We start from the raw sequence: 56,926 nt of genomic DNA, 5'->3' as shown, positions 1-56,926 counted from the left end.
CGCGCGTCGCACTTGCTGGATTGTTGCGGTGCTGGCATTCATGTGCCAGGCATCGCTGTCGGCGCATGCCGAGAGCACACTCGACAAGCTCCGCCGCACCAACACGCTGGTGGTCGCCTACTCCCCGCATCAATTCCCTTTCGTTAGTGTCGAAGATGGCCGGCCGGTCGGGTATTCGATCGACATCTGCCGCAAGATATCGGACGCCCTGCGTCGCGAATTGCGCCTGCCGCAGATGCAGGTGCGCTATCTTGAGGTGGACAGCCGGGGCCGCTTCGACGCCATTGCCGATGGCCAGGCCGACATCGAGTGCGGCACTACCACCAACAACGCGGCGCGCCGCGAGCGTTTCGCTTTCACCATTCCCCATTTCTTTACCACCACCCGTATGATGGTCCGGCGCGACTCGGGTATCCGCAGCTGGCGCGATCTGCGCGATCGGCGCGTGGTGGTGGTGCGCAGCAGTTCGGTGGTGCCCTATGCCAAGGCGCGTGACGCCTCCGGATTGCTCAATATCCATTGGAGCCAGCTCGATCGCGAAGCCGATGCCATGGCCATGCTGCAGCGCGCCGAGGTCGACGCCTATGCCGAGGATGATGTACTGCTGTATGCCTATCGCAGCATGGCAAGCGACCCGGCTGCGCTGGTGATCGTGGGGGAAGCGCTGTCGGTCGACCCCTATGCCATGATGATGCGCCAGGATCCGGCGTTCAAGGCGCTGGTCGATCGCGAGATGGTGCGCATGATTTCGACGCGCGAGATCCATGCCCTCTACCAGCACTGGTTCCAGGCGCCAGCCGGCGCCGGGCGGGTGGCGATGAATCTGCCGATGGGATACCTGTTGCGGGATTCGTTCAACTTCCCGACCGACAAGGTGGCGCAATAAGGGGTTATTGGTTTTCTGGCATGGATATTGCTGAAGTGGAAGGGTCGCGGCGGGGACTGCGGCAATCCGATATTGCAGGGCAGTCGATGCAATGAAAGCATTGTCGGCCTGCACAGAAATCGTTCGGGTAACATGCGCTTCGGTCCACCCGGGGCGCGGTCGACATGCATGTGCAAATGATGTTTATTGCGCACATGCGAGGCGTTCCGATGAAGAGTGCAGTGCAGAATGTCGGCAATGTCGTAAAATGCCGCCCGCCGACATGGTTGCCCAGAATTTCGCCAGGTCTGCAGGAACTGATCGTCTTGATGACGACAAGCCTGCGGGCAAGGATGAAACAAGCCAGCATAGATGTGGCTTTTATAACAAGAAGAGGCATGGCAAGAGGGCCAGCAGGCCTAAATCCCAAGGACGGCATAACTGTTTTTGGAATAGGGCTTTTGGTACACTACGTAAAATTTTTCCAGGAGGTCACACAATGAAGTTATTGAAGCTAGCAGGGGTTTTGGTCGGCGCGAGCGTGCTGATGGGTTCTGTTCACGCAGAAGAATTCACCGGCAGGCTCAAGAAGATCAAGGACAGCGGCACCCTGACGCTGGGCGTGCGCGATTCTTCGATTCCCTTCTCCTACCTTGACGACAAGCAGTCCTACCAGGGCTACTCGATCGACCTGTGCCTGAAGGCTGCCACCGCGATCCAGAAGAAGCTGGGCCTGACCGCGCTGAACATCAAGATGGTTCCCGTGACTTCCGCGACCCGCATCCCGCTGATCGCCAACGGCACCACCGACATTTCGTGCGACTCGGCTACCAACAATGAAGAGCGTTGGAAGCAGGTTGACTTCTCGGTGACCGAATTCGTGACCGCCAACAAGTTCCTGTCGAAGAAGGCCGCCAACCTGAAGACGCTGGACGACCTGAAGGGCAAGACCGTCGTCTCGACTTCCGGTACCTCGAACCTGAAGCAGATCACTTCGCTCAACGCCGAACGCAACCTGGGCCTGAACATCCTGGCTGCCAAGGACCACGCCGAAGCATTCCTGATGGTCGAAACCGGCCGTGCTGCAGCGTTCGTGATGGATGACATCCTGCTGTCGTCGCTGGCTGCCAACTCGAAGGCGCCTGGTGACTACCAGGTGTCGACCGAGGCGTTGTCGGTCGAGCCGTACGGCCTGATCCTGCCACGCGGCGACAAGCCGTTCAAGAAGGTGGTCGATGACGCGCTGACCGTGGTCTACACCGGCGACGACATCAAGAAGATCTATGGCAAGTGGTTCCAGGCTCCAATCCCACCGAAGGGCGTCAACCTGAACGTGCCGATGAGCCCGCAACTGCAAGCAGTGCTGGCAAAGCCGACCGACTCGTTCGATCCGGCCGCTTACGCTGCCGTGCCAGAAGCCCAAAAGGGCCAGGGCAAGAAGAAGTAAATCGGCCATTGGCCATGGCGCATGCAGCTGCTGCGCCATGCCATGCCTGATTTGACGAAACGGGGGCCTGTCCCCCGTTTTGTTTAACCGGACGCAATTGGTGTTGCCTTGACGTAACGCTTGCTGCCCGGTGTGACCGGAACATGCGGATGCGGCATTTGCCTGGTGACCGCGCCGCCATAACAGACTCGAAACGCAGACGAGGCCATTTATGCAATACAACTGGAACTGGGGAATCTTCTGGGAGATGTCTCCCGATGGGGTCCCCTACATCGATACGCTGATGGCGGGCCTGAAATGGACCCTCGCCACCGCGATCTTCGCCTGGATCATGGCGCTGGCCCTGGGCACCATCTTCGGTACCCTGCGCACGACCACCAAGCCGTGGGTGGTGCGCATTGCCAATGGCTATGTGGAACTGTTCCGCAATATTCCGCTGCTGGTGCAGATGTTTCTCTGGTACTTCGTGGTGCCGGAACTGCTGCCCGCGGCAATTGGCGACTGGCTCAAGAGCCTGCCCAATGCTTCGTTCGTGACTGCCGCCCTAGCGCTCGGTTTCTTTACCTCGTCGCGGGTCGCCGTGCAGGTGACCACCGGTATCCAGGCCTTGCCGCGCGGCCAGCGCATGGCAGGCGCCGCGCTTGGCCTGACGCCGACCCAGACCTATCGCTACGTGCTGCTGCCGATGGCGTTCCGGATCATCATCCCGGCCCTGACCAACGAGTTCGCCGCGATCATCAAGAACAGCTCGGTGGCACTGACCATCGGCCTGGTCGAGCTGACTGCTGCTACCTATTCGATGCGCGAGTTCACGTTCCAGACCTTTGAAGCGTTGACCGGCGCCACCGTCATCTATCTCATCATCTCCATCATTGCGCTGATGCTGGCGCGTCTGCTGGAACGAGTCACGGCTGTCCCTGGTTATATCTCCAGTGGTAGCTCCAGCGCAGGAGGGCATTGATCCATGTTCAGTAATTTCGACTTCGACGTCATCGAACGTTCGTGGTTCTATCTCTTCACGACCGGCCTCAAGTTCACACTGGTGCTGACATTCACGGCGATGGCCGGCGGTATCATCCTGGGCACGCTGCTGGCCATGATGCGCCTGTCGAGCAACAAGCCGCTGTCGTTCATCGCCACCACCTACGTCAACCTGATCCGCTCGATCCCGCTGGTGCTGGTGATCTTCTGGTTCTACTTCCTGGTGCCGTTCATCGGCGCGTGGATCATCGGCGCGTCCGAACCGATCCAGGTCGGGGCGTTCCAGTCGGCGCTGATCACGTTCATCCTGTTCGAGGCTGCGTACTATTGCGAAATCATGCGCTCGGGTATCCAGTCGATCCCGCGCGGCCAGGTGTTCGCCGGCTATGCGATCGGCATGAACTACTGGCAGATGATGGGCAACGTGGTGCTGCCGCAGGCATTCCGCAACATGACGCCGATCCTGTTGACGCAGACCATCGTGCTGTTCCAGGACGTGTCGCTGGTCTACGTGCTGGGTTCGGTGCCTGACTTCGTCACCAGCGCATCCAAGATTGCGCAGCGTGACGGACGCCTGGTCGAGATGTACATCTTCGTCGCGATCGTGTACTTCGTGCTCAGCTTCGGCCTGTCGCAACTGGTCAAGGGCTTCCAGAAGAAGATCGCCATCATCCGCTAAGCCACATGACGGCACCGGCCGCGGCGCGCGGCGGGTGCCAACGATTTCAGAAATTCAGGAGAAACAAATGATTGAACTCAATAACGTCAGCAAGTGGTACGGCAGCTTCCAGGTTCTGACCGACTGCTCGACCTCGGTCAAGAAGGGCGATGTGGTGGTGGTGTGCGGCCCGTCCGGTTCGGGCAAGTCGACCCTGATCAAGACCGTCAACGGCCTGGAGCCGTTCCAGAAGGGTGTCATCACCGTCGACGGCGTGTCGGTGGGCGATCCAAAGACCAACCTGTCCAAGCTGCGCGCGCGCATTGGCATGGTGTTCCAGAACTTCGAGCTGTTCCCGCACCTGTCGATTCGCGACAACCTGACCATCGGCCAGATCAAGGTGCTGGGTCGCAGCAAGGACGAAGCCACTGAAAAGGGCTTGAAGTACCTGGACCGCGTGGGCCTGCTGGCGCACAAGGACAAGTTCCCGGGCCAACTGTCGGGTGGCCAGCAACAGCGTGTGGCGATTGCGCGCGCGCTGTCGATGGACCCGATCGCGATGCTGTTCGACGAGCCGACTTCGGCGCTCGATCCCGAGATGATCAACGAAGTGCTGGACGTGATGGTGGGCCTGGCGCAAGAAGGCATGACCATGATGGTGGTGACCCACGAAATGGGCTTCGCCCGCAAGGTGGCCAACCGCGTCGTGTTCATGGACAAGGGCGTGGTGGTTGAAGATTGCGCCAAGGATGAGTTCTTCGCTGCGCCCCGTTCGGAGCGTGCGCGCGACTTCCTGGCCAAGATCATTACCCACTAAGCCGCATCGTCGAGCCTGGCGCCAGCCGGGCCCGGACAAGGCCGTTCCGTTTGCGCGGGCGGCCTTTTTTCATTTGTCCGACATCAAATGGGGGTGGCGCGGCAGCGGTGAAGGGGCGGCGGCTACGGTAGAATATCGGCCTTGAACAGCCGCAGTACGCCAACACAGACCAGAAAGACATCGCAATGCGCAACGAGATCACCATCACCCGCCCTGACGACTGGCATTTGCACCTGCGCGATGGCGCGACGCTGGCCGACGTGTTGCCGCATACGGCGCGCCAGTTTGCACGCGCCATCATCATGCCCAACCTGAAGCCGCCGGTGACCACCACCGCCTTGGCCGGGCAGTATCGTGACCGCATCCTCGCTGCACTGCCGGCTGGCATGCAGTTCGAACCGTTGATGGTCCTGTACCTGACCGACAATACCCCGCCCGACGAAATCCGCCGCGCCGCCGACAGCGGCTTCGTCAAGGCGGTGAAGCTGTATCCGGCCGGCGCCACCACCAATTCCGCGGCGGGCGTGACCGATCTGTCGAAGTGCTACAAGACGCTCGAAGTGATGCAGGAGCTGGACCTGCCGTTCCTGGTGCACGGCGAAGTGACCGATCCGGCGATCGACCTGTTCGACCGTGAAGCGGTCTTCATCGACCGCATCATGAAGCCGCTGCGTCACGCCATGCCCGAGCTGAAGGTGGTGTTCGAACACATCACCACCAAGGATGCGGCCGATTACGTGCTGGCCGGCGAGGGCCCCACGGCCGCGACCATCACGGCGCACCACCTGCTGTACAACCGCAACGAGATGTTCAAGGGCGGCATTCGTCCGCATTACTACTGCCTGCCGGTGCTCAAGCGCGAAACGCATCGCCAGGCGCTGGTCGCGGCGGCCACGTCGGGCAATCCCCGTTTCTTCCTCGGCACCGATTCGGCGCCGCATGCCAAGGGCCTGAAGGAACACGCCTGTGGCTGCGCTGGCTGCTACACCGCATTGCACGCGCTGGAGTTGTACGTGCAGGCGTTCGACCAGGTGGATGCGCTGGACAGGTTCGAGGCCTTTGCCAGCTTCAACGGCCCTGATTTCTACAACCTGCCGCGCAACCAGGGCAGCATCACCCTCAAGCGCGAAAGCTGGACCATTCCCGCCGAGCTGCCGATGGGCGACAGCACCGTGGTGCCGCTGTCGGCCGGCGAAGAACTCCAGTGGAAGATGCTCTGACCTGAATGAGGATTTGAACCAGCATGCAATTCATCGACCATTTGATTACCGATCTGGACAAGGCGCTGCGCGTGGTCAGTGGCGTGGTGTTCGAAAGCCGTCCCAATCCGGGCCGCGGCCTGGCTGACGGCGTCATGAGCGACGCCGAAAAGCGCCATTCGGCTGGCCTGATGCGTATCAATAACGTGGGCGAGGTATGTGCCCAGGCGTTGTACGATGCCCAGGGCCGGTTTGCCCAGAAGACGGAAATCAAGCAGCAGTTCGAGCGTGCCGGCATCGAGGAAGAAGACCACCTGGCGTGGACCGCGCAGCGGCTGCGTGAGCTGGGTTCGCGCACCAGCTTGCTCAACCCGCTGTGGTACGCCGGCTCTTATGTGCTGGGGACCATCGCCGCGCGGGTGGGCGATGCCCGCAATCTCGGCTTTGTGGCCGAGACCGAACGTCAGGTCGAGTTGCACCTGCTGAGCCATCTCGAAGAACTGCCGGCGCAGGACAACAAGTCGCGCGCCATCGTCGACCAGATGCGCGTCGACGAAATCGAACACGGCGAGGCGGCCAAGGCGCTGGGCGCGGCCCCCATGCCGGCGGCCATCAGCGGCGCCATGAAAGCCATGTCCAAGGTCATGACTTCGGTCGCCTATTACGTCTGATCGACGTCTTATTTCGGTGTTGGCAGCGGTGGCGGGGCTTCGGTCAGGTCGTCGATGATCTCGAAGGTGTGGGTCATTTCCGCAGTCTTCTCGAGCATGATCGAGGCCGAGCAATATTTCTCGTGTGACAACTTGATGGCCCGTTCGACCACATTGGCCTTCAGGTTGCGACCGCGCACGGTGAAATGGAAGTGGATCTTGGTGAACACCTTGGGGTCGCTGTCGGCCCGTTCCGACTTCAGGCTGACGTCGCAGCCGCGCACATCCTGGCCGCTCTTGCGCAGGATGACCACCACGTCATAGGCGGTGCAGCCGCCGGTGCCGGCCAGCAGCACTTCCATCGGACGCGGTGCCAGGTTGCGGCCACCGCCGTCTGGCGCGCCGTCCATCGTCACCAGATGGCCCGAGCCGGTTTCGGCCGTGAAGGTCATGCCGGACAAGCCGGTCCAGCGCACTGTGCATTCCATCTGCGTCATCCCAATGAGTGAAAAGAGGTGCGTATTGTAGCCAATGTCGGACAGCGCTGCGTTTGTGGCGCGCGCCTGCAGCCGATGTCGTTACGCCTTGTTGCGCTGCAGAACAATTCTTTGTGGAAATGCGAATACTCGACCGTGAAATTCATTGCTGAGTTGGTGTAATTCAACACTGTTGTGCTTTTCAGGTGATTTCTAAAAAAACTTAAAAACAATATTGCAACGCACAAAGGGCTTTGCTATATTGAATTCAACGGAAGTTTTGCAGCACGTACCATGTCTCCTCCACCCTCCTCATTGGTGTGGATTAAGCCCGGAACCTAAGCGTCCGGGTTTTTTTTGTCCGCGCGAAACGCAAGTTGCCACCCAGGGCGGCCTGCGCGCCACAGATAGTATGAAACCTTTTGACGCTAAGTCCTTGAAAAGGCTATAATTCTCGGCTTTCCCATGCGCTCGGGAAGATAAAAGGATGAGTCCGATCAAACCGATGGCCTGTAAAACGGTCGTCACGATTGAACGGAACCGCCATTTGAGCGTTTATTTTCATTATGAAAGTCAAACATGAAGACCTTTTCCGCTAAAGCACATGAGGTGCAGCGTGAGTGGTTCGTGATTGACGCGACGGACTTGGTCCTCGGACGTGTTGCCAGCGAAGTGGCACTCCGACTGCGCGGCAAGCACAAACCCGAATTTACTCCGCACGTCGATACCGGTGATTTCATCGTTGTCGTCAATGCTGGCAAGTTGCGCGTCACCGGCACCAAGGCCACTGAGAAGACCTACTTCCGTCACAGCGGCTATCCGGGCGGCATCTACGAAACGAATTTCCTGAAGATGCAACAGCGTTTCCCTGGCCGTGCGCTGGAGAAGGCTGTCAAGGGCATGCTGCCCAAGGGCCCACTGGGCTATGCCATGATCAAGAAGCTGAAGGTGTATGCAGATGGCAACCATCCGCACTCCGCTCAGCAACCGAAACCCCTCGCGCTCTAAGGAACAGACATGATCGGTAACTACAATTACGGAACCGGCCGTCGCAAGAGTGCAGTGGCTCGCGTTTTCATCAAGACCGGCTCGGGCAAGATCGTCGTCAACGGCAAGCCTGCCGCCGAGTACTTCTCGCGTGAAACTGGCCTGATGGTGATCCGTCAGCCGCTGGAACTGACCGGCAACGTCGAGCGCTTTGACATCATGGTCAACGTGCACGGCGGTGGCGAGTCCGGCCAGGCTGGTGCCGTTCGTCACGGTATCACCCGCGCCCTGATCGACTACGATGCAGCCCTGAAGCCGACCCTGTCGAGCGCTGGCTACGTCACTCGTGACGCGCGTGAAGTTGAACGTAAGAAGGTTGGTCTGCGCAAGGCACGTCGCGCAAAGCAATTCTCGAAGCGTTAATCTGCACGATACGCTGTACAGAAAGCCGCCTGGTGCATGCCAGGCGGCTTTTTGCTTTGGGGCCAGGCAATTATTGCTGTGGTGCTGATTGCAAATAACTCCCCATCGAAAACCGGCAGGAAATATTCTCCTGCTAAAATTGGCGGCTTTCTGGAGTTCCTTCGGGACGGGCTCCACTTCGCCTCTATTGCAAGGACTAGACATGATCAAGGTTGGTATCGTCGGCGGCACTGGTTACACCGGCGTCGAATTGCTGCGTATTTTCGCCACGCACCCGCAAGTCACGGTGCAATCCGTCACCTCGCGCAAGGAAGACGGCTTGCCGGTGGCCGAGATGTATCCCTCGCTGCGCGGTCGCGTCGATGTGGCTTTCTCGTCGCCCGACAAGGCCAAGCTCACCGATTGTGATGTTGTCTTCTTCGCCACCCCGCATGGTGTGGCCATGGCGCAGGCGCCCGAACTGGTGGCCGCCGGCGTGAAGGTGATCGACCTGGCTGCCGACTTCCGCATGCAGGATGTGGCCTCGTTCGAAAAATGGTACAAGCTGCCGCATAGCTGCACCGACCTGCTCAAGGAAGCCGTCTACGGGTTGCCTGAGCTGAACCGCGAGGCCATCCGCACGGCACGTGTCATCGGCAATCCCGGCTGCTATCCCACCACCATGCAACTCGGTTACGCGCCACTGCTGAAAGCGGGCGTGATCGACGCCTCGCAACTGATCGCCGACTGCAAGTCGGGCGTGTCGGGCGCAGGCCGCAAGGCCGAATTGCCCTTGCTGTTCTCCGAGGCATCCGACAATTTCAAGGCCTATGGCGTGTCGGGACACCGCCATTCGCCCGAGACCATCGAGCAACTGTCGCGCCTGACCAGCGACAAGGTCGGCCTGATCTTCACGCCGCATCTGGTGCCGATGATCCGCGGCATGCATTCGACCCTGTATGCGCGCCTGAACCGTGACATCGACAACGCTGCATTGCAGGCCCTGTTCGAGGATGCCTACAAGGACGAGCCATTCGTCGACGTGCTGCCGTTCGGCTCGCACCCCGAAACCCGTACCACGCGCGCCTCCAACATGCTGCGCCTGGCCGTGCACCGGCCTGACAACGGCAACACCGTGGTGGTGCTGGTAGTGCAGGACAACCTGGTCAAGGGGGCATCCGGGCAGGCCGTGCAGTGCATGAACCTGATGTTCGGCCTCGACGAAACGACCGGCCTGCAGCAGGTCCCGGTCCTGCCGTGAAGTACCGGCTATGGCAGCGGCGCCTGACGATCTCGGCGCCCAAGATGACCATCAAGCGGCATCTGCCGTGGCCGCTGCTGGCGCTGCTGTGGACCGTGGCGCTGGCCGTTGCGGTCGCCGTCGCGGTCTGGACCTATCAACTGGGCAGCCGTGCCTTGCCTGGTCTGGAGGGCGATAGCGGCGAGCAGGTCGAGGTTCTGTCGGAGCAGGTCAAGAAGCTGTCGGCCGAAAACGAGCGCTTGCAGAGTTCGGCGAATGCTTCCCAGAACGAACTCAAGATCGCCCAGACGGCGCAATCGCAGCTGGCCGTGCAGGTCAAGAACCTGGAAGCCGAGAACAACCGGCAGAAAGAAGACCTGGCCTTCTTCGACAGCCTGTTGCCGACCAACCTCGGGGTGCCGGGCATCACCATCCAGCGCTTCAAGGCTGAGCTGGCCGGACCAAGCCAGGTGCGTTATCGTGTACTGGTGATGCAGGGCGGTGCTGCTACGCAGCAATTTGCAGGCAATTTACAGGTCAGTATCACGGTTTGGCAGGCGGGCAAGAGTGCTATTATCAATTTCCCGGAGACCAATTCAACCGATCTGGCGCGCTATAGACTCGCATTCAAGTACTACCAGCGGGTTGAAGGTGTGGCGAATTTGCCGGAGGGTGCGACCATCAAGTCGGTTGCAGTTCGTGTTCTCGACCGAGGCCAGGTACGTGCCCAGCAGTCGGTGGATCTGTGAGGTGATTCAATGTTCGGACGCAAGACAAAAAGTACCATCGACAGCCTGATCGGCGTGTCGACCGCGATCAAGGGCGATGTCGGTTTCAAGGGCGGCCTGCGCATTGACGGCCAGATCAACGGCAATATCAATGCCGAGAGCGGCCAGCCCAGTGTGCTGGTCATTTCCGAGCATGCCAAGGTGGTGGGCGAGGTCCATGCCGCGCATCTGATCGTCAACGGCGAAATCATCGGTGACGTGCATTCGTCGGAACTGCTTGAATTGCAACCGAAAGCCCGCATAACGGGTAATGTGTATTACAAGGCGTTGGAAATGCACGGAGGCGCGCTGGTCTCCGGCAAGCTCAGCCATGACCAGGTGAGCGAAACGCCGTTGCTGAAGCTGGCTGCGTCGGCCGAAGCATGAAAATCCTCCAGCGCTTATAATGCAATCCATTGCCCAAGCAGGAGCCAGAAATGAACGCCGTAGCCGAACTGCAACATACCGAAATGCCTACCCCGATCGCTTTCAGCGACAGCGCCGCCGCCAAGGTTGCGCAACTGATCGATGAAGAGGGCAATCCCGACCTGAAACTGCGTGTCTTCGTGCAAGGCGGCGGTTGCTCCGGTTTCCAGTACGGTTTTACCTTCGATGAGATCGTCAACGAGGACGACACCACGATGTCCAAGAATGGCGTGCAACTGCTGATCGATTCGATGAGCTACCAGTACCTGGTCGGCGCCGAGATCGACTACAAGGACGACCTCGAAGGCGCACAGTTCGTGATCAAGAATCCGAACGCCTCGACCACTTGCGGTTGCGGCTCGTCGTTTTCAGTTTGATGCCGATATGCCGGGCGGCAGGTCTGCACGGCCGGTCGCATTGAAGTCGGATAAAAAAAGGGGCGCCATTTCGATGGCGCCCCTTTTTATTTGTGCTCGCTGCTGGTCAATGCTCAATGCTCATTGACCAGCGATCAGCACTTAGCAATCAGCCCAGTTCGGTGAATGCCTTGGCCGCAATGGCGATGGTTTCATCGATGATGGCGTCATCGTGGCGGGCCGACACGAACCCTGCCTCGAAGGCCGACGGCGCCAGATAGACGCCCGCGTCCAGCATCTTGTGGAAGAAGCGGTTGAAGCGCTCCTTGTCGCCTTGCATCACCTCGGCATAGCTGGTGGGCACTGCCTGCGCGAAATACAGGCCGAACATGCCGCCCACCGCATCTGCGGTGAAGGTAACGCCGGCCTGGCGGGCGGCGGCAGTCAAGCCGTCGGTCAGCTTCTTGGTCTGGCGTCCCAGGTTTTCGTAGAAGCCCGGCTGCTGGATGATCTTCAGCGTGGCCATGCCAGCGGCCACGGTGACCGGGTTGCCCGACAGCGTTCCCGCCTGGTAGACCCCACCCAGTGGCGACAGGTGACGCATGATCTCGGCGCGCCCGCCAAAGGCCGCTACCGGCAAGCCGCCGCCGATCACCTTGCCCAGTGCGGTCAGGTCCGGGGTAATGCCGTTGAGTTGCTGGGCGCCGCCCAATGCCACGCGAAAACCCGACATTACCTCGTCGAAAATCAGGATGGCGCCGTGCTGGGTGCACAGCCGTCGCATCGCCTGCAGGAATTCGTCACTGGCGCGCACCAGGTTCATGTTGCCGGCGACCGGCTCCACGATCACGCAGGCGATCTGGTCGCCGGCTGCCTTGAAGGCTTCTTCCAGCTGCTGGGTATTGTTGTAGTCCAGCACCAGGGTGTGCTTGGCAAAGTCTTCGGGCACGCCGGCCGAGGTCGGATGGCCGTTGGTCAGCATGCCGCTGCCGGCCTTGACCAGCAGCGAATCGCCGTGACCGTGGTAGCAACCCTCGAATTTGACGATCTTGTCGCGGCCCGTGGCGCCGCGCGCCAGTCGCAGCGCACTCATGGTGGCTTCGGTGCCGCTCGAGACCAGGCGCACCTGCTCGATCGAAGGCACCAGCTTGACGATTTCTTCGGCCATCACGATCTCGGCCTCGGTCGGTGCGCCGAAGGACAAGCCGCGCGTTGCCGCCTGCTGTACCGCCAATACCACATCCGGATGGGCATGGCCGACGATGGCCGGGCCCCAGGAACCGATGTAGTCGATATAGCGCTGTCCTTGCGCGTCCCAGAACCAGGGGCCTTCGGCGCGCTCGATGAAGCGCGGCGTGCCACCTACCGAGCGGAATGCGCGCACCGGTGAGTTGACGCCGCCGGGGGTGCTGCGTTGCGCGCGCGCAAATAAGGATTCGTTGGTGTTGGTTGCCATGTGTGTTCCAGTTACAGGGTGTGGTTTCTCAGTTCGACTCGCGCGGCTCATCGGCCTCGCGTGCCCAGAAGTAGCGATCGGGGACCAGTTTTCCCATGCCCAGGCGTTGCGCATTGCCCAGCGCTGCCAGGGTGAATTCCTGCGCCTCGGCGACGGCCTGGGGCACTTCCAGTCCGTTGGCCAGCATCGCCGCGATGGCGGCCGACAATGTCGCGCCGGCGCCGGTGAACGAGCCTGGCAGACGCGCCCGGGTGTCCTGGCGCACCAGGCCGGAGGCGTCGAAGAGCGAGTTGGCGACTTCTTGCAGGTCGGTCTGGGTATTGGTCACGAACAGGTATTCGCAGCCCATCTCGATGATGCGTGCAGCGTCCAGCGCGAGCGCTTCGCCCGGCACCGGTTCGCGCCAGGTCTCGGCCAGGCGGGTCAACTCGCCGGCCGACACCAGCACCAGGGTAGTCTGCGGAATCAACAGCTCGCGGATGGCAATGATGAGGTCTTCTTCTTCCTCCTGGCCGGCCAGGGAAGAGGTGAAGGGATCGAGGATCAGCGGCACGTCGGGATAATCGGAAACGATTTCGGCGATCACCGAGATGTTCTCGAGGCTGCCCACCGTGCCGACCTTGAATGCGGCCACCGCCATGTCTTCGAGGATGACGCGGGCCTGGTCGGCCACCCAGTCGACATCGATCACCTGCACGTCTTCGGTGCGGGCGGTGTCGCCGATGAGCAGGGAGGTCACCACGGACAAGCCGTGGCAACCCATGGCCGCGAAGGTGGCAAGGTCTGCCTGGATGCCGGTGGCGCCTACCGGATCGGCCGCGCCGAAGGTCAGGATAAGAGGGGAGGTTTGGTTTTGCACGTCGAGTAGATTAAGATATCGTGTTTGGCGCTTGCTTCCTGATGAAGCGATGCCAAGCATTTTACTTGAATTGATTTGAGGGATAGTCAGCCGTGAGCAATAGCCAAGCCGAATTCAAAACATGGATGTGCCTGATCTGTGGTTGGATCTACGATGAAGAAGCCGGTCTGCCGGAAGAGGGCATTGCGCCTGGTACACGCTGGGACGACGTACCCATCAACTGGACTTGCCCAGAGTGTGGCGCCCGCAAGGAAGACTTTGAAATGGTCGAAATCTGAGATAACGCATCAATCCTGCGGCGGCGTGACGACTTCACCCGCCGCGGCAAGTGCTGCTGGTGATCTAATGTCGCCAGGGGCCGCTGCCATCCCTTTCTTCCGGCCATCAGGTTGGATCCGACGCCCGGCTTGATCTGCATCAAGCGGCGTCATCATTGTCTCGCGTGCGCGATGTCCTCCGGCAATGCCGCCGGAGTGGCGTGCTGGCACCCTCGTTCAAACCTGTTTGCCGATCAATGACGCGTTGGCGTCAGGCGACGTTCCAGTGTTTTCAATAAACCCGGGAAGTTGCTGCTGTTTCTGCTCTAGATTAAGACTTCATTTGCTACAGTGGGGCAGTACGTCATGGCAACAGCCGGAGAATGCATGGTCAATTCGACGCCTCGTGCGAAACGCAAAATACTGGTGGCCGATGACAGCAGTGCCGTACGGCACAACCTGTCCAGGCTGCTGGGCGAAGCCGGCTACGACGTACTGACCGCCGCCAGCGGGTTCGAGGCACTGGCGCAACTGGGGGCGCAACAGATCGACATGATCATTTGCGACGCCGACATGGCGCCGTTGGAGGGAGGACATATCTGTCTGCTGATCCGCCGCAGTGCGGGTCATGCCAGTCTGCCGGTCGTCATGCTGTCGTCGCGGGCCGGGCCATTCGACAGCGCGCGCAGCGCCATGGCCGGGGCCGATCAATTGTTGTGCAAGCCGGTCAACGAGGCGGTATTGCTGCAAATCACGAGAGCCTACGTGGATGGTGTCGATGCCGTCTGACGCGGTCCATTCATTGGCAACAGGGGTTTGCATGCGAATAAAAAAGGTGCTGGTGGTCGACGACTCGCCAACTGATCGATACGTGCTGACCAGCATTCTCGAACAGAACGGTTTTTCGGTCGAGACCGCCGGCAGCGGTGACGAAGCCCTGCAAAAAATCCGCGAGGACAAGCCTGAGCTGGTACTGCTGGACGTGGTCATGCCCGGCAAGAACGGTTATCAGATCACGCGCCAGATCGTGCGCGATCCCAGCACCAGGGACTTGCCCATCATGATGTGCAGCGTCAAGGCGCAGGAGACCGACCGCATTTGGGCGCTGTGCCAGGGCGCCTGCGACTACATCGTCAAACCGGTTGATCCCGAAGAACTATTGGCCAAGATCCAGGCGCTCGAGTGAGCGCATAGCGCTTCATCCTGAAAGGCAGGCATGCACGAGAGTCCGAAACCCAAACCCGGCAGGACCACCCGCGATGTCGCCCAGACACCCCCGTTCGAGGGGTTGCAGGCGTTCCAGGCATCGCTGCTGGAGCGCATGGAGGCAGCCAGCAGCGAGCAGTCGTACACCCGCCGGCTGGCGGTGTCGATCGGGGGCGTCCCCTGCCTGCTCAACCTGGCCGAGGCGGGCGAGATCATACCGCTGTCGACACTGGGCAAGCTCACCCGGGTGCCGCTGACGCAACCCTGGTACCTGGGGCTGGCCAATATCCGGGGCAATCTGGTCGGTATCGCCGATCTCGCCATGTTGATGGGCGCACCACCCCAGGTGGCGGCCTCCGCCAGCCGGGTCCTGGTGTTGTCGCCGACGCTGGCGCCTAACTGCGGCTTGCTGCTGGCGTCGGTAATGGGTGTGCGGCAGATTTACGAGATGAATGAGATCTCGAAAGTTAACGATGGAAATCTCCAGATGCGGGGAGTGATTCGCCATCATAGGGACTCGGAAGGAACTGAGTGGCAGGAGTTAAGTCTGGTATCGCTGTTAAGTGACGAAAAGTTCCTTCACATCGGACGCTGAAGATTGGCATGACGCCACGCCAAGGGGGCAGGCGGAAGCGGCGACATCAAAACAAATCGTACAGGAGCTCCAGTCATGGCATTGAGTCTGCCGCGTCTACCGAAGAAGAACAAATCGCGACCGGCCCGGGACGATGTCGCCGCGTCCACTGCCGTTGTACGCAGGACGCGCCTGCCGGTGATCAGCCGCTTCGCGCTGCGCACGCAGACCCGCATCCTGCTGTTGCTCCTGTTGCTGTCGCTGGCCAGCACCTTGCTGTTTCTCTGGCTCGAATCGCGCAGCTATATCCACGTCACGCTGCAGGCCCACATTACCTCCGACCTGGTGATGCATTCCCAGCGCATCGGCAAGGCCGTGCCCAATGCGATCCAGGGCAATCGCGAAGCATTCACGCAGTTGCGCGAGAGCCGTAACGAATTCAACTTCGGGCTGGGCCTGCTGGCCAAGGGGGGCCACTATCAGGGCGACATCATCCGTCCCCCTGAGGCGGCCATGAAGCCGGTGCTCGAAGACGTGCAGAAAATCTGGGACCATACCAATCAGGCATCGCAGACCATCCTCAAGCTCGAAAGCGAACTGACCGGTTTTGGCGTGACCCTCAAGCGCCTGAACCTGATGCTGCCGATGTTGCTCGACCTGAGCGAGCAGATCGCCATGCTGCAGTCGCAGGGCGTGGCCGGCCCGCGCGAGATGAGCACGGCCAGCATGCTGGTGCAGTTGACCTTGCGGCTGGGCCGCAGCTCCAACGAATTCCTGACCTCGGACGGGGTCAATCCCGAGACGGCGTTCCTGCTCGGCAAGGACGTCAACACCTTCCACGACATCATCGACGGATTCCTCAACGGCAGCGAGCTGTTGCGCCTCAAGCCGGTGGCCGACAAGGAGACGCGCGAAAAGCTACTGGAGCTCGAAAAGGTCTTCGGCGAATACCAGCCCCAGGTCGCGGGCATCCTGGGCAACCTGCAGAATTTCATCGCCGCCAAGCAGTCCGAGCAGTTGGTCTTCGTCGAGAACGAGACCCTCAAGCAGCACCTTACCGTGCTGCAGAACGACTACCGGGTGGCGCAGGAATCGCGCTCCCTGTTCTTCTGGTGCATGCTCGGGGCCATGGCATGTGCGTTATTGAGTGGGGTGGGCATCGCACTGGTGCAATTGCAGAACAGCCGCAACAACGCCGCCGAGGCTGAAGCGCGGCGCCAGGACGCCGATGCCCAGCGCCTGCAGGCACAGCATCAGGAAGAAAAGGCCATGCGCACCAATGTCGCCAACCAGGCCGCCATCCTGCGCCTGATGAACGAATTGCAGAAGGTGGCCGATGGCGACCTCACCGTGCACACCACCGTCTCGGAAGACATCACCGGGGCCATTGCCGACTCGGTCAACTATACGGTCGAGGCGCTGCGCGGACTGGTGGGGCAGGTGACCCAGATGGCGACCAAGGTGGCAGCCACCTCGGATCATGTGCGCAGCACGACCACCGAGCTGGCCAGTGCCACGCGGATGCAGGCACGCCGGATCCAGGAAACCGGGCAATCGATGCTCGAGATGTCGATCCAGATTACCGATGTCTCGATCTCGGCCAACGAATCCGCCGACGTCGCGCGACATTCGGTGGTGGTCGCCGAGCGCGGCGCCAAAGCGGTGGAAGACGCGGTCAAGGCCATGAACGAAATTCGCCAGCAGATACAGGAAACGTCCAAGCGCATCAAGCGGCTGGGCGAGTCGTCGCAGGTGATCGGCGAAATCACCGAACTCATTTCGGACATCACCGAGCAGACCAATGTCCTGGCGCTCAATGCCGCCATCCAGGCAGCCTCCGCCGGCGAGGCCGGACGCGGGTTTTCGGTGGTCGCCGAGGAAGTGCAACGGCTGGCCGAGCGTTCCAGCGCCGCTACCCGCGAGATCGGTGCGCTGGTGCGGATGATCCAGACCGACACGCATGATGCCGTGGCGGCAATGGAAAAATCCACTGCCGGCGTGGTCGAGGGCGCGGTATTGTCGGATGCCGCAGGCGCGGCGCTGGCCGACATCCGGCGGGTGTCCAATCAACTGGCCGAACTGATCCAGGGCATGTCCTCATCGACCGAACAGCAGGCGATCTCGGCCAATGGGGTGGCGCAGAACATCCAGAGCATCCTCAGCGAAAACGAGATCATCGAGCAAAGCCGCGAACAGGTTTCGGCGCTCTATAACGAATTGTGGGATGCCGCCAAGCAGCTGGAAAACTCGGTGTCGCGGTTCCGGGTGACGGTTTCCTGACAGCGACGGCATGATGGACACTCCGCGCCCCATGCCCGAGCCTGCAGATCCGGACACCGCCGGCATCATTTCCGCACACGCCGCGACGGCCGATCACCGTGCGCAACTGTCCGACAGCCTGCGCTTGCTGGCGCCCGCGCTGCATACGGCGATCGACCGGCTGCTGGTGCATTTTTCCCCCTCCGCCGGTGACGCCGGCAGCACGCCCAGCTGCAGCGAGGAACTGGCGCAACTGTGCCAGCAGCTCGATCAACTAATCAATGTCATGCGGGTGGTGGAGGCGCATGCCGCCACGCAATTGCTGTCACGGCTGCGCGCGTTGCTGGTGCATTGCGCGCAAGGCTGCGACGCATCCGAACTGCAACTGTCGTCGGCGCAGGCCGCGGCCGCCGTCACGGCGCTGTGGAGCCTGCACGATTATCTCGATGATCTGCACGATCGCAGCGGCGACACCGATATCTTCGACCCGGGCCTGTTCCAGGGCTGGCGCCTGGTTTGCCTGCAGCTTCCCGCCAGCGCCCATGCGCCGTTCGCGCCGCAGGGCAACTGGCCGACATCGCTGGCGCATCTGCATGACCTCGACGCCATGCGGCAGGTCCTGGATGCCATTGTCCGCAGCCTTTCAGCGGAGCAATCCACGGTGTCGTCCGGCGATGCTGCGCTGCACGCCTTCATTGCGCACATCCTCGATGGCCTGCAGCCGCTGGATCGGCATGCCCTGGTGGTGCTGGAGATGGCGCGCGGGCCGTTATTGAACAGTCGGATCGAGGCACTGCGACAGCGTGCCGACTGGTCGCCGTCGCTGGCACTGGTGCAGGCGCCTGAATCACCGGTGATGGTGCGACTGATGGTGCAGGTCGATGAGATGCAGGCGGCCTGGGGGTGTGTCGTCGCGGCAGCATCGGACGACGCGCGCGCAGCGTCGGCGCTGCAATGGATGGGGCGTGTATTGGTGGCAGCCGATCTTGCGCGCCGGATCTGGCCGCGCCTGCGCGAGCCGGGCTTGTCGGGCGTGCTGCGTTCGCTCGGACGGCTGGCCGGCCTGTTCGACCCGGTCGCCTTGCGCGAGGACACCGAGCGCGAACTCAGCAATTGCCAGATTTTCCTCGAGCAATGCCTGCGTCGGCGCTTTCATCTGGAAGAAGATTTCATCGAGCAGTCCGACTGCATGGTCGAACATCTGGCCGGCGTGCTGTATGGCAATGCCCCCAGTGGTCCCTTTCCGTGGTTCTCGCGTGAGTTGCGGGCCGACATGACGCGTCGCATGTCGGGCGTGGCCGAGCGTGACATCCGTGAAGCGCTGTCCAGGGTCGAAAGCGGCCTGGGTTGGTTTTGGTCCGGCCGCACCGAGGGCTCAGGGGCGGCCATGCTGCCGACCGGCGCCATGGATGACGACTGGCCATCCGACAGCCAGCCCTCTCTCACCAGCATGCTGACCGATATCCACGCCGAGCTGGGCCGCATGGAAAGCCTCTGCGCGGCGCATCCCGCGCTTGCGTGGCGCGCGCTGGGCAGCACCCTGCGCGAGCGGATTGCCAGTAACCTCGGCGCCACGTTGCCCAGTACCGCCGATGAAGGTGGCGCGCAGCGGGACCGGACCGATGCCGCGCGTGCCGTGATGGTGCGTGACATCGTGGATTTCGACCAGCAATTGCAGCGGGCCATGCGCTCGCCGCCCAACCGCTGGCGTCGCCCTGATCGCATCGACCCACAGCTGGCCGTCAACATACGGCGCACACTGACGCATGGCGACTTGCCGGCGCCGGTGGCGTCGTCAGCAGACCTCGCGGCGGTCGAGGCGGCGTCGATGGCGGCATTGCCGGATGACCTGAGCGGTAGTTGGCAACCGCAACCGGCCGATGACGAGATGCTGGGCATCTTTGTCGCTGAAGCCGGCGCCTTGCTGCAGGCGCTGCGTGACATGCCCGGGGCCGACACGATGATGGTGGCCGACCAGGGGCAGTTGAGCAACATGCGCCGCTGTTTTCATACGATCAAGGGTAGTGGCCGCATGGTTGGACTGCTGGCCCTGTCCGATGCTGCACATGCCATCGAGAAATTGCTCAGCGCATGCCTGTCATGCGCCGACCAGCAAGAGCCCTGGCCCCTGCCCGAGCCGGTGAGGGTATTGCTGCAATCGGCGCTGGCGTTGTTGGCCGGGTGGGTCAACGAAATCGGGCTGCAAAGAGGGTCGCCGCGTCAGGCGCCCTTGCTGGTGGACCTTTGCCAGTGCCTGGGCCAGGCGCTGGCCGTGACCAGTCGCCCCGAGGAGCCGGCGCGTGAAGCGGCGCTGGTTCCGGCGGCCGTCCCGGATCGGCAGTTGCGCCAGATCTATCTGGACGAGGCAGCAACCCTGTTCAAGACCTTGCGCCAGCACGGCAGCAGCTGGCGCGCCAAGGCCGATAGCGGCTTGTTGTCCGGCGCGCCCGCGCTCTATCTGCGGGCCGTGCATACGCTGCGCGGTTGTAGTGCAGCGGCAGGTTTCGGCGGCATGCGGCAAATGGCGACGGCGCTGGATGAACTGATCGAACATCTCAAGCAACTCGGGCATGGACTGGACGCGGCGCAGCTGACGATCGTCGAACGCGCACTCGCCAGCATGCAGCAGATGCAGCAGCAATTTGCGGCCGGCGCCGAGCCGGCCGCCGACCAGGCGGTGATAAAGGCGTTGCACGGGTTGCAGCAGAGCTTGCATGCGCCCGTGTCTTCGGTGCCGTCGCCGGCTGCTGCGTCGTCGTCGGCGGCGGCGCACGACCCTCCCGCCCCGGAGGTGAATGGACTGCAGGATGAGATCGATCTCGAACTGCTGCCGGTGTTTCTGGAAGAGGGCGCGCACCTGATGGCGCTGGTGGGCGAGGGCTTGCACCTGTTCCAGCGCCAGCCGGACGACGATACTGTGCTCAGAGAGGTATTGCGACCGTTGCACACGGTCAAGGGCAATGCCCGCATGGCGGGGGCGCTGCAATTGGGGCACCGGATCCACGAACTCGAAAGCGGCGTCCAGCGCCTGTTGCGCAATACCGGGGCGAGCGACGGGCTCAATGCGCTGCTGGCGATCTATGACGATGCACTGCAACGTCTCTCCGCACTGGAGCAGATGGGGGCTGCCGCCCAAACCGGAGGCGATGGCGAGCGCAGGCCCGTGGTGCCGACGGTGCGCATCAAGGTAAGCCTGCTCGATACGCTGCTGAACCAGATCGGCGAGGTGTCGATCGCCCGCTCGCAGCTCGAGAATGAAGTCAAGCAACTGCGGCGCCATACCGTGGACCTCGATGACAGTGTCGGCAAGTTGTCGGCGCAATTGCGGGATATCGCGATCCAGGCCGAGATTCGCATCGCCGCGTCGCAGCATAGCCATGAAAGGCTCCAGTTCGATCCGCTGGAACTGGATCGCTATACCCATCTGCAAGAACTGACCCGGATGATGGAGGAGAGCGTCAGCGATGTCGCCTCGTTGCAGAAGTTGCTGGCCGACAGTGCCGCCAGCACCCAGAATGGCCTGCAGCGGCAAGCGCGTCTCACCCGCGATCTGCAGCAGGAATTGATGTATGCCCGCATGATCAAGTTCAAGAGCGTCGAGCCGCGCCTGCGGCACCTGGTCTGGCAACTGGCCCGTGAAACCGGCAAGGCGCTGGAACTGGTCTGTGACGGCGGCGAGGTCGAACTCGACCGCGGCATCCTGGAAAAAATGATCGGCCCGTTCGAACACCTGCTGCGCAACGCCGCAGTGCATGGCATCGAAGCGCCCTCTCAGCGTGCGGCAGCGGGCAAGCCCGCCATGGGCAGGCTGCGTATTCGTGCCGTGCAGGAGGGCAGCGAAGCCACCATTCGCATCGATGACGACGGGCTGGGCCTCGACCTTGCCGCGATTCGCACCAAGGCGCTGGCAGCCAACCTGCTCAGCGCGGCCCACGCCGACGATGAGGCGCGCGTGATCGAGATGATCTTCGAGCCGGGCTTGTCGACCTGGTCGAACGTGTCCGAACTGGCCGGACGCGGGGTCGGCATGGACGTGGTGCGCAGCGAGGTCACCGCGCTCGGCGGACGGGTGGTGGTGCATTCGGAGGCCGGCGCCGGCGTGCGCTTCACGATGCACCTGCCGCTATCGCTGGCCGTCAAGCAGGTATGCCTGCTGCGGCTCGGGCTGCAGAGTTACGCGATCCCTTCGATGCTGGTCGAGAAAGTGGTGCAGTTGCGTGGCCAGCGCATGCACCACGCGTTGGCCAGCGGCACGTTGGAGCAGGGTGGGCGCAGCGTCACGCTGCATGGCCTGGCCGCGCTGCTGGACGAACCGGACGATGCCAACCGCGCGGCGCCGGACTCGGTCTATGTGCTCTTCGTCAAGAGTGGCAACGACCTGGTGGCCATCATGGTCGACCATGTCAGCGGCAATCGCGAGGTGGTGTCCAAGCCGATGGGGCCGCAGCTCGATACCCTGGCCGGCGTGGTGGGGGCGACGGTCATGGGCAACGGTGAAATCGTGTTGATCCTCAACCCGCTGCTGCTGGAACGACGCAGCGGCTATCGCCGGGAGGATGGCGCGGTGCGCGCGCGGCCCGGGCGGCCGGGCCGGACCAGGCAGCGCATCGTGATGGTGATCGACGATTCGCTGACGGTGCGCAAGGTGATGCAGCGCCTGTTGATGCGTGAAGGCTATGAGGTAGTGACCGCCACCGATGGCTACGATGCCATTCGGCAGCTGCATGGCGTCGTGCCCGACGCCTTCCTGGTCGATATCGAAATGCCGCGCATGGATGGATTTACGCTGGTGCGCCACCTGCGCGACAACGAAGCCACGCGCTTGCGGCCGATCATCATGATCACCTCACGCACCGGGGCCAAGCATCGCGAGCGCGCCATGGAGCTTGGGGTGAATTATTACCTGGGCAAGCCTTATCAGGATCAGCAACTGCTGTCACTGCTGGCCACTTATACCAGTGCGCCGGAGCAGTTGCCCCCGGACGACTTCAGTGATGTGCTGTATTAGGGCCCGTTCACATTAAATCTGCGAGTGCGAGAGGTCGGCAAGCGTTGTCTGGCTAGGCGTAGCGACGCGCCGTAGTGGTGCTACGGCAAGGAGCTGCAACAACGGCAGGCGAGGCTTGCCAGCACGCCCTCTGGGGGGCAACGCATCTCACAGATTTAATGTGAACAGGCCCTAGTGTCCGGCTAGGCGTAAAATAGCGCGCTTCCGACGCCGTTGAGGGCATGCCAGGCTGGCAAGCGGCGCTCCAGATCAGCATTTCGAGGCAATAAAATCGATCCGACACTCATCTCCATCCTGCTCGCCACGACCCTGGCCGGGGTCGTCAGCATCACCGCTGCAGCGGTGTTTTCGTTCGCCCTGCTGTCGAAGATGGTGGAGCGGCTGGTCAGCCTGTCGGTCGGCATCATGCTGTCGACTTCGCTATTGCATGCATTGCCGGAGGCGTTCGAGTCCCAGGCCGAGCCGCATACCCTGTTTGCGGTGTTGCTGGGCGGCTTGCTGACGTTTTTCCTGTTGGAAAAGACGGCTATCCTGCGGCATTCGCATCACCACGAAGACGATGGGCATGGCCATCACCATGGTCATGACAAGCATGAGGCGGGCAAGGCCGGATGGATGATCCTGGTCGGCGACGGGCTGCACAATTTTACCGATGGCATCCTGATCGCCGCAGCCTTCCTGGCCGATCCGCACCTGGGGCTGGTGACCGGCCTGGCCATCATCGCCCATGAAATCCCGCAGGAGATCGGTGACTTCATCGTGCTGCTCAATGCCGGCTTTTCGCGCACCCGGGCCTACGTCTATAACCTCATCTGCAGCCTGATGGCGGTTGCTGGCGGGATACTGGGCTATGTGATGCTGGAACGCGGCACGCAATGGATTCCGTATGTGCTGGTGTTTGCCTCGTCGGGCTTCATCTACATCGCCGTCAGCGACCTGATGCCACAGATGCAGCGCCGCGCGACCCTGCGCGAAACAGTGCCGCAGGTGATCCTGATCGCCCTCGGCGTGCTGATCGTGGTCACGCTGACCAGCCACGCCCATAGTCACTGATCAGGCCAGCGCCGCCCGGCGCCGGCCATGACGCCATGACGCCATGACGCCATGACGTTCAGGCGCCGGTTGCGACCGGTCGCGACGGGTCAGCGCTCCATTCGCTCCAGGAGCCCGGATACAGGCTGGCGCCGCCGAGGCCGGCCACTTCCAGTGCCAGCAGATTGTGGCAGGCGGTCACCCCCGAGCCGCACTGCATGACCGCCTGATGCGGATCGCCCACCATCGACAGCCATTCCTCGCGCAGCTGGACTGCGCTCTTGAAGCGGCCATCGGCCTCGAGATTGTCCTTGAAGAAGCGGTTTCTGGCGCCGGGAATATGGCCGCCCACCGCATCCATCGTTTCGTTCTCGCCGCGGAAGCGGTCGGCGGCGCGGGCATCGACCACCTGCAGCGCGGCGGTCTTGATGTTCTCGACCAGGGTTTGCGCATCGACCGTGCGCACGATCGAAGTCAGGTCCTGGATGTTGCCGTGCGGCGCCGGCGGCGGGACTTCGGCGGTCAGTTCGCCGACCTGCTGCCACGCGGCCAGGCCGCCATCGAGCACCGCCACGTCGCTGTGGCCGATCCAGCGCAACAGCCACCACAGGCGTGCCGCGAACATGCCGCCTTGTGCATCGTAGGCCACTACCTGGGTATCGTTGTTGATGCCCAATGTCCGCAGTGCCTCGACGAGTTGCTGGCGGTCAGGCAAGGGATGACGACCATGAAAGCGGCCATGCGCATCCACCTTGGGGCCGGACAGGACATGGTCCAGGTGCACGAAGCGGGCCTGGGGAATATGGCCGGCGGCATAGGCGTCGGTCCCGGCCTGGGGATTGACCAGGTCATGCCGGCAATCGAGGATGACCAGGTTCAGGTATTGGGCGCGCGACTTCAGGTCGGATGCGCTGATCAGGGTGGAATAGGTCATGTGTTCTCCTTTGCAATGCAGGTTCAGACTTCAGTAGCGATCGGGTCGACCTTGGGGACGTTCTTGGCGCTGTTGCGGTTGCTGCGCTGGTTATGCCAGGTGGCCCACAAGCCGCTGCCGAGGATGATGGCCATGCCCAGCCAGCCCAGCCAGCCCGGTGCATCGTTCCAGATCAGCACGCCGAACAGGCTGGAAAAGACGATGCCCGCATATTGCAGGTTGGCCGTCACCAGGGTGTTGCCGAGCCGGTAGGCGCGGGTCATGGCAATCTGCGCCAGCGTGGCCGTGAGGCCGATGGTCAGTATCAGCAAGGCGCCGGTGACTGAATGGGTGTGCCACAGCGGTATCTTGCCCGCCACCAGGTTGCCGGCCAGGCCGGCTACCACGCCGGTCAGCGAGAAGTAGAACACGACCCGGTATTCGGGTTCCCCCAGCAGGCCAAGCTTGCGCACCTGCAGGTAGACGATCGCCGACAGTACGCCCGATATCAGGGCGATGACGCCACCGATCAGTTGTTCCGGATTCAGGGAGGGGCGCATCAGCATGGCCACGCCGATGAAGCTGAGCAGCACGGTGGCCGCCAGGCCCCACTCGAAACGCTTGTTGCCTTTCCACCAGCCGGCCGCGAACAGCATGGCCGCAATCCAAATCGACGACATGTAGTTGAGCGTGGTGGCGGTGGCAATCGGCAGCAGGCTGAATGCGTAGAACCACATCCACAGCGAAACCACGCCGACCCCGCCACGGATCAGGTGATCGCGTGGAAAAGGGGTGCGGAAGGTGCCGCCGCGCACCCACACCATGGCCGAGATGACGATCACCCCGACCAGTCCGCGCGAGAGCACGATTTCGGCGGTGGTGTAGTGCTCACCGGCCAGTTTGACGCATACCCCCATGATGGAGAACAGGAACGAAGCGACCAGCATCCAGAGCGATTGCATGACGAGTGAGGTTTATTGTTGGATTGAATAGGTAGGGCAGGCGCGATCCGGCAGATCCGGCAGGTGGGCCGCCCAATGAAAAACGGCAGCATCGGACCATGCCGATGCTGCCGTTACAAAAATGTCGTACCTGCGAATGAAGTTGGCGTTCTTGCAAGATTGCGGATGGCGGCCGACAGTAAGGTTCTGAACTGTCCTGCTCCTGCCGCTGGGCCTGCATGCCTGCTCCTCGATGTTCATCTTCATGCGCTGTGCGGCGCATGCGGTTTGTTGTTATCCGTCCCTGGTGCCGGGGCCGACTGCGAGCTGCGATCGATACCATTCGTGGAAGTGCTGCATGCCGTCTTCCATGGGCGACTGGTACGGACCCACTTCGCTGGTGCCGCGTTGCATGAGTATACGACGACCAGCGTCCATGCGCAGCGCGATCTCGTCATCCTCGACGCAGGTTTCCATGTAGGCGGCGCGTTCGGCCTCGACCATTTCGCGTTCGAACAGGGCGATCTCTTCGGGGTAGTAGAACTCGACCACGTTGGTGGTCTTTTGCGGTCCGTCCGGCCACAAGGTCGACACCACCAGCACATGCGGATACCACTCGACCATGATGTTGGGATAGAGCGTGAGCCAGATGGCGCCATACTTGGGCGGCGTGCCGCCATTGAACTGCAGCAGTTTTTCTTGCCACTTGGCGTAGGTCGGCGAACCCGACTTGACGAGGCCGTGATTGACGCCCACGGTCTGCACGCTGTAGTCGCGGCCGAACTCCCATTTCAGGTCGGAGCACGACACGAAGTTGCCCAGGCCGGGATGGAAAGGCTCGACGTGGTAGTCCTCGAGGTAGACTTCGATGAAGGTCTTCCAGTTGTAGTCGCACTGGTGGACTTCGGTGTGATCGTACAGGTAGCCCGAGAAATCCAGGTCGCCGGCCACGCCAAGCTCCTTGAGCTGGGTCGCCACGTTGCCGCCGCCGCCTTCGAACAGCAGGCCGTTCCAGTTCTGCAGCGGCGTGCGCGACAGGTTCAGGCACGGCGTCTCGCCGAAGTGGGGGGCGCCGATGAGGTCGCCCTTGAGGTCGTAGGTCCAGCGATGCAGCGGACACACGATATTGCGCGCGTTGCCGCGACCATCAAGCATCTTGGCCTGGCGATGACGGCACACGTTCGACACCAGCTCGATGCCTTGCGCATTGCGCACCAGCATGCGGCCTTCGTTTTCCCACGGCAAGGTCGAGTAGTCGCCCACATTGGGCACCATCAGTTCATGGCCGGCGTAGCGAGGCCCGTTCTGGAACAGTTGTGTGAGTTCGCGCTGGTAAAGCGGCTCGTCGAAGTAGACATCGACTGGAAGTTGCGCGTTTGAACGCGCCAATTTGGCAAAAGTCGCAAGATCGGACATTTCCGCCCCCAAATTAATTTGCACCAACCTAAGGAAGAAAATCCGCAAAAACCGTTCAAGTAATATGAAGAGGAAATTTCGGACAGAACTGACGATTATGCCACAAAACCCCCATAAGCGGCCTCAACTGGTGGCTATTTTGTCATCATTTCAACGGAATTTACCTTTTGCGAGTTCGGCCTGTATGCAAATCACGCGCGTTGTTCGGTGCGTGCACTACGGATTGTTCTAAAATACCGGGTTAGATTTCCAATTTGGGTCGATATGCCAAGAACTTCCGCCACCGCCAGCGCCGCCACGGTTTCCACCGCCCCCGCCTCGTTCGAGCAAGCCATGCAAGAACTGGAGCAGCTCGTGGCGCAGATGGAAGCCGGCGAGCTGCCGTTGGAAGCATCGGTGGCCGCTTACAAGCGCGGCTCGGAACTGGTCAAGTTCTGTGCGACCCAGCTCGACCGCGTCGACAGCCAGGTCAAGGTGCTCGAAGGCGAGATGCTCAAGCCCTTCAATGCCGACCACGGCGCCAGCGAGGACGATTGATGACCGCCCGCCTGGCCGCCTCCGTTTCTTTCCTCGACTGGATGCAGCAGGTCCAGACCGGCATGGAAGCCGTGCTGGACCGTTTTCTGCCGTCGCCCGCAGTGGTGCCGGCGCGCCTGCACCAGGCGATGCGCTACACCGCGCTGGACGGCGGCAAGCGGGTGCGCCCCTTGCTGGTGTTTGCCGCGGGCGAATTGTTCGACACGCCCCTGCCGCTGCTGGAGCGGGCGGCGGCAGCAGTCGAGATGATCCACGTCTATTCGCTGGTGCACGACGACATGCCCTGCATGGATGATGACGCCTTGCGTCGCGGCAAGCCGACCGTGCATGTCCAGTACGACGAAGCGACCGCGCTGCTGGTGGGCGACGCATTGCAGGCGCAGGCGTTCGAGGTGCTCTCCGGCGTGACCGGCGCCGATGACAGCGCCCTGGTGCCGCGCCAGTTGCGCATGCTCAACCTGCTGGCACAGGCTTCCGGCTCGGTCGGCATGTGCGGCGGGCAAGCGATCGACCTGGCCAGCGTCGGCATGACCCTGTCGCTGGCCGAACTCGAACAGATGCACCGCAAGAAGACCGGCGCCCTGTTGCGCGCAGCAGTGATGCTGGGCGCGCTGGGCGGCAAGGCGCTCAGTGCCGACGAAATGGCCGCACTGGACGACTACGCCGGCGCCATCGGCCTGGCGTTCCAGGTGGTCGACGATATCCTGGACGCCACTGCCGATTCGGCCACGCTGGGCAAGACGGCCGGCAAGGACGCGGCCGACAACAAGCCCACCTATGTGTCGATCCTGGGGCTGGCCGAATCGCAGGCGCTGGCGCAACGGCTGCGCAGCAACGCGCACCAGGCGCTGGCACCATTCGGCGACAAGGCGCAGCGGCTGCGTGAGCTGGCCGACCTGATCGTGCAACGAAAGGCATGAGGCGATTGTCGAACTGCCTGTATCAGGCATGCGCGGCTTTCGCCTGCAGACCCAAACAAACGGTACCAACAGTATGCTGCTCAACACCATAAACGAACCGGCCGACCTGCGCCGCCTGTCCCGCCCCCAACTCAAGCCGCTGGCCGAGGAGTTGCGCGGTTTCGTGCTCGATTCCGTGTCCAAGACCGGCGGACACCTGTCGTCCAACCTGGGCACGGTCGAGCTCACGCTGGCGCTGCACTACGTGTTCAATACGCCGGACGATCGCATCGTCTGGGATGTCGGTCACCAGACCTATCCGCACAAGATCCTGACCGGTCGCCGCGAGCGCATGTCGACGCTGCGCCAGCAGGACGGCATCTCGGGTTTTCCGCGACGCGATGAAAGCGACTACGACACCTTCGGCACGGCGCACTCGTCGACCTCGATCTCGGCCGCGCTCGGAATGGCCCTGGCGGCCAGGACGCAAGGTTCAGATCGCCACGCCATCGCCGTCATCGGCGACGGTGCGATGACCGCCGGCATGGCCTTCGAAGCGCTCAACAATGCGGGCGTGCACGAAGACGTGAACCTGCTGGTGATCCTCAACGACAATGACATGTCGATCTCGCCGCCGGTGGGTGCGCTCAACCGCTACCTGGCGCGCCTGATGTCGGGCAAGTTCTACGCCCGTGCCCGCGATGTGGGCAAGTCGGTGTTGCCGGGTCCGGTGCTGGAGCTGGCCAAGCGACTGGAAGAACATGCCAAGGGCATGGTGGTGCCTGCCACCATGTTCGAGGAATTCGGTTTCAACTACATCGGTCCCATCGATGGTCACGACCTGGATTCGCTGATTCCGACGCTGCAGAACCTGAAGCAGCTCAAGGGCCCGCAGTTCCTGCACGTGGTTACCCGCAAGGGCCAGGGCTACAAGCTGGCCGAGGCCGATCCGGTGCTGTATCACGGCCCCGGCAAGTTCAACCCCAGCGAAGGGATCAAGCCCAGCACCAGCAGCAAGACCACTTATACCCAGGTGTTCGGCGAGTGGCTGTGCGATATGGCCGGCGCCGACCAGCGCCTGGTCGGCATCACGCCCGCCATGCGCGAAGGCTCGGGCATGGTGGGTTTCGAGAAGCAGTTCCCGCAGCGTTACTACGATGTCGGCATCGCCGAGCAGCACGCCGTGACCTTCGCCGCCGGCATGGCTTGCGAAGGCATGAAGCCGGTGGTGGCGATCTATTCGACCTTCCTGCAGCGCGCCTACGATCAACTGATCCACGACGTCGCCCTGCAGAACCTGGACGTGACCTTCGCCCTCGACCGCGCCGGCCTGGTCGGCGCCGATGGCGCGACCCATGCCGGCAATTACGATCTGGCCTTCTTGCGCTGTATCCCGAACATGGTGGTGATGGCAGCCTCTGACGAGAACGAGTGCCGTCAGATGCTTTCCACCGCCTACCAGTATCCTGGCCCGGCGGCGGTGCGTTATCCGCGTGGCGCCGGTGTTGGCGCCGTGGTGCAGAAGTCGCTGGAGCCGTTGCCCCTGGGGCGCGGCGAAGTCAGGCGCGAAGGGCGCGGCATCGCGATCCTGGCGTTTGGCACCATGGTGGCGCCGGCACTGGAAGCGGGTGACAAGCTCAATGCGACGGTGGCCAACATGCGCTTCATCAAACCGCTCGATGTCGATCTGGTGCGCCAACTGGCTGCCGATCACGACGCGCTGGTGACGATCGAAGAAGGCTGCATCATGGGCGGCGCCGGTGCTGCGGTGTCAGAGGCGCTGGCTGCCGCCGGCATCGTCAAGCCGGTCCTGCACCTGGGCCTGCCCGATCGCTTCATCGATCACGGCGATGCGACGCACTTGCTGGCGCAGTGTGGTCTGGATGCGACCGGTATCGCAGCGTCCATCGTCGAACGCTTCGGCAAGGACCAACCTCGTCTGGTGGTGAGCAACGGCTGATCGTCCAACACGCTGCATCATGAAAAATGCCGTTCAGCACACACTGAACGGCATTTTCTATTGGTCTGAAAAAACTCAGGCGAAGACCACGGCGATGCTGCCGACCGAGTCGCTGCTGCGGGCCGGGCCGACCACGATCTGCACATCGCGGCCCAGCCGCGCCAGGCAATCGAGCATCTTCGATTCGCTGATCCCGCGAAACTGGCCGCGCAGCATCTTCGACAGCTTCGATTGCGGAATGCCAAGCACGTCAGCCGACTGCTGCTGACTCCATTTGCGACTCTTGATGATCTCGCCGATCTTGGTCGCAAGCTGTGCCTTGACCAGCATTTCATCGGCGTCTGGCAGGCCCAGCGCGGCATAGACGCTACCGTTGGTTTCTTCAATGTCTGTGGTCATTTGCTTCTCCTTTTGCATGTGCTTCTGCGACCTTCAGTCGCTCGCGAATCAAGTCGATGTCCGGCTTTGGCGTTGCGATGCCGAATAACGATTTCTTCTGGAAGCAATGAAGAACATAGATCGCGTCGCCCAGTTTGACAGTGTAGACGGCGCGAAAACTGCCTCCGCTCGCGTATTCCACGACCTCCAGCACACCCGCCGAACCAAAGCCTTTCAGCGGTTTGGCGTGGTCGTGTTTCTTGCCGATCTGGGCGTGGTGCAATGCATAGCCGAAGGTATCCTGCACATCGTCCGGCATCGCCTTCAAGTCCTTGTAGCTCGAGCCGAGCCAGCGTATTTTCTTCATGCCGTGCGCTCGATTGCATGATTATGCCCATATGGACATAATCATGCAATACGTAGCCTCCTTTAATGATCATTCAACGGAAGCTACGTCGAATCTGGCGTGCAGATGCCACAGGCCGGGACATTGCGCCTGCAATTCGTCTTTGTTCAGCTTGCCAATTCCGGCGCGCCCTCGGCGCCGCTCACGATGCGCGGCCGTTCTTCCACAGCACATCCTCGCCACCCGCGGCGCGATTGAGCACTCGCGCCAGCACAAAGAACAGGTCCGACAAGCGGTTCAGGTAGCGGCGCGCAGCCGGATTGACAGCCTCTTCGTGGTCCAGCATCACCACGCTGCGCTCGGCGCGCCGGCACACCGTGCGGCAGACGTGCGCCAGCGCCGCAGTGCGCGAGCCACCCGGCAGGATGAATTCGCGCAGGGGGGGCAGGTTCGCGTTGTACTGCTCCAGCCAGCCGTCGAGTCGCGCCAGGTGGTCGTCGGTCAGGACCGTATGTCCAGGGATGCACAGCTCCCCACCCAGGTCGAACAGATCATGCTGGATCTGCAACAGTGCCGGCGCCAGGCCGTCCGGCAGGCCTTCGCACAGCAGTAGTCCCAATTGCGAGTTGAGTTCGTCGACGTCGCCCAGTGCATGGATGCGCAGGCTGTCCTTGGCCACCCGGCTGCCGTCGCCCAGGCCGGTACTGCCGTCGTCGCCGGTGCGGGTGACGATCTTGGAAAGGCGATTGCCCATGGCTGACTCCCTTGTTGAAGAAGGGCGAGCTTAGTCGCCTCGCGTTCAATAAACCACTAAAAAATTCACTTGAAACGATGGCCAGGCCGAAACGGCATTGGATATCGCCGAGATCAGATGGCGGCAAGAGAGTAAAATTCATCAGTCGATGCATTGGTAAGGCCACTGCACGCACCCATCAGACCAAAAAAAAACCAATAACGGAGACACGGAAGAACGCACTATGAACCATATCGTTGACGCACAGAAACTCAGAAAGCCGGTGCCGCAGGCACTGCTGGACCAACTCCAGGCGCTCTTCGGCAGCCGCCTGTCGACCGCCGCCGCCATGCGCGAGCACCACGGACGCGACGAATCGTCGTATGACCCGATGTTGCCCGATGCGGTGGTGTTCGCGCACACAACCGAAGAAGTCGCCGCCTTCGTGCGGCTGTGCAGCCAGTACCAGACACCGATCATTCCCTACGGCGCCGGTACCTCGCTGGAAGGCCATATCCTGGCACTGCAGGGCGGCATTTCGCTCGACCTGTCGCAGATGAACCGGGTGCTGGTCATCAATGCCGAAGACCTGACCGCCACCGTCCAGGCGGGCGTCACCCGCAAGCAGCTGAACCAGGAAATCAAGGACACCGGCCTGTTCTTTCCCATCGATCCGGGCGCAGACGCTTCGCTGGGCGGCATGGCCTCGACCCGGGCCTCGGGCACCAATGCCGTGCGCTACGGCACCATGAAGGAAAACACGCTGACCCTGACGGTGGTGACGGCCAGCGGCGAGATCATCAAGACCGGCACCCGCGCCAAGAAGTCGTCGGCCGGTTACGACCTGACCCGCGTCTATGTCGGCAGCGAAGGCACGCTGGGCGTGATCACCGAAGTGACGGTGCGCCTGTACCCGCAGCCGGAAGCGATTTCGGCGGCCATCTGCTCGTTCCCCAGCGTGGCCGATGCGGTCAATACGGTGATCCAGACCATCCAGATGGGAGTGCCGCTGGCGCGTGTCGAATTACTCGACGAGAACGGCGTGCGCGCCCTCAATGCCCACGACAAGCTGACGCTGCCGGTCAATCCGCTGTTGCTGTTCGAATTCCATGGCAGCGAAAACGGTGTCAAGGAACAGGCCGAGCTGGTGCAGGAGCTGGCTAACGAAAACCACGCCACCGGTTTCGAATGGGCCACCCGTCCGGAAGACCGCAGTCGCCTGTGGACCGCGCGTCATAACGCCTATTTTGCAATCCTCCAGCTGCGCCCCGGCGCCCGTGCCATTTCCACCGACTGCTGCGTGCCGATTTCGCGCCTGGCCGAATGTGTGCTGGAGACCAAGGCCGATTGCGAAGCGCAGGGCTTGATCCACGCCATCATCGGCCACGTCGGCGATGGTAACTTCCACGTCCAGATGATGGTCGATCCCAACGACGCCGCTGACGTGGCGCGCGCCGAGGGCGTCAACCAGCGCATGGTGGCGCGCGCCATCGCCATGGACGGCACCTGCACCGGAGAACACGGCGTGGGCCTGCACAAGATGGACTTCCTGATCGACGAACATGGCGCCGGCGCGATCGCCGTCATGCGCGCCATCAAGCACGCACTGGATCCGCAGAACATCCTCAATCCCGGCAAGATCCTGCGCTGGGAGGCGTGAAGACAATCCATGGCAACCAGGCTTCCTCCCGTCCACGCGCTGTCCGCCTTCGAGGCGGCGGCGCGTCACAACTCCTTTGCCATCGCCGCCGAGGAGCTCTGCATCACGCCATCGGCACTGTCGCATCGCATTCGCCTGCTTGAAGAATTCGTCGGCGAGCGCCTGTTCTATCGCGATGGCCGTTCGATCGGCCTGTCCGAATTCGGGCGGCGTTATCTGGATGTCGTGCGCAGCGCGCTGCGCACCCTGACCGACTTCCCGATGCCGCATCGCAACGCCACGGTGCAGCCCAAGATCAAGGTGATGCTGCCGCCGACCTTTGCGCGTCACCTGCTGATGCCGCGCATCGCCGACTTCACCCAGCGTCATCCCGAGATCGTGGTCGAACTCTACCTGTCGGTGCCGCTGTATGACCTGAGCCTGTCGGAGAGCGATGTCGAGATTCGCTTTGGCGCCGGCAACTATCCCAACATCGTCACCGAAAAGCTGTTCGAGGAACCGGCCTTCGCGGTAGCCAGCCCGGCCTACCTCAAGAGCCTGCCGCCGATGCGCACCCCGGCCGACCTGCAGCACGCCAACCTGCTGCGTTCGGCGCTCGAGCCCTGGCAGCCATGGTTCGACGCGGCCGGCCTCAAGGACATGACCGAACCCTCGACCGGGCTGCGCATCGATGACCTGGGTTTGCTGCTGGAAGCGGTGCGCCACGGCTACGGCATCGGCCTGACCCGCAAGCATTTCGCCGAAGAGCTGCTGGAGCGTGGCGAGATCGTCGAGTTGTTCGATGTGCGCCTGCGCACGCCGCCGCATGCCTATTACGTGGTCTACGAGCGCTCGGCCCGCGAACGACCCGAGGTCGACAGCTTCATCAGCTGGATGCAGAACGCCTTCAAGAACCTCCAGTAGGTCACCGGCACGGCTGCCGCTGAAATTAATTCATTGCGATAAATAATTCTTTTCAGTGCGCCGCTGTTGCGGGTTTTGGGCGTGTCGGCGGCAAATCTGGTTACACTGACGGCAAACTATAACCTTCAGAGACCGCCGGCATGAACGCTCCCGTCACTCCCTCCTTCGCGCCGGCCCGCCAGCGCGAGGTCGTCGACGCCCTGCGCCGGGTTGTCCCCGCGCAATGCGTACTGTTCGACGAAGAAGATACCCGCCCCTATGAATGCGACGGCCTGGCGGCCTACCGCCAGTTGCCCATGGCCGTGGTGTTGCCCGAGAACGAGGCGCAGGTGGTGGCGATCATGCGCGCCTGCCTGGCGCTGAAGGTGCAGATCGTCCCGCGCGGCGCCGGCACCGGCCTGTCCGGCGGCGCCATGCCGATTGCCGATGGCGTGGTGTTGTCCACCGCCAAGTTCAATCGCATCATCAGCATGGACAAGTATTCGCGTACCGCGGTGGTGCAGCCGGGCGTGCGCAACCTCGCCATCTCCGATGCCGCCGCGCCCCATGGCCTGTATTACGCGCCCGATCCGTCATCGCAGATCGCCTGCACCATCGGCGGCAACGTGGCCGAGAACTCGGGCGGCGTGCATTGCCTCAAGTACGGCCTGACGGTGCACAACGTGCTGCGCGTGCGCATGGTCACCATCGAGGGCGAAGTGGTCGAGCTGGGCAGTGGCGCGCTGGATGCGCCGGGCCTGGATCTGCTGGCCGTCTTCATCGGCTCCGAAGGCATGCTGGGGGTGGTCACCGAAGTCACCGTCAAGCTGGTGCCCAAGCCGCAGCAGGCGCGCGTGATCATGGCTTCCTTCGATGACGTGGTGAAGGGCGGTAATGCCGTGGCCAACGTGATTGCCGCCGGCATCATCCCGGCCGGACTGGAGATGATGGACAAGACCAGTTCACGCATGGTCGAGCCGTTCGTCAAGGCCGGCTACGACGTCGACGCCGAAGCCATCCTGCTGTGCGAGTCCGACGGCACCGCCGAAGAGGTCGAGGAAGAAATCGGCCGCATGACCGAAGTGCTCAACGCCAGCGGCGCCATCGCCATCGCCTGCTCGCAGACCGAAGCCGAGCGCCTGCGCTTCTGGTCCGGTCGCAAGAATGCCTTTCCGGCGGCGGGCCGCATCTCGCCCGACTATTACTGCATGGACGGCACCATCCCGCGCAAGCGCCTGGCCGAAGTGCTGCTCGGCATTGCCGCCATGGAAAAGAAGTACCACCTGCGCTGCGCCAACGTGTTCCATGCCGGTGACGGCAACCTGCATCCGCTGATCCTGTTCGATGCCAACCTGGCCGACGAATTTCATCGTGCCGAATTGTTCGGCGCCGAGATCCTGGAACTGTGCGTCGAGGTCGGCGGCACCATCACCGGCGAACATGGCGTGGGCATCGAGAAGATCAATTCGATGTGCGTGCAGTTTTCACCGGCCGAGCGCGAAGCCTTCTTCAAGCTCAAGCGGGCCTTCGATCCGGCTTTCCTGCTCAACCCCGACAAGGCCATTCCAACCCTGCACCGCTGCGCCGAGTACGGCAAGATGCATGTCCAGCGCGGCCAGTTGCGTCACCCCGATTTGCCGAGATTCTGACGATGGATGCCCAATTGATTGACAGCTTCCGCGCGCGCATCGCGCAAGGTCGCCCGCTGCAGATTCGTGGCGGCGGCACCAAGGACTGGTATGGCCAGGCGCCGCGCGGAGAACTGCTCGACACCCGCGCCCACAGCGGCATCATCGATTACGAGCCGACCGAGCTGGTGATCACCGCGCGCAGCGGCACCACCCTGGCCGAGATCGATGCCGCGCTCGACGCCAATGACCAGATGCTGGCCTTCGAGCCGCCGCGTTTCGGTGGCGCGGCCACCCTTGGCGGGATGGTCGCCGCCGGCCTGTCGGGACCGGGCCGGGCGGCTGCAGGGGCGGTGCGCGACTTCGTGCTGGGCGCGGTGTTGATGGATGCCCAGGGCGAGCAACTGCATTTTGGCGGCCAGGTGATGAAGAACGTCGCCGGCTATGACGTCTCGCGCCTGCTGGCCGGGTCGCTCGGCACGCTGGGCCTGATCCTGCAGGTGTCGCTGAAGGTGTTGCCCAAGCCCATGGCCAGCAGCACCCGCGTGTTCGATATCGACCAGGCCGGTGCATTGCGCCTGCTCAACCAGTGGGGCGGGCAACCGCTGCCGCTGGTGGCCAGCGCCTGGACCAACAATGTGCTGACCATTCGCCTGGCGGGCGCGCGGGCGGCGGTCGACGCTGCCGTGACGCGGCTCGGCGGCAGCGAGCTGGCCAATGGCGACGATTTCTGGCGCGACCTGCGCGAGCAGCAACACGCCTTTTTTGCGCAGCCCGAACAGGCCCTGTGGCGCTTGTCGTTGCCGTCGGTGGCGCCGCCGCTCGCGTTGCCGGGCGCGCAACTGATCGAGTGGGGCGGCGCGCAACGCTGGTTGCGCCCGGAGCCGGGACTGGAGACGGCCGCCATTCGCGCCGCCGCCGTGGCCGCCGGTGGTCACGCCAGCCTGCATCGTGGCGGTGACAAGCAGGTGGGCGTATTTCATCCGTTGTCGCCGGCGGTGCTGGGTATCCATCGCCGGCTCAAGACCCAGTTCGATCCGCAGGGGATTTTCAATCCTGGGCGGATGTTCCCCGACCTGTAGCCAGGCATCGTCACCAGCCAACAGAACAGAACATGCAAACCAACCTAGCCGATTTCATTCGCGACACCGCCGAGGGGCAAGAGGCCGACGCCATCCTGCGCAGTTGCGTGCATTGCGGTTTCTGCACCGCCACGTGTCCCACCTATCAATTGCTGGGCGACGAACTCGATGGCCCGCGCGGACGCATCTACCTGATCAAGCAGGTGCTCGAAGGCAAGCCCGCCACGGTCTCGACCCAGACCCATCTCGACCGTTGCCTGACCTGCCGCAACTGCGAATCGACCTGCCCCTCGGGGGTGCAATACGGTCGACTGATCGATATCGGCCGCAAGGTGGTCGAGCAGCAGGTGCCGCGCCCGTTGTCGCAACGGCTGGTGCGTGCCGCACTCAAGGAAGCGCTGCCGCGCAAGTGGATCTTCCGTCCCGCCATGAAGGTCGGACAAGCCATGCGTGCGTGGCTGCCGCCGGTGTTGCGCAACAAGGTGCCGCAGCCGCAGCCGGCCGGTCGCTGGCCGAGCGCATCCCACGCGCGTCACATGCTGTTGCTGGAAGGTTGCGTGCAGCCATCGATGTCGCCCAACATCAACAGTGCCACCGCGCGCGTGCTCGATGCGCTGGGTGTGCAGTTGATCGTGCCGCCCAAGGCCGGTTGCTGCGGCGCGATTCGTTTTCACATGAATGACCAGGAAGGCGGCCTCGACGACATGCGGCGCAACATCGATGCCTGGTGGCCCTATGTGGATGGCAGCGCCGGCGTGAAGGCCGAAGCGATCGTCATGAACGCCTCCGGTTGCGGGGTTACCGTCAAGGATTACGGGCACCTGTTGCAGCACGATCACGCCTACGCCGAAAAAGCGCGCCGCATCTCGCACCTGACCCGCGACATCAGCGAAATCCTGCCCGAGTTCGAGCAGCAACTGGTGCAGAAGCTGCGGGCGCCGGCCGGCGCGCGCGTGGCCTATCACCCACCGTGCACGCTGCAGCACGGCCAGAAGATCCGGGGCCGGGTCGAAGGCATCCTGCGGGCCGCCGGCGTCGATGTACAACTGTGCGCCGACAGCCATTTGTGCTGCGGTTCGGCCGGTACTTACTCGATACTGCAGCCTGAACTGTCCTATCAGCTACGCGACAACAAGCTCAGGAATCTGGCCGCGATCAATCCGGAAGTGATCGTCAGCGGCAACATCGGCTGCGTGACGCATCTGCAGTCAGGCACCGACACGCCGGTGAAGCACTGGATCGAACTGATCGATAGCGCCCTGGCGCCCAACTGATCGCCACCCACTTTTACTTGCGCTCGCGCCAGACCGTCACCGCCACCATCACGGTGGTGGTGCACAGGATGGTGACCAGGCTCATCGCCATGCCCTGGCCGACCGAGCCCTGCTCGAACTGGCGCCAGATGAACAGCGACGAAGTCTGCACGCCGGTCGGCGCCAGCAGCAGCGACGCCACCAGTTCGCGCGAGGCCACCGCAAACACCAGCAGCATCGACGCCGCCAGGCTGGGCAACAGCAGCGGCAGCAGGATGCGCCACAGCGTGGCGGCCAGGCTGGCGCCGTGCACCCGCGCGGCAGCTTCCATGTTGTCGCCGATCTGGGCGAAGGCGGCGCTGGCATAGCGCACCGGATAGGGTAGCAGCAGGCAGCAATACGCCAGCAGCAGGATGGCCCAGGTGTTATAGGGAGAAGCGGGCCAGAACGACTGGTTCCACGCCAGGATCAGGCCGACCCCGACCACGATGCCCGGCAAGGTATTGGGCATCACCGACAGGGCGTCCAGCAGGCGCCTGCCACGCATGCGCGTCTTGACTACGCAATAGGCGGTGAGCAGGCCGAGCACGCCGGTGATGAGAGCGGTGGCGCTGCCCAGCGCCAGGCTGGTGCCGAGCGCATTGAGAGCGCCGCTTTGGTCGCCGAAGATCGCGACAAAATTGACCAGCGAAAAATTGTCCACATGCATGCCGCCCGACAGGGTGCGCATGAAGGCCGTCGCGGTGATCGAAGACAGCGGCGCGACGGTAGCGATAGTGGCCACCACGGCAAACAGCGCTGCCGCCGGCCAGCGCCAGTATCCCAATGACCTGCGGCTGGCATCGGACGGCTTGCCGTTGACCGTTTCGTAGGTATGGCGCGACTGGATCCGGTGTTGCAGCCAGTAGGCCAGCATCGCCATCAGCACCAGCACCACCGACAACGTGGAGGCGCCGGGCAGGTCGATCGGCCAATCCGAGAAGCGCCGCTCAATCCCGGTCACCAGCACAAAGAAGCCGGCGTGGGAGGCCAGCGCCGCCGGCGTGCCGTACTCTTCGATGGCCATCGCAAAGACCAGCAGCAGGCTGGCGGCGATGCCGGGCGTGGCCAGCGGCAGCGTGACCCGCACAAAGGCGCGCCAGGGCGTGGCGCCGCACACGCGTGCGGCATCGGCCAGGCGTGCGCCAGACGCTGCCACGCTGCGTGACACCGCAAAATAGACTACCGGGAAGACGTTCATGGTCATCACGAACACCACGCCGGGGAAGGAAAACAGGAACCCCGCCGCCTGCACGCCGCTGAGTTGCTGCACATATCCCTGCGGTTGCAGCAGCATGATCCAGCCGAGCGCGGCGATGTAGGGCGGGATCATGAACGGCACCAGCAGCAGCAAATCCCACAGCGGCCCCAGCGGCAGCAGGAACAGCCCCCGCAATGCCCCCAGCGGAATACCGATGGCGGCGCTGGCCAGCACCACGCACAGCCCCAGGCGCAGCGTATTGAGGCTCAGGCCCAGCATGTCGGGATCGCTGAAGATGGCGCCCAGGTGCGACAAGGGCGCGGCCAGCGAGCCCTCCGAAAGCTGCGGGAAGATCGCCTGCAGCAGTACGAAGCCCAACGGCAGCGCGACCACGATCAACAATGCCGCGACCACTGCGGCGCCCAGTGCGCCCTGGCTGCGAATGGCTTGCACGGCTTACTTGCGCCCGAACAGCGACGAGAAGCGATGCAGCAGCGCCGCGCGCGAGGCAACATTGGCCGCGTCCGGCGACTCCGGCAGGAGCTTGATGTCTTTCAGCGCCGGGCGCTGGATGGCAATGTCGGCCCGTGCCGGAATCAGGTAAGCCTCGGCCACCCGCGCCTGGCCCTGTGGCGACAGCACATAGTCGATGAACTTGCGGGCGTCGTCGGGGGTCTTGCTCGACTTGAGGATCATCATCGGGCGCGGCGCGATCACGGTGCCGCTCCGGGGGAAGATCACCTCGACGCTTTCACCCTTGGCCACATTGCCCAGCGCCACATAATCGACCGCCCCGAAGACCGCCGCGCGCGAACCCTGCAGCACCGGGTTCATGGCTTGCGCATTGGGGCCGGCGATGATCATGCCGTTCTCCTTCAAGGCCTTGAACAATTGCCAGGCGCGCTCGTTCTGGCGGCTTTGCAGGCCGGACAGCAGATCCAGCGAAGCGCCCGACTGGGCCGGGTCCGGCATGGTGACCTTGTCCTTGAAGGCCGGCAGGGTCAGGTCGCTCCAGTCGGCCGGACGCGGCGTGCCGCTCTTGCTGTTCCAGACGATCGACAGCGCCGACAAGGCTTGTGCGACATAGGCCGGTTGCTTGTACTGGGCGGGCACCTGGGCCGCGTTGGCGCTCTGGAACGGCAGCAGCCAGCCACGGCGGTCGAGATCCTGGGCGCTGTCCCACGAGGCCGAGATGACGACATCGGCGCGCGGGTTGCTGGCTTCGGCCTGCAGGCGCGCCATGACCTTGCCGGTATCGGCCTGGAACACATCGACCTGGATGCCGGTGGCCTTCTTGAAGTCCGCTGCGAGCGTATCGATCAGCTTGCCGGGACCGGCGCTGTAGACGGTCAGTGCCAGGGCGTTGTGCGAAAGGAAAAGGGCCGCGACGGCGGCCGCTATCTTCAGCGGTTTTTTATGGTTCAGCATGGAGGTTTCCGAATAAGGGAGAGGTACGATCAGGCTGCCTGCGGCAGCCAGCGCAGGCGCTGCCAGTCGAGCGCGAGTTCGACCGTGCGACCGGTGTCGAGGCGGCTGTCGGTGGCCAGCATCAGGCCCTGTGGCGCTTCGCTGGCCACGATCTGCGTCAGCAGCCGACCCTGGCGCAGGCGCTGGTGCATCACCGTGCCGCGCAGGTCGCCCTGGGTCGCCGCCAGCGACAGCGCCGCGTGTGGAATGAAGAGGTGCTGATCGGCGCCGCCGGCCGGCAGTGCCGCATGCCATGCCGGTGGCACGTGGGCCGCCGACAGCAGCGTGCCCAGCTTGAGAAAATCAGCCACCAGGGTGCTGGCCGGGGTGGCCATCAATTGTTCGGGCGTGGCCAGTTGGTGAATCCGGCCGCCATGCATGACGGCGACCTGGTCGGCCAGGGCAAAGGCTTCGTCCTGGTCGTGCGTGACGTAGACCGCGGTGGTGCCCATCTGGCGCAGCAGCACGCCGATCTCGTGGCACAGGTTCTCGCGCAGTTCGCGGTCGAGATTGGACAAGGGCTCGTCGAACAGCAGCACCTGGGGCCGCGCCACGATGGCGCGCGCCAGTGCGACCCGTTGCTGCTGCCCACCCGACAGGCTGGATGGCTGGCGCTGCTCGAAGCCGGCCAGGCCGACCGTCTCCAGCGCCTGCGCCACATTGGGGGCCGCCGCGCGGCGCGACACGCCGCGCATTTCGAGCGCGAACGACACATTGCGGCCGACCGTCATGTGCGGCCACAGGGCGTAGTCCTGAAACACCATGCCCAGCGCCCGTCCTTCGGGCGGCACGAAGCGGCCGTCACCGGCCACCACGTTGTGCCCGAAGCGGATGCTGCCCATGCCGGGCTGCACCGGCAACAAGCCAGCCAGCAGCTTGAGCAGCGTGGTCTTGCCGCAGCCCGACGGACCCAGCAGGGCCAGCACCTGGCCTGCCTCAAGTTGCAGGTCGATACCGGCCAGCACGGTATTGTCGCCAAAGCGCTGGACCAGCCGCTCGACGCTGATGGCCGTGCCGCGCTGCACGCGTTCGCCAGGTTTGCTCATGCCGTGCCGATCAGAACGTGTGGCGGATACCCGCCATGGTGCCGAACTGGTTCGAGCCGGCGGCGATATCGGTACCGAAACCGTTCACGCCCAGGTTCGAGCCGTTCTTGTTCCACACATACGAATTGATCAGGTACAGGTCGGTGCGCTTGGACAGCGAATACTTGACCATGGTGATGATCGAGGTCGGATCCTGGTTCGAGCGCTTCACATCGGTGTGGTACAGCGACGCCGACAGTTGCAGCGGCTGGCTGACCTGGTAGCTCATGCCGATCCAGCTGACATCGGAGCGGATGCTGGTGGCCGGCGCGGTCTTCTGACGGCGCACCAGGTAGCCACCCAGCACTTCCGCCGCGCCGATCTTGTAGCGTGCGCCGAAGGTCAGGTGACGGTCGGTGTTGCCCGACAGCGCTGCGGTCTGGCCATTCTTCTGGTCATACACCAGGCCGGCCTTGAAGCCTTCGCCCAGGTACTGGCCGCCGAAACCGTATTCGCGACCGGCGGCGCTGCTGCCGGCCACTTCGCCGCCCTTGGTGCTGTCGAAGCCGGTGCTGTAGTAGGTCGACAGTTCGAAGGCGCCGACCCGGCCGGTGTACTTGACGGCATTGTCGATACGGTCCGAGAAGGCCGCATCATGCACCTTGGACGACCAGGTGGCGTTGTCCATGGTGTTGTACTTGCTCATCCATTCCAGCATGAGGCTGTTCTGGCGACCGATCAGCAGGCTGCCCCAGCTGCCCTGCAGGCCAACATAGGATTGGCGACCGAACAGGCGACCGCTTTGCAGCGCGGTGCCGTTGTCTACCGAGTAGCCGTTCTCGAGAACGAACACGGCCTGCAGGCCGCCACCCAGATCTTCGGTGCCGCGAAAACCGATGCGCGAACCCGACAGGTTGCCCGAGCTGATGCGCGACACCGAACCGGCGGCCGATGCGTGGTTGATCACTTCCAGGCCGGAATCGACGATACCGTAGATGGTCACGTTCGATTGTGCGGCAGCCTGGCCACAGGCCAGTGCGGCGCCGATGGCAAGCGTGGTGATGGCGAATTTGTTCTTGGTCTGCATGTTGGGTATCCCTCGATGAATTGATTATTCTTGATGTCGGGGATGTCACGCGTCCCCCGACAAAGGTCGCGAGATTAGAGACAAATTATTTCCACCTCGTGACACTCCGGCAAGGTGTCGATTTGTCGCCACGGTGTCGTGGCGCCAGTCGGGATCACGAATAAAAGCGAATGAAATCGGCGCCGTTTACACGTGCGCGGCTGACATCGTGCGAGATGCGCGATTAATGAAACGAGCAGGGCGATCGTGCCTCGGTGCGGCCGGGCTTGTGCCCGACGATCTTGACGATGCCGCCCAAGATCAATAAGCTTCGTCCTTTTTTATCGCTCGTCGAGAAAAATCAGTCCATTTCCAGGTGGAAATCTCATGCATCAAGACGTGGGACGCCAGGGCAGCGGACATTCGACTCAAGCGCGCACCACGTTCCCGCATCGCCAAAGCGGGGCAGGAGATTCCATGAAAAAACGCATTCCCCCCGCCGTCATTATCTTCATCGCGATGCTGCTGGGCATCCTGGTGGGTTATCTGATCTTCTCGCATACCGATAAAGCGCATGCCAAGGAATTGGCGGGCTATATCTCGATCATCTCCGACATGTTCCTGCGGCTGATCAAGATGGTCATCGCGCCGCTGGTGTTTTCGACCCTGGTGGTCGGTATTGCCCACATGGGCGATGCCCGCTCGGTGGGCCGCATCTTCGCCAAGTCGCTGAGCTGGTTCTTCCTGGCTTCGCTGGTGTCGCTGGCGCTGGGCATGGTCATGGCCAACCTGTTGCAACCGGGCGCCGGGGTCGCACTGCCGCCGCCGGATGCGGCTGCCGCCGGCCTGGCCACCAGCAAGTTCACCCTGAAGGAATTCTTCAACCACCTGGTGCCGCGGTCGGTGGCCGAGGCCATGGCGCAGAATGAAATCCTGCAGATCGTGGTGTTCTCGATGTTCTTCGGTGTCGCCCTGGCGGCCCTGGGCGAGCGCGGCAAGAACCTGCTGGCGGTGGTCGACGATCTGTCGCACGCCATGCTCAAGATCACCGGCTACGTGATGAAGATGGCGCCGCTGGCGGTGTTTGCCGCGATGGCCGCGACGGTGGCCATCAATGGCCTGGAGATCCTGCTCAGCTTCGCCGTCTTCATCCGTGACTTCTATTTCTCGCTGGCGCTGTTGTGGGTGTTGCTGATTGGGGCCGGCTTCGTGTTCCTGCGCGGGCGCATCATGCATCTGCTGGTCTTGATCAAGGAACCGTTCCTGCTGGCGTTCGCCACCGCCAGCTCGGAGGCGGCCTATCCCAAGCTGCTGGATGCGCTCGACCGTTTCGGTGTGAAGCGCAAGATCTCCAGTTTCGTCATGCCGATGGGGTATTCGTTCAACCTCGACGGCTCGATGATCTACTGCACCTTCGCCACCATGTTCATCGTTCAGGCCTACGGCATGGAGTTGTCGCTGACGACGCAGATCACCATGATGGCGGTGCTGATGCTGACCTCCAAGGGCATCGCCGGCGTGCCGCGGGCGTCACTGGTGGTGATTGCCGCCACGCTGCACCAGTTCAATATCCCCGAAGCCGGATTGCTGGTGATCCTGGGTATCGACACCTTCCTCGACATGGGCCGCTCCGCCACCAACGCAGTGGGCAACTCGATTGCCTCGGCCGTGGTGGCCAAATGGGAGGGCGGGCTGTTGTCGGAAGAAGAGGCAAGCGCGGCCGAACGCGAGATCGAGCGCGAAGCCGAACTCAAGTTGCACGCATGATCGAAGGACGCCTCAGGGCGTCCTTCTTTCTTTTCAGGCTGGCGTATCAGGCCGGAAGCGCCTGGGCCACCTTGGCCGGAATCCATTCCTGCAAGGTGATTTCGATGGTGATGAACGACAGGTTGGCGCCGCGCACGAAACGCCCGGCAAAGATCTTGCCATCGGTGTCGGCCACTACGCCCTGTAGCGGATTGGGATTGGACTTGGCGTCGGTAAACCCGATCTCGCCGAAGACATTCAGTATCTCTACGCCGGGGCCATTGACTTCCATCCGGCGCGCGCCGTTCTGGCCCGCATACTGCAGGTGGGCATCGATCAGGCTGCCGATGGCGCCGCGCACGATGGCACGTTGCATGCCATGCTGCAGGCACAGCGCCTCGACGCTTTCGGTCAGGTCCTGGTTGGGTTTCAGGCGCGCCATCACCAGCTTGCCGAGGGTGCCTTCTTCAACCTGGATGTCGTTGTCTGTATCAATGTCGGTGGTGTTGTTTGCGATGGTCGAGGTCGTCATCATCATTCCATGGGTGTCGGATGCAATAGACTGAATAGCGTCTCTTCATCGCTGTTGACGACGAAGGCGCCTTGTGAAAACAGGCACAGGCGGATGATGAGCGGATCGTCGCCCACCTCCACCGTGTCGAGCAGCAGATGGCCACCGTGGATGGTGCCGTCGCCGTCGATGAAACCCGAGTGGCAATGCAGAAGGATCTTGCCTTCCTGGTTCTGGCCCACCGTGATGGCGCCGGTCACGAAGGTAATCGTGCCTTGCAACACATACGGTGGGCCGTAATCATAGGGACGATTGTCGTCGCGGGTGCTCTCGATGCGGTGATAGTGCAACGCGCGCGCGGTGCCGCCGCACATGCGACCGACCCCGCCGCGTTGTCCATAGCGGGCCAGTACGCGCCGCAAGGCGTCGCCCACCCTGGTGCCCGGTTGCAGCGTGATGCGCAGTTCTTCGGCCGGATTGGCCTCCAGGTCCAGCGTGCGCGGATAGCTTGGCTGGCCTGCATGAAGAAACTTGCGCACTTCGACGAAGCCGGGGTGACCGTCAGCCGGTTTGCTCGACAGTTTCATAGACGATATTCTCCCTTTTCCTCCAGCAGTGACTTGATCTGTTTCTTGACGATCTTGCCGTAGCCCGACTTGGGCATGGTTTCCCAGAAGACGAAGCGACGCGGCCACTTGTACTTGCCGATGCGTTCTTCCAGGTGCGCCAGCAAGGCGTCGCCATCGACCTGCTGGCCGGGCTTGGCGACGATCACCGCCAGGCCGCTCTCGCCCCACTTGGGGTCCGGCACGCCCAGCACCGCCACTTCCGACACCGCCGGGTGCGTCAGCAGCGCTTCTTCGATCTCGCGCGGATAGACGTTGGAGCCACCCGAGATGTACATGTCCGACGAGCGGCCGGTGATATAGAGGAAACCTTCCTGGTCGACATGGCCCAGGTCGCCGGTATGGAACCAGTCGTACTTGAAAGCCTTGGCATTGGCCTCGGAGTTGTTGTGGTAACCCATGAATACGGCTGGCCCGCGCACGCAGATCTCGCCGGTCTCGAAGGGCGCCAGCTTGTGGCCGTCGTCGTTGAGGATGGCGATCTCCATGCCGGTGCGCGGCATGCCGCAACTGCCGACCCGCGCCTGTGGATGGGCGTCATCCTCCTGGTGCATGTAAGGCGGCAGGAAGGTGATGTTGCCGGTCACTTCGCCCAGGCCGTAATACTGCACCAGGACCCGCCCCAGCTTCTTGAGCGCATAGACCTGGTCGGCCCGGTACATGGGCGCGCCGGCGTAGATCACATGCTTCAGCGAGCTGTGGTCGTAACGGTCCACCGATTCATCCTCGACCAGGATCTTGACGATGGTCGGCACCGTGAACATGTTGTCCACGCGGTATTTCTCGACCAGTTGCCAGGCTTCTTCCACCACCAGCCGCTCGCTGGCCAGCAGGATGCTGGCCGCGCCACGGGCTGTGTTGATCACGGCGTGGATGCCGGCGCCATGCGACAGCGGCGCCACCACCAGCGAACGCGACTCGTGGTTCAGGCCCGGCATCAGGTCGGCCAGGTGATTGGTCACCACGAAGGCCATCTGGCCATGCGAGAGGATGCCTGCCTTGGGGTGTCCGGTGGTGCCGGAGGTATAGAAGAACCAGAGCGGGTCTTCGTAATCGACCTCGACTTCATCGAAGGCCGCGCCGGTGGCGTCCGACACCAGCGCCTCGAAATCGAGTTCGCCGGCGCGCGGCTCGCGCAGCGCCACCACATGCTTCAAGGCCGGCGAGGCAGCCTTGACCGCATCCACGTAATGGCTGAAACCGTGGTCGTAGATCATCACCGAGGCGCCGCTCGACTGGCCCAGGTAAGCCGCTTCAGGCGGCGTGATGCGGAAGTTGGTGGGGACCCACACCACGCCCAGCTTGAAGGCGGCCCAGGCGCTCTCGAAGATCTGCTGGTTGTTGCGCGAATGGACCAGCATCTTGTCGCCCTTGACCACCCCGCGCGACGCCAGCGCATGCGCCAGCGCATCGACCCGGTCGTTGATCTGTCGCCAGGTGACGATGCGGTCGTCGCCGTTGGCCTCGGCGCGGCTGAGGATCAGGCCGGGCTGGTCGGGAAAGCGGCGCGCCACATCCGATAGCAGGCGGCCCAGGTTCATGACTTTCTTTAACATCGTCTCACTCGTTCTCTAAGAATTTGGCGTGGCTGGAATTATTCTTCTGGCCGACGCCGCCGGCGTTGTCCGGACGGCGTCGTGGCCGTGCTCAATGCACGCGTTCCAGGATGCTCACGTAGTTGGCGACGGCCGCGCCGCCCATATTGAATACGCCGACGTGGCGGGCATTGGCGATCTGCATGTCGCCGGCATCGTGTGCGGCCTGCATGGCCGCCATCACGTGCATCGAGACCCCGGTGGCGCCCACCGGATGGCCCTTCGACTTGAGGCCGCCCGACGGATTGACCGGCAGCTTGCCGTCCTTGGCGGTGACGCCATCGAGGATCACGCGCGCGCCCTGGCCGTGCGGCGCCAGCCCCATCGCTTCGTATTCCAGCAGCTCGGCGACGGTGAAGCAGTCGTGGGTCTCCACCAGCGACAGGTCGTCCAGAGTCAGGCGCGCTTGCCCCAGGGCGGTCTTCCAGGCCAGCTCGGCGGCTTCGAAACGGGTGGCGTCGCGGCGCGACAGCGGCAGGAAGTCATTGATGTGCACCGCCGCGCGGAACTGCACCGCACGTGGCATCGACTTGGCGACATCGGCAGCACTCAAGACCAGCGCGGCGGCGCCGTCCGACACCAGCGAGCAGTCGGTGCGCTTGAGCGGGCCGGCCACGAACGGGTTCTTGTCGGACACATTGCGGCAGAAGTCGAAACCGAAATCGCGGCGCATGTGCGCATACGGATTGGCCATGCCGTTCTTGTGGTTCTTGGCGGCGATCATCGCCAGCGCATCGGACTGGTCGCCGAAGCGGTCGAAATAACTTTGTGCGATCTGGCCGAATACGCCGGCGAAGCCACCGGGGATGCCGGCCTCTTCCTTGGCGTAACACGCCTTCAGCAAGACCTCGCCCACCTGCGGCGTGGCCAGCTCGGTCATCTTCTCGAAGCCGATCACCAGCACATGCTTCGATTCGCCGGCCTTGATCGACTGCAGCCCTGAATGGATCGCGGCCGAGCCGGTGGCGCAGGCGTTCTCGACCCGCACGGCGGGCTTGAAGCGCAATTGCGGCAAGCTGTTGAAGACCAGCGAAGAGGGGAAGTCCTGATACAGGAATCCGGCATTGAAGGTGCCGATGTGGACCGAGTCGATGTCTTCCGGTTGCAGTCCTGCGTGTTCGATGGCGGCCTTGGCGACCTGGCCGATCAGGACTTCGGGATCGATGCCGTCGAGCTTGCCGAATTGGGAGTGGTGCCAGCCGGTAATGCAGGGAGAGGATGCAGTCATGTGATGTCCTTATAAGACTTGAGACTCGATTGAGGTCGGAGCATCGGCGCGCCCGGATCAAGGCGACCCGCCCCGTTTAACACAACCCCCAATGCAAAAACGGTGCCACGCCTGCGCGCCGATGCCGACGCGGCGGTGTGGCCGCTGGCGAAGATCGCGCGCAGGCGCATGACGGGGGCGTTGCGCTGACGATAGCATGATGGCGCCTTCGATTTATGCTGCGCTGCGGTCGCTGCAGTGCGTCATGAAATCAGTCCGACAGGTGTGCATCCGGTGCGACAGTGCTGCGACACAAATGCGACAGGTGTCGCATCCGCGGCGGCCGCTTCAAATGTCGTCGGCGGCTCTTGTGCTGCTCCTGCGTTATCGCAGAGAATACAGGCGCAGTGCGGATCTCAGGGGAGGGCGCGCCAGCTTGCCGAGGCATCGTCGGCGGCATGGCATTCAAATTGCTCTGGAGTCGTACAGGCAGTGTTGTTACCAGGAACGGCGGTTGCGTCATGCGCATCCAGTCGCGCCGGATTTCAGCAATTTTCAATTAAAACAAACAGGAGACAAGCAGATGGGACAACCCACTGGCAAGATCACGCGTCGTCATTTTCTGAAGACTGCATCGGTAGCATCGGCAGCCGCCGCGACCGGCCTGTACGGCACCTCGGCACATGCGGCCGAATTCACCCTGAAGTACGCCAACAACCTGCCGGTGTCGCACCCGATGAACACGCGCGCCAAGGAAATGGCGGCCAAGATCTCGGCCGAATCGAAGGGTCGCATCGAGTTGCAGCTCTACCCTAACAATCAGCTCGGCACCGACACCGACATGCTGTCGCAGGTGCGCGCTGGCGCCATCGATTTCTTTACCCTGTCGCCGCTGATCCTGGGCACGCTGGTGCCGGCCGCGCAGATCAGCGGCATCGGTTTCGCGTTCAAGGATTACAGCCAGGTATGGGCCGCCATGGACGGCGAGCTCGGCGCGCATGTGCGCAAGCAGATCGAAGGCAAGTCGACCCTGTTCGCGTTCGAGAAGATCTGGGACAACGGCTATCGCCAGATCACCAACAGCACGCGCCCGATCAAGACCGCCGACGACCTCAAGAGCATGAAGCTGCGGGTGCCACCGAGCCCGCTGTGGACCTCGATGTTCCGCGCCGTCGAAGCGGCCCCGACCTCGATCAACTTCGCCGAAGTGTATTCGGCGCTGCAGACCCGCATCGTCGAAGGACAAGAGAACCCGCTGGCCATCATCTCCACCGCCAAGCTGTATGAAGTGCAGAAGTTCTGCTCCATCACCAACCACATGTGGGACGGCTTCTGGTTCCTCGGCAACAAGAAGTCCTTCGAGCGCCTGCCCAAGGACCTGCAGGACATCATGACCCGCAACATCAACGAAGCCGGCCTGAACCAGCGCGGCGACGTCAAGAAGCTCAATGATTCGCTGGTCGGCGAAATGAAGGGCAAGGGATTGACCTTCAACGATACCGACAACGAATCGTTCCGCGCCAAGCTGCGCAGCGCCGGTTTCTATGCCGAATGGCACAAGAAGTTCGGTGACGAGCCATGGGCCCTGCTGGAGAAGTACACCGGCAAGCTGGCCTGAAACGACATCGCTGGAGGTTGATGATGGAAGCTGCAATGACTTACCGCGAGCCGGTAAACATGAATCCGGCTGCCCGTGCGCTGGTGGGGCTGAACCGCCTCGTCATGCACGTGGTCGGCGCCGCTGCGGCGGCGCTGGTGGTGGCCGAAACGGTGGTCCTGCTGACCGGCGTGATCTATCGCTATGCGCTGCACGATCCCTTGATCTGGTCGGATGAACTGGCCTCGATCCTGTTCATCTGGCTGTCGATGCTGGGCGCGGTGCTGGCGCTGGATCGCGGTGAGCACATGCGGCTGACCGCCATCATCAACAAGATGTCGGAGAAGGGCCGTATCTGGCTCGAGACGGTGGCCGCGCTGGTGGTGTGCATCTTCGTGCTGATGGTGATCCACCCCGCGGTGGATCACGCGGTGGAGCAGATGGCCATCACCACGCCGGCCCTGGAAATCCCCGACGGCCTGCGCGCTGGCGCCTTGCCGGTGGGGGCGATCCTGATGCTGCTGGCGGCGGTCTCGCGCATGGCATCGGTGACCACCCTGCGCCTGCTGGGTTCGGCGCTGCTGGTGGTGGCGCTGATCGCCGGCGGCCTGTGGCTGGCCAAGCCCGCCCTGCTGGCCATGGGCAACTACAACCTGATCGTGTTCTTCGTGGTGCTGATCGGATTGTGCGTGGCTGGCGGCATTCCGATTGCCTTCGCCTTCGGTACCGCCACCATGGCCTATCTGGCATTGGCCACCAATGCGCCGCTGATGATCGTGGTCAGTCGCATGGACGAGGGCATGTCCAGCCTGATCCTGCTGTCGGTGCCGCTGTTCGTGCTGCTGGGTTCGCTGCTGGAGATGAGCGGGCTGGCCAAGACGCTGATCGATTTCATGGCGTCGCTGCTGGGCCACGTGCGGGGCGGCTTGCAATATGTATTGCTGGGCGCGATGTTCCTGGTGTCCGGTATTTCCGGCTCGAAGGCGGCCGACATGGCGGCCATTGCGCCGGCGCTGTTCCCCGAGATGAAGAAGCGCGGCTCCAAGCCTGAAGAGCTGGTGGCGTTGCTGTCTTCATCCGGCGCCATGACCGAAACGATTCCACCGAGCCTGGTGCTGATCACCATCGGCGCAGTGTGCAGCGTGTCGATCACGGCGTTGTTCATCGGCGGCCTGATGCCGGCGGCCATCGCCACTATCGCTATCGCCGTCGTCTGCTGGATGCGTGCGCGTCGCGAACCGATGCCTGACGTCAAGCGCGCGCCGCTGTCGCTGATCATGAAGACCCTGATCGCGGCGATTCCTGCGCTGGCGCTGCCGATGCTGATCCGGGTGGCGGTGATCGAAGGCGTGGCCACCGCGACCGAAGTGGCGACCATCGGCGTGGCCTATACCATCGTGGTGGGACTGGTGATGCACCTGTTCATGAAGCACCTCGACTTCAAGCGCCTGTATCCGATGCTGATCGAAGCGGCGGCGCTGTCGGGCGCGATCCTGCTGATCATCGGCATGGCCACGTCGATGGCCTGGGCGCTGACGCAGTCGGGCTTCTCGGCCAAGCTGGTGTCGCTGATGCAGGGCGTGCCGGGCGGTGGTGTCGGTTTCCTGCTGATCACGATTGTCATCTTCATCGTGCTGGGCAGTCTGCTGGAAGGGATTCCCGCCATCGTGCTGTTCGGTCCACTGCTGTTCCCGGTCGCCCGTTCGCTGGGCGTGCACGACGTGCACTACGCGATGGTGGTGATCCTGGCGATGGGCATCGGGCTCTTCGCGCCACCGTTCGGGGTCGGCTTCTATGCCGCCTGCGCCATCGGCAAGGTGTCGCCGGACGGCGTGTTCAATCGCGTATGGGGTTACCTGGCGGCGCTCGTGGTGGCGTTGCTGGTGGTGGCCTTCGTGCCATGGATTTCCATCGGCTTCCTCTGATCTATCTTGCCTAGCTAGCACTTCAAAAGCGGCGGCCCCTCCATTCACCGGGGCCGCCCACATCCTCGGAGACAACATGAATCAAAGCGATAGCGGCGCCCGCGTGGCGCTCGTGACGGGCGGAGCCATGGGCATTGGCGCGGCCATCAGCAGCCAGTTGGCCGCGCGGGGTTACACCGTGGTGGTCGCCGACATCAACCTCGACGCCGCCCAGGCCACGGCCGCCGCGCTCGAGGCACAAGGCCATCGCGCCGCGGCCCTGCGCATGGACGTGGGCAATCCGGAGTCGATCGCGCAGGCCTTCGCGGACCTCGATCGCGACTACGGTCGTTGCGATGTGCTGGTCAACAATGCCGGCATTGCCAACACCGTGTCGTTCCTCGATTTTCCCGTCGATACCTGGCAGAAGACCATCAACATCAACGTCACCGGCGTGCTGGTCGCCGGGCAGCATGCCGCGCGCCTGATGCTCAGGCACAAGTGGGGACGCATCATCAACATCTCGTCCATCTCGGGCATTCGCGCCGGCGCCGGGCGCACCGCCTATGGCACCTCGAAGGCGGCCGTGATCGGCCTGACGCGGCAGATGGCGATCGAACTGGCCGAGCACGGCATCACCGTCAACAGCGTCGCGCCCGGTCCGGTGGACACGCCGATGACGCAGGCGCTGCATTCCGATGCCACCCGCGAAAGTTATTACCGGCTGGTGCCGATGCGCCGCTACGGCAGCACCGACGAGATCGCCAGCGCGGTCAGTTTCCTGGCGGGCGACGAGTCGTCCTATATCACCGGCCACGTGATTCCGGTCGATGGCGGTTTCGTCGCCGGCGGCGTATTGAGCATCTGAGGAGCCCACATGAACAAGCAGATGCAGGACAAGGTCATCATCGTCACCGGCGCCGGTTCGGTGGGTGAAGGCTGGGGCAACGGCAAGGCGGCAGCGGCTTTGTATGCCCGCGAGGGCGGCAGGATCCTGGCGGTGGATCGCAGTATCGAAGCGGCGCAGCAGACGCGCGACATCATTCGCTCGGAAGGCGGAATCTGCGAAGTGCTGGCTGCCGACGTATCGAAGTCGGCCGACGTGAAAGCGATCGCCGAAGCCGCCATGGACCATTTCGGACGGGTCGATGTATTGCATAACAATGTCGGCATCGCCGAGACCGGCGGGCCGGTCGAGACCAGCGAGGAAAGCTGGAACCGGCTGGTGGCGGTCAACCAGACCAGCCTGTTCCTGACCCACAAGTATGTGTTGCCGATCATGGAGGCGCAGCGCCGGGGCGCCATCGTCAATATCTCGTCGTTGGCAGCGTTGCGCTGGATCGGCTTTCCCTATCTCGGTTATACCGCCACCAAGGCGGCGATCCTGGCGTTCACCAAGAACGTGGCGATGCAGTATGCGCCGCTGGGTATTCGCGCCAATTGCGTGCTGCCGGGCTTGATGGATACGCCGATGATCCGTGAACCGCTCAAGGCCGCCTACGGTGGCGACATCGAGGAAATGCGCGCCAAGCGCCACGCCCAATGCCCGATGGGCTTCATGGGCGACGCCTGGGATGTGGCGCATGCCTCGCTGTTCCTGGCCTCGGACAATGCCCGCTATATCACCGGGCTGGACCTGATCGTCGACGGTGGCTTGTCGTTGCGGTGTAACTAGGGCCTGTTCAGATTTAATGTGAGCAGGCCCTATGACGCCAGCGGCCGCAGCTTGCGCCAGACCTCCACTGCCGTATCGGCAAAGGTCCTGATGCAGGGGTTGCTGTTTTCGCGGTTCCAGATCACGGCTACCTCGACCATCGGCGCATTGATGAGGGGCTTGAACACCGTGGTGTCCAGGTGCATCGCTTGCATCGAGGTCGGCACCAGCGCCACCCCCAGGCCTTCGCCGACCAGGTTGACGATGGTCTGCTGCAGGTTGGCCTCGAGCCGGATGGTCGGGCGAAAGCCATTGGCCCGGCAGTGGCTGACGATGATGTCGAACACCACCGGCGCAATCGGGCGCGGAATGCTGATGAAGGGATCATCGGCCAGTTGCGCCACCGAAATGGCCGCCTGCCCGGCCAGGCGATGGTCGCGCGGCAACACTGCCAGCAACGGTTCGGCGTAGATGGTATGGCTGTCCAGGCGGGTGCAGTCTTCCGGGCGGTACATCACGCCGACATCGACCTTCTCATCCTCGATGTCGGTCGCCAGCAGGTTGGGCACGTATTCGGTCAGCCGCATGTCGACCTCGGGATAGGCGGCCGAATAGTGCCGCGTGACCGATGGCAGGATGTTGTAGGCCGACGACATCATGAAGCCGACCCGCAATGCGCCGCTTTTGCCGGTGCTCGATGAGGCGGCATTGCGCTTGGCGCGCTCCAGTGCCTTGAAAATTTCTGTGGTGTCGCGATAAAAATATTTGCCGGCCGGCGTCAGCTGGATGGCCCGTTTGCTGCGGTCGAACAATTGTGCGCCGAGCTCCTTCTCGAGCGCTGCAATCTGCCGTGTGAGCGGTGGTTGCGAGATATGCAACAGCTCCGCAGCGCGTCCGAAATGCAATGTTTCTGCTACGGTGCGGAAATAAGTGAGGTGTCTCAATTCGATCATTTCATACCTTCAAGGTATTGATTCTGTTCGAATATTGTATTGGAAGTTATTAGATTGTCTCGATATTCTTCGACGCAGAGGTGGCAAACTTGCGACCGCCTCGCAGCCGGTTGCCGCGCCAAAAGCGTGTCTCGCCGCGACAAGAAGAAAAAGCAGTTCAAGACAGGAGACAATCATGCCGACACAGACGGTAGAACACCCTTTGACCAACGTCAGGACCGCACGACCCTCTTCCCCCGCAGCTTCTTGCGCTTATCGCGGCATCGACCAGTTGTCGGGTGATGACCCGATCATGTTCGACCTGATCGAACGCGGCAAACGCCTGATCGATCGCGGCATCCCGGTATTGATCCTGGGTGAAACCGGCACCGGCAAGGAATATCTGTCACGTGCATTGCATGCCTATAGCGCCCGTCGCGCAGCGGCATGGGTGGCGGTCAACTGCGCCTCGATTCCCGAGAGCCTGGCCGAGAGCGAACTGTTCGGTTATTGCAAGGGCGCGTTTTCGGGCGCCTTGCCGGGCGGCATGAAGGGCAAGGTTCAACAAGCCGATGGCGGCACCTTGTTCCTGGATGAAATCGGCGACATGCCGTTTTCACTGCAGACGCGCTTGTTGCGGGTGCTATCCGAACGCGAGGTGATTCCGCTGGGTGCGATGCGCCCGGTGCCGGTCGACCTGCAGCTGATCTGTGCCACCCACCAGGACCTCAAGGCGCTGGTCGCCGACGGACGTTTCCGCGAGGATCTTTATTACCGTATCGCCGGCGGCGTATTGCGCTTGCCGTCGTTGCGCGAGCGCACTGATCGCCGACGCCTGGTCATGCAGATGATCGCCGACGAATTGCAGCTCGACGATGCCGAAGAGGCCGCGCAAGCGCCGATCGCGCCGGTTGCGCTGCAGCGCATGCTGGCCTATGCCTGGCCCGGCAACCTGCGTCAGATGCATGCGGTGGTGCGTTATAGCTGCGCCGTGATGAACGGCGCACGGATCGAGCTGCATGACCTGCCGGAAGAATTGATGCAATCCATGGCCGGCGAGACGGCAGCATCCGCTCTCGCCGCTCCCGCCCGTCCGCTGCAGCCACAAGCTGTGGTGGTCAGGGTGCCCGGTGACGCGTTGCGGGACGAACGCAATCGGGTGATCAATGCGCTGGTCGGCAGTCGCTGGAACATCTCGGCCGCGTCGCGGCAACTCGGGATGTGCCGCGCATCGCTGTACCGCAAGCTGCGCCAGCTGGACATTCCGCATGTGCGCGATCAGGGGTTGCCGGCGTACGCGGCAGCCTGACGCGCCATTATTTATTTCCCTCATCAGCCGGGCATGGGCCCGGCGCAATTCATTAGGAAGAGCATGAAAGTTTTTTACGACAAAGACGCAGACCTGTCCCTGATCAAGAACAAAAACGTGACCATCATCGGTTACGGTTCGCAAGGTCACGCACACGCGCTGAACCTGAAGGATTCGGGCTGTAAGGTGACGGTGGGTCTGCGTCGCGACGGCGCCTCCTGGAGCAAGGCCGAGAAGGCCGGCCTGAAGGTGGCAGAAGTCAACGATGCGGTCAAGGAAGCCGACGTCATCATGATCCTGCTGCCGGATGAAAACATCGGCCAGGTGTATGCGGAAAACGTCGCGCCATACGCCAAGCAGGGTGCCACGCTGGCGTTCGCCCACGGCTTCAACGTGCACTACGGCCAAGTCGTGCCGCGCGCCGACCTGGACGTGATCATGATCGCCCCGAAGGCGCCAGGCCACACCGTGCGTTCGACCTACAGCCAGGGTGGCGG

General features: G+C 62.8%; 54 protein-coding genes (1 of these 54 cut by a window edge). 35 read left to right on the top strand and 19 right to left on the bottom strand.

Annotation, left to right across the window (positions count from 1 at the left end; genetic code table 11):
* The 7 genes from LBW87_RS22785 to coq7 form a co-directional block, all read left to right on the top strand.
* On the top strand, positions 1-886 hold the 3' portion of the coding sequence (locus LBW87_RS22785) for an amino acid ABC transporter substrate-binding protein (protein ID WP_225203765.1). 38 nt of this gene lie to the left of the window's left edge; only the last 886 of its 924 coding nucleotides appear in the window; its start codon lies beyond the left edge, outside the window; it ends in the stop codon at positions 884-886.
* Positions 887-1,364: 478 nt separating this feature from the next.
* Positions 1,365-2,312 (top strand): amino acid ABC transporter substrate-binding protein, encoded by a 948-nt coding sequence (locus LBW87_RS22780; RefSeq protein ID WP_225203764.1) that lies wholly within the window; start codon positions 1,365-1,367, stop codon positions 2,310-2,312.
* A gap of 211 nt (positions 2,313-2,523) precedes the next feature.
* Positions 2,524-3,273, top strand: a complete 750-nt coding sequence (locus LBW87_RS22775) for an amino acid ABC transporter permease (protein ID WP_225203763.1) — start codon at positions 2,524-2,526, stop codon at positions 3,271-3,273.
* A gap of 3 nt (positions 3,274-3,276) precedes the next feature.
* On the top strand, positions 3,277-3,972 hold the full coding sequence (locus LBW87_RS22770) for an amino acid ABC transporter permease (protein ID WP_225203762.1): 696 nt from the start codon (positions 3,277-3,279) through the stop codon (positions 3,970-3,972).
* 67 nt (positions 3,973-4,039) lie between these two features.
* Positions 4,040-4,768: an amino acid ABC transporter ATP-binding protein gene (locus LBW87_RS22765; protein ID WP_225203761.1), complete on the top strand. Its 729-nt coding sequence runs from the start codon at positions 4,040-4,042 to the stop codon at positions 4,766-4,768.
* 185 nt (positions 4,769-4,953) lie between these two features.
* Positions 4,954-5,988, top strand: a complete 1,035-nt coding sequence (pyrC, locus tag LBW87_RS22760; RefSeq protein WP_225203760.1) for a dihydroorotase — start codon at positions 4,954-4,956, stop codon at positions 5,986-5,988.
* A 23-nt stretch (positions 5,989-6,011) separates the two neighbouring features.
* The gene (gene coq7 / locus LBW87_RS22755; RefSeq protein ID WP_225203759.1) at positions 6,012-6,638 is read left to right on the top strand and encodes a 2-polyprenyl-3-methyl-6-methoxy-1,4-benzoquinone monooxygenase; all 627 of its coding nucleotides are present in this window, start codon (positions 6,012-6,014) and stop codon (positions 6,636-6,638) included.
* Between the two features lie 8 nt (positions 6,639-6,646).
* Here coq7 and LBW87_RS22750 read toward each other — a convergent pair whose 3' ends face one another.
* Positions 6,647-7,105 (bottom strand): OsmC family protein, encoded by a 459-nt coding sequence (locus LBW87_RS22750; protein ID WP_225203758.1) that lies wholly within the window; start codon positions 7,103-7,105, stop codon positions 6,647-6,649.
* A gap of 567 nt (positions 7,106-7,672) precedes the next feature.
* Between LBW87_RS22750 and rplM the strand changes: the two genes are divergently transcribed.
* From rplM to erpA, 6 genes are all read left to right on the top strand, one after another.
* A complete protein-coding gene (gene rplM, locus LBW87_RS22745; protein ID WP_006461967.1) occupies positions 7,673-8,101 on the top strand; it encodes a 50S ribosomal protein L13 in 429 nt (142 codons plus the stop codon).
* Between the two features lie 9 nt (positions 8,102-8,110).
* On the top strand, positions 8,111-8,503 hold the full coding sequence (gene rpsI, locus LBW87_RS22740; RefSeq protein ID WP_008116057.1) for a 30S ribosomal protein S9: 393 nt from the start codon (positions 8,111-8,113) through the stop codon (positions 8,501-8,503).
* Between the two features lie 202 nt (positions 8,504-8,705).
* The gene (gene argC, locus LBW87_RS22735; protein ID WP_225203757.1) at positions 8,706-9,743 is read left to right on the top strand and encodes an N-acetyl-gamma-glutamyl-phosphate reductase; all 1,038 of its coding nucleotides are present in this window, start codon (positions 8,706-8,708) and stop codon (positions 9,741-9,743) included.
* Positions 9,744-9,766: 23 nt separating this feature from the next.
* Entirely contained in the window at positions 9,767-10,471 is a 705-nt protein-coding gene (locus tag LBW87_RS22730) for a DUF6776 family protein (protein ID WP_225203794.1), read from the top strand.
* A 9-nt stretch (positions 10,472-10,480) separates the two neighbouring features.
* Positions 10,481-10,876: a bactofilin family protein gene (locus LBW87_RS22725; RefSeq protein WP_225203756.1), complete on the top strand. Its 396-nt coding sequence runs from the start codon at positions 10,481-10,483 to the stop codon at positions 10,874-10,876.
* A gap of 50 nt (positions 10,877-10,926) precedes the next feature.
* Positions 10,927-11,292, top strand: coding sequence for an iron-sulfur cluster insertion protein ErpA (gene erpA, locus LBW87_RS22720; protein WP_225203755.1), 366 nt, complete (start codon positions 10,927-10,929; stop codon positions 11,290-11,292).
* Between the two features lie 148 nt (positions 11,293-11,440).
* Here the strand turns inward: erpA and hemL are convergent, their stop codons facing one another.
* Positions 11,441-12,727: a glutamate-1-semialdehyde 2,1-aminomutase gene (gene hemL / locus LBW87_RS22715; RefSeq protein ID WP_225203754.1), complete on the bottom strand. Its 1,287-nt coding sequence runs from the start codon at positions 12,725-12,727 to the stop codon at positions 11,441-11,443.
* A 28-nt stretch (positions 12,728-12,755) separates the two neighbouring features.
* Positions 12,756-13,586 carry a bifunctional hydroxymethylpyrimidine kinase/phosphomethylpyrimidine kinase gene (thiD, locus tag LBW87_RS22710; RefSeq protein WP_225203753.1) on the bottom strand — a complete coding sequence of 277 codons (831 nt, stop codon included), beginning with the start codon at positions 13,584-13,586 and terminating at the stop codon, positions 12,756-12,758.
* A gap of 125 nt (positions 13,587-13,711) precedes the next feature.
* Between thiD and LBW87_RS22705 the strand changes: the two genes are divergently transcribed.
* The 7 genes from LBW87_RS22705 to LBW87_RS22675 all read left to right on the top strand — a co-directional run bounded on the left by LBW87_RS22705 (position 13,712) and on the right by LBW87_RS22675 (position 23,943).
* Complete coding sequence (locus tag LBW87_RS22705) at positions 13,712-13,864, top strand: rubredoxin (RefSeq protein ID WP_225203793.1); 153 nt, start codon at positions 13,712-13,714, stop codon at positions 13,862-13,864.
* Positions 13,865-14,209: 345 nt separating this feature from the next.
* A complete protein-coding gene (locus LBW87_RS22700) occupies positions 14,210-14,632 on the top strand; it encodes a response regulator (protein WP_225203752.1) in 423 nt (140 codons plus the stop codon).
* Between the two features lie 31 nt (positions 14,633-14,663).
* Positions 14,664-15,029 (top strand): response regulator, encoded by a 366-nt coding sequence (locus tag LBW87_RS22695; protein ID WP_225203751.1) that lies wholly within the window; start codon positions 14,664-14,666, stop codon positions 15,027-15,029.
* Positions 15,030-15,059: 30 nt separating this feature from the next.
* Positions 15,060-15,644, top strand: a complete 585-nt coding sequence (locus LBW87_RS22690; RefSeq protein WP_225203750.1) for a chemotaxis protein CheW — start codon at positions 15,060-15,062, stop codon at positions 15,642-15,644.
* A gap of 75 nt (positions 15,645-15,719) precedes the next feature.
* Positions 15,720-17,903 carry a methyl-accepting chemotaxis protein gene (locus LBW87_RS22685; RefSeq protein ID WP_225203749.1) on the top strand — a complete coding sequence of 728 codons (2,184 nt, stop codon included), beginning with the start codon at positions 15,720-15,722 and terminating at the stop codon, positions 17,901-17,903.
* A 31-nt stretch (positions 17,904-17,934) separates the two neighbouring features.
* Complete coding sequence (locus LBW87_RS22680) at positions 17,935-22,890, top strand: response regulator (RefSeq protein WP_225203748.1); 4,956 nt, start codon at positions 17,935-17,937, stop codon at positions 22,888-22,890.
* Positions 22,891-23,184: 294 nt separating this feature from the next.
* The gene (locus LBW87_RS22675; protein ID WP_225203792.1) at positions 23,185-23,943 is read left to right on the top strand and encodes a ZIP family metal transporter; all 759 of its coding nucleotides are present in this window, start codon (positions 23,185-23,187) and stop codon (positions 23,941-23,943) included.
* Between the two features lie 58 nt (positions 23,944-24,001).
* Here LBW87_RS22675 and LBW87_RS22670 read toward each other — a convergent pair whose 3' ends face one another.
* From LBW87_RS22670 to LBW87_RS22655, 4 genes are read right to left on the bottom strand one after another with little or no spacing between them, the layout of a single operon-like run.
* Positions 24,002-24,856, bottom strand: coding sequence for a sulfurtransferase (locus LBW87_RS22670; RefSeq protein WP_225203747.1), 855 nt, complete (start codon positions 24,854-24,856; stop codon positions 24,002-24,004).
* A 23-nt stretch (positions 24,857-24,879) separates the two neighbouring features.
* Complete coding sequence (locus tag LBW87_RS22665; RefSeq protein WP_225203746.1) at positions 24,880-25,797, bottom strand: DMT family transporter; 918 nt, start codon at positions 25,795-25,797, stop codon at positions 24,880-24,882.
* Positions 25,798-25,809: 12 nt separating this feature from the next.
* Positions 25,810-26,043 carry a hypothetical protein gene (locus tag LBW87_RS22660; protein ID WP_225203745.1) on the bottom strand — a complete coding sequence of 78 codons (234 nt, stop codon included), beginning with the start codon at positions 26,041-26,043 and terminating at the stop codon, positions 25,810-25,812.
* Positions 26,044-26,070: 27 nt separating this feature from the next.
* The gene (locus LBW87_RS22655) at positions 26,071-27,192 is read right to left on the bottom strand and encodes an aromatic ring-hydroxylating oxygenase subunit alpha (protein ID WP_225203744.1); all 1,122 of its coding nucleotides are present in this window, start codon (positions 27,190-27,192) and stop codon (positions 26,071-26,073) included.
* Positions 27,193-27,456: 264 nt separating this feature from the next.
* Between LBW87_RS22655 and LBW87_RS22650 the strand changes: the two genes are divergently transcribed.
* The 3 genes from LBW87_RS22650 (at position 27,457) to dxs (ending at position 30,588) form a co-directional block, all read left to right on the top strand.
* Complete coding sequence (locus LBW87_RS22650; protein WP_225203743.1) at positions 27,457-27,729, top strand: exodeoxyribonuclease VII small subunit; 273 nt, start codon at positions 27,457-27,459, stop codon at positions 27,727-27,729.
* Complete coding sequence (locus LBW87_RS22645) at positions 27,729-28,649, top strand: polyprenyl synthetase family protein (RefSeq protein ID WP_225203742.1); 921 nt, start codon at positions 27,729-27,731, stop codon at positions 28,647-28,649. Before LBW87_RS22650 ends, LBW87_RS22645 begins: the two co-directional genes overlap by 1 nt.
* A 73-nt stretch (positions 28,650-28,722) precedes the next feature.
* On the top strand, positions 28,723-30,588 hold the full coding sequence (gene dxs / locus LBW87_RS22640; RefSeq protein ID WP_225203741.1) for a 1-deoxy-D-xylulose-5-phosphate synthase: 1,866 nt from the start codon (positions 28,723-28,725) through the stop codon (positions 30,586-30,588).
* 75 nt (positions 30,589-30,663) lie between these two features.
* Here the strand turns inward: dxs and LBW87_RS22635 are convergent, their stop codons facing one another.
* The 3 genes from LBW87_RS22635 to LBW87_RS22625 form a co-directional block, all read right to left on the bottom strand.
* Entirely contained in the window at positions 30,664-30,987 is a 324-nt protein-coding gene (locus LBW87_RS22635; protein ID WP_225203740.1) for a helix-turn-helix domain-containing protein, read from the bottom strand.
* A complete protein-coding gene (locus LBW87_RS22630; RefSeq protein WP_225203739.1) occupies positions 30,971-31,333 on the bottom strand; it encodes a type II toxin-antitoxin system RelE/ParE family toxin in 363 nt (120 codons plus the stop codon). Before LBW87_RS22630 ends, LBW87_RS22635 begins: the two co-directional genes overlap by 17 nt.
* 181 nt (positions 31,334-31,514) lie before the next feature.
* Positions 31,515-32,066, bottom strand: coding sequence for a cob(I)yrinic acid a,c-diamide adenosyltransferase (locus LBW87_RS22625; RefSeq protein WP_225203738.1), 552 nt, complete (start codon positions 32,064-32,066; stop codon positions 31,515-31,517).
* Between the two features lie 223 nt (positions 32,067-32,289).
* On the opposite strand from LBW87_RS22625, the gene LBW87_RS22620 reads away from it, so the two are divergent.
* The 5 genes from LBW87_RS22620 (at position 32,290) to glcF (ending at position 38,571) form a co-directional block, all read left to right on the top strand.
* Positions 32,290-33,705: an FAD-binding oxidoreductase gene (locus LBW87_RS22620; RefSeq protein ID WP_225203737.1), complete on the top strand. Its 1,416-nt coding sequence runs from the start codon at positions 32,290-32,292 to the stop codon at positions 33,703-33,705.
* Between the two features lie 9 nt (positions 33,706-33,714).
* A complete protein-coding gene (locus LBW87_RS22615; protein ID WP_225203736.1) occupies positions 33,715-34,608 on the top strand; it encodes a LysR substrate-binding domain-containing protein in 894 nt (297 codons plus the stop codon).
* 140 nt (positions 34,609-34,748) lie between these two features.
* Positions 34,749-36,236, top strand: coding sequence for an FAD-linked oxidase C-terminal domain-containing protein (locus LBW87_RS22610; protein ID WP_225203735.1), 1,488 nt, complete (start codon positions 34,749-34,751; stop codon positions 36,234-36,236).
* Positions 36,237-36,238: 2 nt separating this feature from the next.
* Entirely contained in the window at positions 36,239-37,297 is a 1,059-nt protein-coding gene (gene glcE / locus LBW87_RS22605; protein ID WP_225203734.1) for a glycolate oxidase subunit GlcE, read from the top strand.
* Positions 37,298-37,329: 32 nt separating this feature from the next.
* Positions 37,330-38,571, top strand: a complete 1,242-nt coding sequence (gene glcF, locus LBW87_RS22600) for a glycolate oxidase subunit GlcF (RefSeq protein WP_225203733.1) — start codon at positions 37,330-37,332, stop codon at positions 38,569-38,571.
* Between the two features lie 13 nt (positions 38,572-38,584).
* Here the strand turns inward: glcF and LBW87_RS22595 are convergent, their stop codons facing one another.
* The 4 genes from LBW87_RS22595 to LBW87_RS22580 are packed head-to-tail and all read right to left on the bottom strand — an operon-like array spanning position 38,585 to position 43,369.
* Positions 38,585-40,243 carry an ABC transporter permease gene (locus LBW87_RS22595; RefSeq protein WP_225203732.1) on the bottom strand — a complete coding sequence of 553 codons (1,659 nt, stop codon included), beginning with the start codon at positions 40,241-40,243 and terminating at the stop codon, positions 38,585-38,587.
* Positions 40,244-40,246: 3 nt separating this feature from the next.
* A complete protein-coding gene (locus tag LBW87_RS22590) occupies positions 40,247-41,218 on the bottom strand; it encodes an ABC transporter substrate-binding protein (RefSeq protein WP_225203731.1) in 972 nt (323 codons plus the stop codon).
* Between the two features lie 29 nt (positions 41,219-41,247).
* The gene (locus tag LBW87_RS22585; RefSeq protein ID WP_225203730.1) at positions 41,248-42,303 is read right to left on the bottom strand and encodes an ABC transporter ATP-binding protein; all 1,056 of its coding nucleotides are present in this window, start codon (positions 42,301-42,303) and stop codon (positions 41,248-41,250) included.
* Between the two features lie 10 nt (positions 42,304-42,313).
* Positions 42,314-43,369, bottom strand: coding sequence for a porin (locus LBW87_RS22580; protein WP_225203729.1), 1,056 nt, complete (start codon positions 43,367-43,369; stop codon positions 42,314-42,316).
* A 456-nt stretch (positions 43,370-43,825) separates the two neighbouring features.
* Between LBW87_RS22580 and LBW87_RS22575 the strand changes: the two genes are divergently transcribed.
* Positions 43,826-45,115, top strand: coding sequence for a dicarboxylate/amino acid:cation symporter (locus LBW87_RS22575; RefSeq protein WP_225203728.1), 1,290 nt, complete (start codon positions 43,826-43,828; stop codon positions 45,113-45,115).
* A gap of 46 nt (positions 45,116-45,161) precedes the next feature.
* Here LBW87_RS22575 and LBW87_RS22570 read toward each other — a convergent pair whose 3' ends face one another.
* The 4 genes from LBW87_RS22570 to LBW87_RS22555 form a co-directional block, all read right to left on the bottom strand.
* Entirely contained in the window at positions 45,162-45,626 is a 465-nt protein-coding gene (locus LBW87_RS22570) for a PPC domain-containing DNA-binding protein (RefSeq protein WP_225203727.1), read from the bottom strand.
* Between the two features lie 2 nt (positions 45,627-45,628).
* Complete coding sequence (locus LBW87_RS22565; protein WP_225203726.1) at positions 45,629-46,192, bottom strand: PCC domain-containing protein; 564 nt, start codon at positions 46,190-46,192, stop codon at positions 45,629-45,631.
* Positions 46,189-47,787, bottom strand: a complete 1,599-nt coding sequence (locus LBW87_RS22560) for an acyl-CoA synthetase (RefSeq protein WP_225203725.1) — start codon at positions 47,785-47,787, stop codon at positions 46,189-46,191. The genes LBW87_RS22565 and LBW87_RS22560 overlap by 4 nt, the downstream gene beginning before the upstream one ends.
* A gap of 91 nt (positions 47,788-47,878) precedes the next feature.
* Positions 47,879-49,054 carry an acetyl-CoA acetyltransferase gene (locus LBW87_RS22555; protein WP_225203724.1) on the bottom strand — a complete coding sequence of 392 codons (1,176 nt, stop codon included), beginning with the start codon at positions 49,052-49,054 and terminating at the stop codon, positions 47,879-47,881.
* A 562-nt stretch (positions 49,055-49,616) separates the two neighbouring features.
* Here LBW87_RS22555 and LBW87_RS22550 point away from each other — a divergent pair.
* The 4 genes from LBW87_RS22550 (at position 49,617) to LBW87_RS22535 (ending at position 54,209) form a co-directional block, all read left to right on the top strand.
* Entirely contained in the window at positions 49,617-50,651 is a 1,035-nt protein-coding gene (locus LBW87_RS22550; protein WP_225203723.1) for a TRAP transporter substrate-binding protein, read from the top strand.
* 20 nt (positions 50,652-50,671) lie between these two features.
* Positions 50,672-52,555 carry a TRAP transporter large permease subunit gene (locus LBW87_RS22545; protein ID WP_225203722.1) on the top strand — a complete coding sequence of 628 codons (1,884 nt, stop codon included), beginning with the start codon at positions 50,672-50,674 and terminating at the stop codon, positions 52,553-52,555.
* A 76-nt stretch (positions 52,556-52,631) separates the two neighbouring features.
* On the top strand, positions 52,632-53,402 hold the full coding sequence (locus LBW87_RS22540) for an SDR family NAD(P)-dependent oxidoreductase (protein ID WP_225203721.1): 771 nt from the start codon (positions 52,632-52,634) through the stop codon (positions 53,400-53,402).
* 9 nt (positions 53,403-53,411) lie between these two features.
* Entirely contained in the window at positions 53,412-54,209 is a 798-nt protein-coding gene (locus tag LBW87_RS22535; protein WP_225203720.1) for an SDR family NAD(P)-dependent oxidoreductase, read from the top strand.
* A gap of 29 nt (positions 54,210-54,238) precedes the next feature.
* On the opposite strand, the gene LBW87_RS22530 is transcribed toward LBW87_RS22535, so the two are convergent.
* Entirely contained in the window at positions 54,239-55,141 is a 903-nt protein-coding gene (locus LBW87_RS22530) for a LysR family transcriptional regulator (RefSeq protein ID WP_225203719.1), read from the bottom strand.
* A gap of 175 nt (positions 55,142-55,316) precedes the next feature.
* On the opposite strand from LBW87_RS22530, the gene LBW87_RS22525 reads away from it, so the two are divergent.
* Together LBW87_RS22525 and LBW87_RS22520 are read left to right on the top strand one after the other, a co-directional pair.
* Positions 55,317-56,429, top strand: a complete 1,113-nt coding sequence (locus LBW87_RS22525; RefSeq protein WP_225203718.1) for a sigma-54-dependent Fis family transcriptional regulator — start codon at positions 55,317-55,319, stop codon at positions 56,427-56,429.
* Between the two features lie 63 nt (positions 56,430-56,492).
* The coding region (locus LBW87_RS22520; protein ID WP_225202280.1) for an NAD(P)-binding domain-containing protein at positions 56,493-56,926 on the top strand (434 nt) is incomplete at its 3' end.

This window comes from Herbaspirillum sp. alder98 (assembly GCF_020179755.1).
Taxonomy (GTDB): domain Bacteria; phylum Pseudomonadota; class Gammaproteobacteria; order Burkholderiales; family Burkholderiaceae_D; genus Herbaspirillum.
Note: the sequence above shows the minus strand (reverse complement) of the source record. Positions and strands in the feature narration are given on the sequence as shown.

Excerpts from the sequence above, each read along its gene's own strand:
- hemL (WP_225203754.1), bottom strand. The coding sequence starts at position 12,727 with ATGGCAACCAACACCAACGAATCCTTATTTGCGCGCGCGCAACGCAGC.
- glcE (WP_225203734.1), top strand. The coding sequence starts at position 36,239 with ATGGATGCCCAATTGATTGACAGCTTCCGCGCGCGCATCGCGCAAGGT.
- rplM (WP_006461967.1), top strand. The coding sequence starts at position 7,673 with ATGAAGACCTTTTCCGCTAAAGCACATGAGGTGCAGCGTGAGTGGTTC.
- LBW87_RS22670 (WP_225203747.1), bottom strand. The coding sequence starts at position 24,856 with ATGACCTATTCCACCCTGATCAGCGCATCCGACCTGAAGTCGCGCGCC.
- LBW87_RS22690 (WP_225203750.1), top strand. The coding sequence starts at position 15,060 with ATGCACGAGAGTCCGAAACCCAAACCCGGCAGGACCACCCGCGATGTC.
- LBW87_RS22570 (WP_225203727.1), bottom strand. The coding sequence starts at position 45,626 with ATGACGACCTCGACCATCGCAAACAACACCACCGACATTGATACAGAC.
- LBW87_RS22565 (WP_225203726.1), bottom strand. The coding sequence starts at position 46,192 with ATGAAACTGTCGAGCAAACCGGCTGACGGTCACCCCGGCTTCGTCGAA.
- LBW87_RS22580 (WP_225203729.1), bottom strand. The coding sequence starts at position 43,369 with ATGCAGACCAAGAACAAATTCGCCATCACCACGCTTGCCATCGGCGCC.
- LBW87_RS22625 (WP_225203738.1), bottom strand. The coding sequence starts at position 32,066 with ATGGGCAATCGCCTTTCCAAGATCGTCACCCGCACCGGCGACGACGGC.
- erpA (WP_225203755.1), top strand. The coding sequence starts at position 10,927 with ATGAACGCCGTAGCCGAACTGCAACATACCGAAATGCCTACCCCGATC.
- rpsI (WP_008116057.1), top strand. The coding sequence starts at position 8,111 with ATGATCGGTAACTACAATTACGGAACCGGCCGTCGCAAGAGTGCAGTG.
- LBW87_RS22610 (WP_225203735.1), top strand. The coding sequence starts at position 34,749 with ATGAACGCTCCCGTCACTCCCTCCTTCGCGCCGGCCCGCCAGCGCGAG.
- LBW87_RS22630 (WP_225203739.1), bottom strand. The coding sequence starts at position 31,333 with ATGAAGAAAATACGCTGGCTCGGCTCGAGCTACAAGGACTTGAAGGCG.
- LBW87_RS22685 (WP_225203749.1), top strand. The coding sequence starts at position 15,720 with ATGGCATTGAGTCTGCCGCGTCTACCGAAGAAGAACAAATCGCGACCG.
- LBW87_RS22725 (WP_225203756.1), top strand. The coding sequence starts at position 10,481 with ATGTTCGGACGCAAGACAAAAAGTACCATCGACAGCCTGATCGGCGTG.
- LBW87_RS22525 (WP_225203718.1), top strand. The coding sequence starts at position 55,317 with ATGCCGACACAGACGGTAGAACACCCTTTGACCAACGTCAGGACCGCA.
- LBW87_RS22585 (WP_225203730.1), bottom strand. The coding sequence starts at position 42,303 with ATGAGCAAACCTGGCGAACGCGTGCAGCGCGGCACGGCCATCAGCGTC.
- LBW87_RS22750 (WP_225203758.1), bottom strand. The coding sequence starts at position 7,105 with ATGGAATGCACAGTGCGCTGGACCGGCTTGTCCGGCATGACCTTCACG.
- dxs (WP_225203741.1), top strand. The coding sequence starts at position 28,723 with ATGCTGCTCAACACCATAAACGAACCGGCCGACCTGCGCCGCCTGTCC.
- LBW87_RS22620 (WP_225203737.1), top strand. The coding sequence starts at position 32,290 with ATGAACCATATCGTTGACGCACAGAAACTCAGAAAGCCGGTGCCGCAG.
- argC (WP_225203757.1), top strand. The coding sequence starts at position 8,706 with ATGATCAAGGTTGGTATCGTCGGCGGCACTGGTTACACCGGCGTCGAA.
- LBW87_RS22550 (WP_225203723.1), top strand. The coding sequence starts at position 49,617 with ATGGGACAACCCACTGGCAAGATCACGCGTCGTCATTTTCTGAAGACT.
- LBW87_RS22655 (WP_225203744.1), bottom strand. The coding sequence starts at position 27,192 with ATGTCCGATCTTGCGACTTTTGCCAAATTGGCGCGTTCAAACGCGCAA.
- LBW87_RS22615 (WP_225203736.1), top strand. The coding sequence starts at position 33,715 with ATGGCAACCAGGCTTCCTCCCGTCCACGCGCTGTCCGCCTTCGAGGCG.
- LBW87_RS22650 (WP_225203743.1), top strand. The coding sequence starts at position 27,457 with ATGCCAAGAACTTCCGCCACCGCCAGCGCCGCCACGGTTTCCACCGCC.
- LBW87_RS22555 (WP_225203724.1), bottom strand. The coding sequence starts at position 49,054 with ATGACTGCATCCTCTCCCTGCATTACCGGCTGGCACCACTCCCAATTC.
- LBW87_RS22680 (WP_225203748.1), top strand. The coding sequence starts at position 17,935 with ATGCCCGAGCCTGCAGATCCGGACACCGCCGGCATCATTTCCGCACAC.
- LBW87_RS22560 (WP_225203725.1), bottom strand. The coding sequence starts at position 47,787 with ATGTTAAAGAAAGTCATGAACCTGGGCCGCCTGCTATCGGATGTGGCG.
- coq7 (WP_225203759.1), top strand. The coding sequence starts at position 6,012 with ATGCAATTCATCGACCATTTGATTACCGATCTGGACAAGGCGCTGCGC.
- LBW87_RS22665 (WP_225203746.1), bottom strand. The coding sequence starts at position 25,797 with ATGCAATCGCTCTGGATGCTGGTCGCTTCGTTCCTGTTCTCCATCATG.
- LBW87_RS22700 (WP_225203752.1), top strand. The coding sequence starts at position 14,210 with ATGGCAACAGCCGGAGAATGCATGGTCAATTCGACGCCTCGTGCGAAA.
- LBW87_RS22530 (WP_225203719.1), bottom strand. The coding sequence starts at position 55,141 with ATGATCGAATTGAGACACCTCACTTATTTCCGCACCGTAGCAGAAACA.
- LBW87_RS22660 (WP_225203745.1), bottom strand. The coding sequence starts at position 26,043 with ATGAAGATGAACATCGAGGAGCAGGCATGCAGGCCCAGCGGCAGGAGC.
- glcF (WP_225203733.1), top strand. The coding sequence starts at position 37,330 with ATGCAAACCAACCTAGCCGATTTCATTCGCGACACCGCCGAGGGGCAA.
- LBW87_RS22695 (WP_225203751.1), top strand. The coding sequence starts at position 14,664 with ATGCGAATAAAAAAGGTGCTGGTGGTCGACGACTCGCCAACTGATCGA.
- LBW87_RS22635 (WP_225203740.1), bottom strand. The coding sequence starts at position 30,987 with ATGACCACAGACATTGAAGAAACCAACGGTAGCGTCTATGCCGCGCTG.
- LBW87_RS22545 (WP_225203722.1), top strand. The coding sequence starts at position 50,672 with ATGATGGAAGCTGCAATGACTTACCGCGAGCCGGTAAACATGAATCCG.
- LBW87_RS22590 (WP_225203731.1), bottom strand. The coding sequence starts at position 41,218 with ATGCTGAACCATAAAAAACCGCTGAAGATAGCGGCCGCCGTCGCGGCC.
- pyrC (WP_225203760.1), top strand. The coding sequence starts at position 4,954 with ATGCGCAACGAGATCACCATCACCCGCCCTGACGACTGGCATTTGCAC.
- LBW87_RS22765 (WP_225203761.1), top strand. The coding sequence starts at position 4,040 with ATGATTGAACTCAATAACGTCAGCAAGTGGTACGGCAGCTTCCAGGTT.
- LBW87_RS22775 (WP_225203763.1), top strand. The coding sequence starts at position 2,524 with ATGCAATACAACTGGAACTGGGGAATCTTCTGGGAGATGTCTCCCGAT.
- LBW87_RS22645 (WP_225203742.1), top strand. The coding sequence starts at position 27,729 with ATGACCGCCCGCCTGGCCGCCTCCGTTTCTTTCCTCGACTGGATGCAG.
- LBW87_RS22535 (WP_225203720.1), top strand. The coding sequence starts at position 53,412 with ATGAACAAGCAGATGCAGGACAAGGTCATCATCGTCACCGGCGCCGGT.
- LBW87_RS22575 (WP_225203728.1), top strand. The coding sequence starts at position 43,826 with ATGAAAAAACGCATTCCCCCCGCCGTCATTATCTTCATCGCGATGCTG.
- LBW87_RS22770 (WP_225203762.1), top strand. The coding sequence starts at position 3,277 with ATGTTCAGTAATTTCGACTTCGACGTCATCGAACGTTCGTGGTTCTAT.
- LBW87_RS22705 (WP_225203793.1), top strand. The coding sequence starts at position 13,712 with ATGTGCCTGATCTGTGGTTGGATCTACGATGAAGAAGCCGGTCTGCCG.
- LBW87_RS22780 (WP_225203764.1), top strand. The coding sequence starts at position 1,365 with ATGAAGTTATTGAAGCTAGCAGGGGTTTTGGTCGGCGCGAGCGTGCTG.
- LBW87_RS22540 (WP_225203721.1), top strand. The coding sequence starts at position 52,632 with ATGAATCAAAGCGATAGCGGCGCCCGCGTGGCGCTCGTGACGGGCGGA.